Origin of the sequence: Methylocystis sp., from assembly GCF_050246715.1 — a bacterium.
Classification (GTDB): Bacteria; Pseudomonadota; Alphaproteobacteria; order Rhizobiales; family Beijerinckiaceae; genus Methylocystis.
Genome location: NZ_JBFWVN010000018.1, coordinates 1 through 53,967 on the forward strand (window position 1 = coordinate 1; position 53,967 = coordinate 53,967).

Below are 53,967 nucleotides of genomic sequence, written 5' to 3' on the forward strand. Positions count from 1 at the left end.
GCCGCGACGATCGGCCAAGACGCGATGCTCCGGCTTCCACATCCGCAACTCCCTTGCGAATCATCCTCTTCGCAAGAGAATCACAACCGACTCTTTCGACTCAACTTCTTTCAGGATCGGCTCTTAGCAACGAGCAGAGTTGGTTTTGTCTTGGTATAGGCAAAGTAATTGTCGAGTTCGTTAGCAATTAACAGGCAATTTTCTTCCTGACCAACAAAAAACACGAAATCGATGTTAAGTGACTTCACATCGTCTATCATGGGAGGGTTGATCATATTTGTTTTGAGCACCACTCTAGCGTGGAAATTATCTGACGCCCATTTGCTGACGGTATCACAATCATTAGCCAATGACCCGGCTCGTTCCTTGCAATAGTCCACAAGATAGTGCTTTTGGTCGAAATTTTCTTGTATCAATTTTACAAATTGTGCCGCAACATATTGAGTGTATATCGGATTTATTTCAGTATCTACTATGACCCAGATTCGTTTGGCGCCGGTTTCTTCGGCAAAGTTGGCCGCCGCCTCGGCCTGAAGGTCATCCGTGGGGGCCAGACGGAAAAGTGGTGAATATGCGCGCGAGCTGTCACGCACGACGAGATTTGGATTGCTTTCGATCGGCAATATGACCGGGATAGGAGGGTTAGCAAGCATATAATGATTTAGCGCATGAGAAGACGCCGTGCTGTTGAAATGTCCGATTACCAAAATTGTATCGTCCATTCCGATAATTCTTTTTGAGACTGCTTCTGCGTCATTAGGATCAGCGTTGACTTGCACCATTTCAACTCTGACGTCGTCTATTTGTTCGCCGTCTATTGAAGACTTTATTCCGTGCCATGAATCGAGAACGCCGGCTTGTTTGACGTCTCCCACGAAATAAATCTTGTAGGAACTCGGACCCGTGATCCAACTTCCGATCCATATTGCGATTGGCGCAATTATGACTATTGTAGCCAGGGCGCTTAAGAACTCATTACTTAGAAAGTGACAAAAATTCTTAAGCGCCACCTTTGCTTTGGATAATATATTGTTCAACATGCTCCTTACTCCATAAAAACATACTGACTGCTTAATATTAAAATCGAAACGCAGATGTAGGAGTTTGGTTCCCCCCGCTCCAAGTCGCGAGCCAGACCGACGCTTCCCAGCAGCGTAGATCGTGAGACGCGCAAAATCTCGGTAAGCTCTCGGACCTACTGGCGCGCGTGCGGCTTAAGCACGAGTCAGTCTTGAACCGAGCCTTCATTTCATATTGCGCCGGTCGCGCAAAAAAGCCCGGAAGAATACTCCCGGGCCGATTTGGTTTTTGCTTTGTTGAAGCTTAATGCGCCAGCGCCTTGACGATCGATTCGACGGTCTTCTTGGCGTCGCCGAACAGCATCATCGTGTTGGGCCGGAAGAACAGCTCGTTCTCGACGCCGGCGTAGCCCGATCCCATGCCGCGTTTCAGGAACAGAACCGTTTTCGCTTTCTCGACGTCGAGGATCGGCATGCCGTAGATTGCCGAGGTCTTGTCGGTCTTGGCGGCGGGATTGGTCACGTCATTGGCGCCGATGACGAAGGCGACGTCCGCCTGTCCGAATTCCGAATTGATGTCTTCGAGTTCGAACACTTCGTCATAGGGAACATTGGCCTCGGCGAGCAGCACATTCATATGGCCCGGCATACGGCCGGCGACCGGATGAATGGCGTATTTGATGTCGACGCCTTCCGCCTTGAGGATGTCGGCCATTTCGCGCAGCGCGTGCTGCGCCTGGGCCACCGCCATGCCATAGCCCGGCACGACGATCACCTTGCCGGCGTTCTGCATGATATAGGCGGCGTCCTCGGCCGAGCCCTGCTTGACGTTGCGCGTCTCCTTGCCGCCCGCCGGCCCCGCCACCTCGCCGCCGAAGCCGCCGAGAATGACCGAGATGAAGCTGCGGTTCATCCCCTTGCACATGATGTACGAGAGGATCGCGCCCGACGAGCCGACCAGCGCGCCGGTGATGATCAGCGCCAGATTGCCGAGCGTGAAGCCGATGCCCGCCGCCGCCCAACCCGAATAGGAGTTGAGCATCGAGACGACGACCGGCATGTCGGCGCCGCCGATCGGAATGATTAGCGTCACGCCCACCACCAGCGACGCGACGATCAGCAGGAACAGCCAGAAGCCGCTCTGCGTGCCGACGAATAGCGCGGTCAGCGCCAGCATCGCCACGCCGAGCATGATGTTGATGGTGTGGCGCTCCGGCAGCAGGATCGGCTTGCCGGTCATGCGCTCGGAGAGCTTCAGGAAGGCGATGATTGATCCGGTGAAGGTGATCGCGCCGATCGCCGCACCGAGCGACATTTCGACGAGGCTGCCGGCGTGAATCTCGCTCGAATCGCCGATGCCGAAGGCGCGCGGCGCGAAGAATGCGCCACCAGCCACCAGCACGGCGGCGAGGCCGACGAGCGAATGGAACATGGCGACGAGTTCCGGCATTTTGGTCATCGGCACGCGTTGCGCGATGAAGGCGCCGGCGCCGCCGCCGATGGCGACGCCGATCACGATCATCAGCAGGCCGCCGAAGGACGGAAAATGCGTCAGCAGCGTCGTCGCGACGGCGATCGCCATGCCGATCATGCCGTAGCGGTTGCCCTCCCGCGACGTCGCCGGCGACGAGAGGCCGCGCAACGCGAGGATGAACAGAACGCCGGAGACGAGATAGAGGAGGGCTGCGATATTGGCGCTCATGGCGTCAGCCCTTCTTCTTGTACATGGCGAGCATGCGTTCGGTGACCAGGAAACCGCCGAAGATGTTCACGCTCGCGAGTATGACGGCGATGAAGCCGAAGGCGTTCGCCCACCAGGAGCCCGAAGCCTCGGCGGCGGTCATGCCTTCGACGCCGGCGGCGAGCAGCGCGCCGACGATGATCACCGAGGAAATCGCGTTGGTGACCGACATCAGCGGCGTATGCAGCGCCGGCGTCACCGACCAGACGACGTAATAGCCGACGAATACCGCCATGGCGAAAATCGCCACGCGGAAGACGAAAGGATCGATGGCGCCGCCGGCGAGTCCATGCGCGGCGGCCGCAGCGGCCGTATGCGCGAGTTCGTCGGAATATTGTTGCGCCTGTTCGGCGAGATGGCGGGCGGCCTCGGCCGCCGCCTGCGCCTTCTCAAGCAATTGTTGCGTAGAGTCGGTCATCGCTTAACGCCCCTTTAGTTTGTTGTGCGCGCAGGCGGCTATTTGAAACGTTCGTCCAGGATAGCGCCGTCGCGGGTCAGCGCGGTCGCCTTCACCAGTTCGTCGTCCCAATTGATGGCGAGCTGCTTCGTGTCCTTCGAGACGAGCGTCTCGACGAAGGCCAGGAGATTCTTGGCATAGAGGCTCGACGCCGTTGACGCCATGCGGCCGGCGAGGTTGAACGCGCCGAGAATCTTCACGCCGTCGACGACTGTCGTTTCGCCGGGCTTCGTCAGTTCGCAATTCCCGCCGCGTTCGGCCGCGAGATCGACGATGACCGAGCCCGGCCGCATTGAATGCACCATCTCGGCGGAGATCAGCTTGGGCGCCGGCCGGCCGGGGATCAGCGCCGTGGTGATGACGACATCCTGCTTGGCGATATGCGCGGCGACGAGTTCGGCCTGCGCCTTCTGATATTCGGGCGACATTTCCTTGGCGTAGCCGCCCGAGGTCTCGGCCTGTTTGAACTCTTCGTTTTCGACGGCGATGAACTTCGCGCCGAGCGACTCGACTTGTTCCTTCGTCGCCGGCCGAACGTCGGTGGCGGTGACGATCGCGCCCATGCGCCGCGCCGTGGCGATCGCCTGCAGCCCGGCGACGCCGACGCCCATGATAAAAACTTTCGCCGCCGGAACGGTGCCGGCGGCGGTCATCATCATCGGGAAGGAGCGGCCATATTCGGCCATCGCGTCAATGACGGCGCGATAGCCCGCAAGATTGGCCTGCGACGACAAAACGTCCATGGTTTGCGCGCGGGTGATGCGCGGCATGAATTCCATGGCGAAAGCAATTGCGCCGGCGCCGGCGAGTCCGGCAAGCTGAGCGCCGGCGCCAAACGGATCCATGATTGCGATCACCGCGAGATTGGGTTTCGCGCCTGGGAGCTCGGCGGCCGAGGGCCGCCGGACGCGCAACGCCACGTCGGCGCCCGTCAGCGCCGCCGCCGCGCCATTGGCGATCGTCGCGCCGGCCGCGGCGTAATCGCCATCCGAGAAGCCGGCTGCGGCGCCGGCGCCGGCCTCGACCGCCACGTCGGCGCCGAGCCCGATGAATTTCTTGACGGTCTCAGGCGTGGCCGCGACGCGCGGCTCGGACTGATCCGTTTCAGCCAATACGGCGATGCGCATGACGAACTCCGGTTGCGGAAAAACCGTCGCCGCCAGCGTCGCCGACAGCGGTGGAAGGCGATGAGCGCGGACCTAGCGCGCGACGAAGAAATACAGCGCGAGCAACAGCACTGCAGTGCTCGCCGCCCCGATCTTCAGCAGCAGCAAAAATGTATTGTAGGTCTTTACGTGCTCGGCCCAGTCGCCGTTCGACTCCACCGGCGTGCGCAAGCTCGCCATCTCGCTCCTCCCGATTCTTGCTTGAGGCGCGCGAGACCCCGCGCGCGACGCTTATGCTAAACGAGCGGAAGCCATAGGGCAACGCCTCCGGCGCGCAAGAACCTGCGTCGCGCCGCCGCGCGCGGCGCAGAGAAGCACAGACGGAGTTCGGGTTTTATGACGCTCGGGCGGGCCTAGCGCTTGGCCGCCAAGACCGCGCGCAGCTTCTCTCGGAAACGCTCGCTGCTTGCTAAAGGGCGCATCAGCCGTAAGACGGCGTAACTCGGCGCCGCGAATGAAATGCGCCAACTCCGGCTTGTTCGCAACCATGCGAGCCTCCAGGCTCGCCAACGCTCCTGCGGCCGATTCGGTCAATTCGTAGCGTCGCATAAGACGCGCAAAAAAGCCCCGGACGCTTGTCCGGGGCCTTGTTTTCCTGGTTGAGCGGTCGGCGCTTAGAAGTCCATGCCGCCCATGCCGCCGCCCGGCATCGGCGGCGGAGCTTCCTTCTTCGGCGCTTCAGTGATCGTCGCCTCAGTGGTGATGATCAGACCAGCGATCGAAGCGGCGTCCTGCAGCGCGGTGCGCACGACCTTGGTCGGGTCGATGATGCCGAGCTTCATCAGATCGCCATACTCGCCCTTCTGCGCGTCGAAGCCGTAGCCATATTCTCCGGATTCGAGCAGCTTGCCGACCACCACGGCGCCATCGCCGCCGGCGTTGTCGACGATCTGGCGGGCCGGCGCCTGGATCGCCTTACGGACGATGTCGACGCCCGTCTGCTGATCCGGATTGCCGACCTTGACCCCGCCAAGCGCCTTGATGGCGCGCAGCAGCGCCACGCCGCCGCCCGGCGACACGCCTTCCTCGACCGCCGCGCGGGTGGCGTTGAGGGCGTCGTCGACGCGGTCCTTCTTCTCCTTGACTTCGACCTCGGTCGCGCCGCCGACGCGGATCACCGCGACGCCGCCCGCGAGCTTGGCGAGACGCTCCTGCAGCTTCTCGCGGTCATAGTCGGAGGTGGTCTCCTCGATCTGGCCCTTGATCTGGGAGATGCGCGCCTCGATGTCCTTCTTCTCGCCGGCGCCGTCGATGATCGTCGTGTTCTCCTTCTCGATGCGCACGCGCTTGGCGCGGCCGAGCATGGCGAGCGTGACGTTTTCGAGCTTGATGCCCAGATCCTCGGCGATCATCTGGCCGCCGGTGAGGATGGCGATGTCTTCGAGCATCGCCTTGCGGCGGTCGCCGAAGCCCGGCGCCTTGACGGCGGCGATCTTCAAGCCGCCGCGCAGCTTGTTGACGACGAGCGTGGCGAGCGCCTCGCCTTCGACGTCCTCGGCGACGATGAGCAGCGGCTTGCCGGTCTGCACCACGGCTTCGAGGATCGGCAGCAGCGGCTGCAGCGTCGAGAGCTTCTTCTCATGGATGAGAATATAGGGATCGTCGAGTTCGGCGATCATCTTCTCGGCGTTGGTGATGAAATAGGGCGAGAGATAGCCGCGGTCGAACTGCATGCCTTCGACGATATCGGTCTCGGTCTCGAGGCTCTTGGCCTCCTCGACCGTGATCACGCCCTCATTGCCGACCTTCTGCATCGCCTTGGCGATTTCTTCGCCGATGAAGCTGTCGCCATTCGCCGAAATCGTGCCGACCTGGGCGATCTCGTCGTTCGAGGTGACCTTCTTCGAATGCTGCTTGAGATCGGCGACGATGGCGTCGACGGCGAGATCGACTCCGCGCTTCAGATCCATCGGGTTGAGGCCGGCGGCGACCGCCTTGGAGCCTTCACGGGCGATCGACGCGGCCAGCACCGTGGCTGTCGTGGTGCCGTCGCCGGCGATGTCATTCTGCTTCGAGGCGACTTCGCGGACGAGCTGGGCGCCGAGATTTTCGAACTTGTCGGCAAGTTCGATCTCTTTGGCGACGGTGACGCCGTCCTTGCTGATGCGCGGCGCGCCGAAGGACTTCTCGATGACGACGTTGCGGCCCTTGGGGCCGAGCGTCACCTTGACGGCGTTGTTGAGGATTTCGACGCCACGCAGAATGCGGTCGCGGGCGTCAGTTGAGAAACGGACGTCTTTTGCAGCCATTTAAAATTCTCCTAGAGGGTTCAAAAGCGAACGGCGGCGTCGAGTCAGTCGACGATGCCGAGAATGTCGCTTTCCTTCATGATGAGCAGGTCATCGCCGTCGATCTTGACCTCGGTGCCCGACCATTTTCCGAACAGCACGCGGTCGCCGGCCTTGACGTCGAGCGGGTTGAGCTTGCCGTTTTCGTCGCGGGCGCCGGGGCCGACGGAAACCACCTTGCCCTCTTGCGGCTTCTCCTTTGCGGAGTCCGGAATGATGATGCCGCCTTTGGTTTTTTCCTCGCCTTCGAGTCGCTTGACCACGACGCGGTCGTGGAGGGGACGGAACGCCATTGTGAATCTTTCCTTTTCTGGCCTGACGGGGTTCTGCCCCGCCAAAAAGGGATATGCGAACGCCTGCTGGCACTCATTTAAGATGAGTGCCAGCAGGCGCCCTGCAGATAGGAGCGGGCGGCGCGGCTGTCAAGCCGTGGTCCGCGGGCGATGGCGAATGATTTTCGGAACGAGGGACAGGCGGCGCAGGATTGGGGCGTTGAACCCGCAGGCGACACGTCCGAAGCTGTTGAACTTTATGCCAACGGGTTCGTCGAGACGGCGGATTGCTCCGCGGTTTCCGCGGGCCCCGCCAGATGGACTCTAATGCAGGCTCACCATCTGCAAATGGTTTTCAACGGCGTTGCCGATGCAGCCTTCTTCCGAATCCGCGAGCACGATGGGCGCGCCATCCGCGCCGAACAGCGCGAAGATCGTCAACCCCGGCGCGATGTGAGGCGCCTGCGGGTAAAGCCGATTCACGTCCTCCGAACGCATCGGCCGCACATAAGCGATGAGACCATCGCCAAGCTGGGCAAACTGCTCGGTCGTCAGCGGAGATTCTGTGCGTTCGGTCGCGGTTTTCATGTCCATCTTCACCTCCATGGCGGTCCTTTCGCCCCCGCCGACAGCACCCAATGAGCGGCGCGCCGTCTAAATTTAGATGTGTAGCGTTTGGAGATTTTGAAGGGGTTGCGGTTAGAGTCCAAGCGCCAGTCGCGCCGGATCTTCAAGCAACTCCTTGACCCGCACCAGAAAAGTCACCGCTTCCTTTCCATCGACAAGGCGGTGGTCGTAGGAGAGCGCGAGATACATCATCGGACGCGCTTCGATCTTGCCGTCGATCACCACGGGCCGTTCCTGAATCTTGTGCATGCCGAGGATGCCCGATTGTGGCGCGTTCAGGATCGGCGTCGACATCAACGAACCATAGACGCCGCCGTTGGAAATGGTGAAGGTGCCGCCCTGCAGATCATTGATGTCGAGCGCGCCGTCGCGCGCTTTGCGGCCGAGTTCGGCGATGGTCTGTTCGATCTCGGCGAGCGACAGACGGTCGGCGTCGCGCACCACCGGCACGACCAGGCCCTTTTCGGTGCCGACGGCGACGCCGATGTGGCAGAAGCGCTTGTAAATGATGTCGGTCCCGTCGATCTCCGCATTGACGGCCGGAACTTCCTCCAGCGCCTGACAACAGGCCTTCACGAAGAAGCCCATGAAGCCGAGCTTCACGCCATGTCTCTTTTCGAAGGACTCCCTGTAGCGCTTGCGCAGTTCGATGAGCGTCGACATGTCGACTTCGTTGAAGGTCGTCAGCATGGCGGCGGCGTTTTGCGCTTCCTTGAGCCGTCGCGCGATCGTCTGGCGCAGGCGCGTCATCTTCATCCGCTCTTCCCGACGGGAGTCTTCCTGTGGAAGCGGCGGGCGCGGGGAGGGGGCTTCGACCCGAGCTTCAACCCGCGTTTCCTGGGCGGGGGCTGGCGCGCGGGCCTCCTGAGCGGGCTGCGGCGCCGCCGCCTGACGGGCGGCGAATTGGACGACGTCCGATTTCAGCGCCTGCCCGCGTTTGCCGCTGCCGGGGACCTGGGCAATGTCGATCCCCTGTTCGACGGCGATTTTTGCGGCGGAAGGCGACGGCGGCATCGCTGTCGCGGCGGGAGACGGCGCCGGCTGGGGTGCAGGCGCGGCCAGAATTGGCGCCGGCTTGGGCGCGGGGGATTTGGCCGCGGCCTCGCCGCCGCTCTTCGCCGGGGCCGTCGTGCCTTCGGCGATTTGGCCGAGCAGCGCCCCCGGCTCGACGGTTTCCCCTTCCTTCGCGACGATTTCGGCGAGCACGCCGGCCGCGGGCGCGTTGACTTCGAGCGTGACCTTGTCGGTTTCAAGCTCGGCGAGCGCCTCGTCGGCGCGCACCGTATCGCCGGCTTTCTTGAACCAGCGGCCGATGGTCGCTTCAGTCACCGATTCGCCCAAGGTCGGCACGCGAATTTCAGCCATCGGCTCTCTCTTTAAGTGGCGTCGCGTCCTAAACCGCGAACGCTTCGTCCAGGAATGATTTCAGCTGTGCGAGATGACGGGACATGGTGCCCGCGGCGGTTGAGGCCGAAGCGGGGCGCCCGACGTAGCGCGCGCGTTTCGACTTGCCGCCGATCTGCGTCAGCACCCATTCCAGATAGGACTCGACGAAGGACCAGGCGCCCATGTTCTTTGGTTCCTCCTGGCACCAGACGACGTCCGCTTCCTTAAATCGCCCGAGCGCGGTGACGAGGCTTTTTAGCGGGAAGGGATAGAGCTGCTCGACGCGCAGCAGATAGACGTCGTCGACGCCGCGCTTCTCGCGCTCCTCGAAAAGATCATAATAGACCTTGCCCGAACACAAGATCACCCGGCGAATATTTTCGTCCGGCTGAAGCACGAAGGTCTCGTTCGCCGCCGTTTCAGCGTCGTCGAGCAGCAGCCGCTGAAAGCTCGACGCCATGCCCATCTCGCCGAGACGCGACACGGCGCGTTTGTGCCGCAGCAGCGATTTCGGCGTCATCAGCACCAGCGGCTTGCGGAAGCTTCTGTGCAACTGCCGGCGCAGGATGTGGAAGTAATTCGCCGGCGTCGTGCAATTGGCGACCTGCATATTGTCTTCGGCGCAAAGCTGCAGATAGCGTTCGAGTCGCGCGGAGGAATGTTCCGGACCCTGGCCTTCGTAGCCATGCGGCAGCAGGCAGACGAGGCCGGACATGCGCAGCCATTTGCGCTCGGCCGAGGAAATGAACTGGTCGAAGACCACTTGCGCGCCATTGGCAAAATCGCCGAACTGCGCTTCCCACAACACCAGCGCATCGGGCTCGGCGAGCGAATAGCCATATTCGAAGCCGAGCACCGCTTCTTCCGAAAGCATGGAATTGACGACTTCATAACGCCCCTGGCCGTCCGCGACGTGATTGAACGGCAGGTAGCGCGCCTCACTGTCCTGGTCGATCAGCACGCTGTGACGTTGCGAAAAAGTGCCGCGTTCGCTGTCCTGCCCGGAGAGCCGGACATTGTAGCCCTCATAGAGCAGCGAACTCATCGCCAGCGCTTCCGCCGTCGCCCAGTCGATCGGCCCGCCATGTTCGATCGCCGCCTTGCGATTATCGAGAAAGCGCTGGATCGTGCGATGCAGATGAAAATCGGGCGGCGTCGAGGTGATCTTTTCGCCGATCTGCTGGAGGGTCTCCAGCGCGACGCCGGTCTGACCGCGACGCTCATTGTCGGAGAGCTGCGAGCCTGATTTTTTTCCGGCCCAGCGGCCGTCGAGCCAATCCGCCTTATTGGGCCTGTAGCTCTGGCCGGACTCGAACTCCTGATTGAGCCGCGCGCGCCACTCTTCCTTCATCCGGTCGACATCGTCGCGCGAAAGCACGCCTTCGGCGGTCAGGCGATCCGCGTAAATATCGAGCGTCGTGCGGTGCGCTCTGATCTTCTTATACATCAGCGGCTGGGTGAAGCCCGGCTCGTCGCCCTCATTATGGCCGAAGCGGCGATAGCACCACATGTCGATGACGACGGGCTTTTGAAACTGCTGACGGAATTCGGCGGCGACGCGGGCGGCGAAGACAACCGCCTCGGGATCGTCGCCGTTGACGTGAAGAATCGGCGCCTCGACCATCTTGGCGACGTCGGAAGGGTAGGGCGACGACCGCGAATAGCGCGGATAGGTGGTGAAGCCGATCTGATTGTTGATGATGAAGTGGATCGACCCGCCCGTGCGATGCCCTTTCAATCCGGAAAGGCCGAAACATTCCGCGACCACGCCCTGGCCGGCGAAAGCCGCGTCGCCGTGAATGAGCAGCGGCATCACCGGACGGCGATCGCTGTCGGTGCAATGATGCTGGTCCTGCTTGGCGCGGACCTTGCCGAGCACGACCGGATCGACGATTTCGAGATGGGACGGATTGGCGGTGAGCGAGAGATGCACCTTATTGTCGTCGAAGACCCGGTCCGACGAGGCGCCGAGATGATATTTGACGTCGCCTGACCCTTCGACTTCGTCCGGCAGGAAGGAGCCGCCCTTGAATTCGTGAAACAGGGCGCGGTGCGGCTTCGCCATCACCTGCGAGAGAATATTGAGGCGGCCGCGGTGCGCCATGCCGAGGACGATTTCCTTGACGCCCAGCGCGCCGCCGCGCTTGATGATCTGCTCCATCGCCGGAACGATGCTTTCGGCGCCGTCGAGGCCGAAGCGCTTGGTGCCGGTGTATTTGACGTCAAGGAATTTCTCGAAGCCTTCCGCCTCGACGAGCTTATTGAGAATCGCCCGCTTGCCTTCCGGGGTGAAGACGATCTCCTTCTTCGGCCCTTCAATGCGGGCCTGCAGCCAGCCCTTCTCTTCCGGGTTGGAAATATGCATGAATTCGAAGCCGATCGTGCCGCAATAAGTGCGGCGCAGGATCGTGACCATCTCGAACAGCGTGGCGAAGCGCATGCCCAATACGCCATCGAGGAAGATTTTGCGCTCGTAGTCTTCGTCGGTGAAACCGTATGTCTGCGGATTGAGTTCGCCGTGATCGTGGCGCTGCTCCAGCCCGAGCGGATCGAGATTGGCGTGCAGATGGCCGCGCATGCGATAGGCGCGGATCATCATCAGCGCGCGCACCGAGTCGCGCGTCGCGCGCAACACGTCCTCGCCGGTCAGCGCGGGCGCGGCGGGAGCGGCTGGCGCTTTATCAGGCGCCGGCGCCTCGCTGACGAGCGCGCCGACCCATTCGCCGTTTTGCGGCTGCGGCCAGTCGCGGCGCGCCCAGCTCGGCCCGTCTAGGGCGGCATTTTCCTGAGGTTTAAGGCCCATCTCGGCGAAGAAATTGCGCCAATCGGGACTGACCGAGGACGGATCGGCCTCATAGGCCGCGAGCAGGCCTTCCAGATAGCCTGCGTTCGCGCCCTGCAGAAAGGATGTCGAAGCGAGAAAGTCATTTTGCGGCGAGCGTGCGCCGGCCGGCGCTGGTCCGGCGCCGCCATTGGTTTCGAAACGCGCCATCTCAATCTTTCCCAAAAGCGCCGGCGCTCAAGGACGCCGACGACTTTCGAAGCGTCGAGCGGGCTAAGGCGGCTAGCCCTTCAGCGCTTCGACCAATGTCTTTCCGAGCCTCGCAGGCGACGGCGACACTTTAATGCCCGCCGACTCCATGGCTGCGATTTTACTTTCGGCGTCGCCTTTTCCGCCCGAGACGATCGCGCCGGCATGGCCCATTCGGCGGCCAGGAGGCGCGGTGCGGCCGGCGATGAATCCCACCATCGGCTTTTTGCGGCCGCGCTTGGCCTCGTCTATCAAGAATTGGGCCGCGTCCTCCTCCGCCGACCCGCCGATTTCGCCAATCATAATGATGGACTTAGTCGCGTCGTCGGCGAGAAACAACTCCAGCACTTCAATAAAATCCGTGCCTTTAACTGGGTCGCCGCCGATGCCGACTGCCGTCGTCTGACCCAGGCCTTCGCGCGTCGTCTGGAACACCGCCTCATAGGTGAGCGTGCCGGAGCGCGACACCACCCCGACGGATCCACGCGAGAAAATGTTGCCGGGCATGATGCCGATCTTGCTCTCGCCAGCGGTGACGACGCCGGGGCAATTCGGTCCGATCAGGCGGGACTTGGAGCCGCAGAGCGCGCGCTTCACCCGGATCATGTCCTGAACCGGAACGCCCTCGGTGATGCAGACGATGAGCGGGATTTCCGCCTCGATCGCCTCGCAAATGGCGTCGGCTGCGCCCGGCGGCGGCACATAGACGACCGAGGCATCGGCGCCGGTCTTGTCGCGCGCTTCGGCGACAGTGTCGAAAACGGGGAGATCAAGATGGACCGAGCCGCCTTTGCCGGGAGAGACGCCGCCGACCATTCTGGTCCCATAGTCGAGCGCCTGGACGGAATGGAAAGTGGCGGTCTTGCCGGTGAAGCCTTGGGTGATGACTTTAGTGTTTTTGTCGATCAGCACGGACATGAAGGCGAAATCCCGAAAGCAAGCGAAACGGCGCGCGCGCCTCTTCTGTTCAAGCGACAAACCGGGAGCCGCCGCCCGTCGTCGCCGGCGCGGAACCTATTGACAAAAGCTCAACCGCACAAGGCGACAAAGCCCCCTGCGACAGGGGGCCGCGATCGCCCTCAGGATTTGGACGAGTGTGACGCCGCCAACCTTTACGTTCAATGAACCGAGGCGGCCGTCTTCGGATTTCCCTATTGGAGCAAGCGCCGTTCGGCATCACGGGCTATCGCCGTCGCGCTTATCGTCTTGCGTCGGGATCAAATCTACAAAGAATGGACGCAGAGGCGCGGCGCATTCTATAAGCCTTGAGGAAGGCCGACATGCATTCGCTCTTCCTTCTGCCGGTCGACTATTATCTCGGGGCCTGGTTTGCGCTGACCGCCGTCTGCACGCTTTACGTTGCGGTCGACGGCGCCAGGAATCCCGAACCGCCGGTGATGAAATGGGGTTTCGTCCTCGTCACGCTCTATACCGGGCCCTTCGGCCTTCTCATCTATGTCCTGACCGACAAGGAGCCTCGACCCGGCTCGCATGAGCAATTCGTGCGTCCGCTGTGGAAACAGGGGGTCGGCTCCACCATCCATTGCGTCGCCGGCGACGCGACCGGCATCATTCTCGCCGCCGTCGTCGTCGCTTCGCTCGGCTTGCCGATGTGGCTCGATCTCATCGTCGAATATCTCGCCGGCTTCGCCTTCGGCCTGTTCATTTTCCAGTCGCTGTTCATGAAGGAGATGATGGGCGGCTCCTATTTCGAAAATGTGCGGCGCAGCTTCTTTCCAGAATTCATCAGCATGAATTTCATGATGGCCGGCATGGCGCCGGTCATGAGCTTCCTGATGATGGGCCATGACATGCGCGCCATGGCTCCAACCGAGCTGCTGTTCTGGGGCGTGATGTCGGTCGGCGTGATGGCCGGCTTCATCACCGCCTATCCCTCAAACGTCTGGATGGTCGCGCAGGGCATCAAGCACGGGCTCATGACCGAGCGCGCGCGTGATGTTGGCCATGAAGGCGCAGCGCCCGAAAATGTCGCAGAGGAATCGGCGGCGCATCAGCATCACGATCACGGCGCGCATTCCCCTATGGACGAGGGCGCCGCCGCGCCTCCCGAGCACGGCCAGCATCCGGCGCCCGGCGCGGCGCCGATGGCTATGCATATGAGGCCCGAGGCGACTTCGGCTCAGATCGCCGCATTCAGCCTGACCTCTCTCGTCCTTCTCGCCACCGGCATGATCGCGCCCGCCAATTGGCTGAATATGCGGCTTTCGGCGGATGACGTTGGCGGGCTCATCATGCCGCCAGGAATGACCATGTTTCGCGACACAAGCGCCGCGGCGATGCGCGAGATGAGTTTCGCGGATTCGCGGCTCGTCGGCGCGCAGTTTCCGATTCAAACCCGCGGCGATCAGGAGTTGCCCTTCAAAATGGACGCGGGCGTCAAGGTCTTCGAACTCACCGCCTCGGTGATCCGCTGGCGCATCCTGCCCGACGTCGCCGTCGACGCCTATGCTTACAACAATCAGATACCGGGGCCGCGCATCCATCTTCGCGAAGGAGACCGGGTGCGCATCCGGGTGCGCAACAAACTGCCCGAAGCGACGACCGTTCACTGGCATGGGCTCATTCTTCCCAACGCCATGGACGGGCCGAGCGAGATCACCCAAGCGCCGATCCCGCCCTCCGGATTTTTCGACTATGAATTCACGGTTCGGCAGCACGGAACCTATTTCTACCATCCCCATGCCGAGCCGGACCGAAGTCAGGCGCTCGGCCTCTATGGCGCGCTGATCATCGATCCCGCCGACGCCGCGGCGGAAATCCGCGCCGATCACGACTATGTCATCCAGTTGCAGGAGTGGCTCTGGCGCGACGGCCTGACCTTTCCGGCGATGCCGATGGACGGCATGCAGCCGAATTATTTCACCATCAACGGCAAGTCCTATCCGTCAACCGAGACGGTGCGCATGAAGCTTGGCGAGACGCTGAAAGTGCGCTTCATCGGCACCAACAACGGCTTCATCCATCCGATGCATATTCACGGCGGACCGTTCGAAGTCGTCGCCCGCGACGGCGAAACGCTCAGCAAGGGCGCGCGCTTTCTCGCCGACACGGTCAATGTCGGTCCGGGCCAGCGCTATGACGTGATCTGGCGGGCGCGGGAGAGGGGAAAGTGGCTCATCCATTGCCACATTCCCCATCACACCAGCAATGACAACACGGAGACCAAGGGCGGCGGCGGGCTGATGGCGGTCATCGAAGTGGAGTAGGCCCGCCCGCGCGCCGTTCTACTTTCGCGCCGCATGGGCCTCCATCACGTCCTCGACCGCGCGCAGGCCGGGTTTGGGCGACATCACCAGCACCGCCATATTGCCGGGCGCATGTTCGTTCTTCCACATCTTGGTGTGCGCCACCGGGATTTTCTCCCAGGCGAACACTTCCGACATGCAGGGGTCCACGCGCCGGTCCACGACGAAGCGGTTGGCGGCGGACGCCTGCTTTAAGTGGGCGAAATGCGAGCCCTGGATGCGCTTCTGGCGCATCCACACATAGCGCGCGTCGAAGGTGAGGTTGAAGCCGGTCGTGCCGGCGCAGAACACCACCATGCCGCCGCGCTTCACGACGAGGCAGGAGACGGGGAAGGTCGCTTCGCCGGGATGTTCGAAGACGATGTCGACGTCCTTCTTGCCGGTAATGTCCCAGATCGCCTTGCCGAAAGCGCGGGCGTTCTTGGTCCATTCGACATATTCGGGCGTGTTGACCTTCGGCAACTGCCCCCAGCACTTGAAATCCTTGCGGTTGATGACGCCCTTGGCGCCAAGCGAGAGCACATAGTCGCGCTTGCTCTCATCCGAAATGACGCCGATGGCGTTGGCGCCCGAGGCGGCGCAGAGCTGCACCGCGAAAACGCCGAGGCCGCCCGAGGCGCCCCACACCAGCACATTATCACCGGGCTTCAGCTGATGCGGCGAATGGCCGAACAGCATGCGATAGGCGGTGGCGAGCGTTAGGGTGTAGCAGGCCGCCTCTTCCCAGGTCAGGTGCTTGGGGCGCTCCATCAGCTGGCGGTCCTGGACGCGGCAGAATTGGGCGAAGGAGCCGTCCGGCGTCTCATAGCCCCAGATGCGCTGCGAGGGCGAGAACATCGGATCGCCGCCGTTGCATTCCTCGTCGTCCCCGTCATCCTGGTTGCAGTGGACGACGACTTCGTCGCCGACTTTCCAGCGCTTCACCTTGGAGCCGACCGCCCAGACGATGCCGGACGCGTCGGAGCCGGCGATGTGATAGGGGTTTTTGTGCGCGTCGAGCACCGAGATGGGCTCGCCCAGCGAGGCCCAGACGCCATTGTAATTGACCCCGGCCGCCATCACGAGAACCAGCACGTCATGGCTGTCGAGCTCCCAGGTCGGCAAGACCTCGAGCTGCATGGCGGTTTCCGGCGGCCCATGCCGCTCCTTGCGGATCGCCCAGGCGTACATGTTCTTCGGCACATGCCCGAGCGGCGGAATTTCGCCCATCTCATAGAGGTCTTTCTTATCGGTCAACTTTGGGGTCCTCGACTTGTCGCCCTGAGACGGGCCGGCACTGGCGGCAGCTTATAGACGGGGCGGGGAGGGGCGAAAAGTCCCTAACTTGACGGCGGCAATGAGCCTTCTCGTCGTCGCGCATGGAGAGCGGAATAGTCTCGGAGGAAGATTTGTTGGAGCTTTGAGCAGGAATTCTGATCGCCGAATATGCCGACGCCGCTGGCGTCGCCTCGCATTTTGCGCTAATGGTCATCCAGTTGGTCATGAGGGAAAAATGAGCGCCGTCACCGTTGCTGAAGCCAAGGCGCATTTGAGCGAACTCGTCGAGCGCGCGGCGAAGGGCGAAACGGTCTGCGTCACGCGTCGGGGCAGGCCGGTCGCCAAGATTGCACCGCTGGCGGAGCCCAAGAAGCCCGTTGACGTCGCCATGCTGCGTGCGATCACTAAGGACATGCCGGGCCAGGGGGAGACCGCCGGCGAATTCATGCGCCGCTTGCGCAACGCGGAGCGTTATTGACGCTCTATCTGGACACATCGATCCTCGTCGCGGCGCTGACGAGGGAGGCGGAGACCGATCGCGTTCAGGCCTGGCTTGGCGATCGGCAAGAAGAACTGGCGATCAGCGATTGGGTGGTCACGGAATTCTCTTCCGCCCTGTCGATTAAGTTGCGCAGTCGTCAGATCGACCTTGCGCAGCGCGCCGAGGCGCTGTCCGGCTTCACCCAGCTCGCCGCCGATTGCTTCGTCACGTTGCCGATCGACGCCAATCATTTTCGTACGGCGGCGCGCTTCGCGGGCCAGCACGCGCTGGGGCTGCGGGCAGGCGACACGCTGCATCTTGCGGTCTGCGCAGAATATGGCGCGTCACTCTGCACGCTGGACCGGCGACTTGCCGAGGCTGCGCCTTCGGTCGGGGTCGCGATGAAGCCGATTTGAGCCGCCGCCTCATCTTGTCAAAACAGGGTCATGTGCTATCGCAACAGGCGGAGGAGCCATTAAAGTGAACGACATGTCCGCCGAGAAGAGCCGGAATGCTGGCCGCGACAAGCCCTGGATGTTTCGCACTTACGCCGGCCATTCGACGGCGAGCGAATCCAACAAGCTTTATCGCTCCAATCTCGCCAAGGGCCAGACCGGTCTCTCGATCGCCTTCGATCTGCCGACCCAGACCGGCTACGACAGCGATCATCCGCTTTCGCGCGGCGAAGTCGGCAAGGTCGGCGTGCCGGTCTCGCATCTCGGCGACATGCGCACGCTCTTCGAGGGCATTCCGCTTGGCGAGATGAACACCTCGATGACCATCAACGCCACTGCGGTGTGGCTGATGGCGCTTTATATCGCCGCCGCCGAGGAACAGGGCGCGCCGCGCGCCAAGCTGCAAGGGACGACGCAAAACGACATCATCAAGGAATATCTGTCGCGCGGCTCTTATGTGTTTCCGCCGGCGCAATCGTTGCGGCTGACTCAGGACCTCATTCTCTTCACCACCAAAGAATGCCCCAAGTTCAATCCGATCAACGTCTGCTCTTATCATCTGCAGGAGGCGGGCGCGACGCCGTCGCAGGAGCTCGCCTATGCGCTCGCCACCGCTGTCGCCATTCTCGACAACGTCAAGAAGTCCGGCGAAATCTCGGATGAGGATTTCGCTCAGGTGGTGGGACGCATCTCCTTCTTCGTCAACGCCGGCATGCGCTTCGTCACCGAACTCTGTAAAATGCGCGCTTTCGTTGAGCTGTGGGAAGAGATCACGCGCGAGCGCTATGGCGTGAAGGACGAAAAGCTCCGCCGCTTCCGTTACGGCGTGCAGGTCAATTCGCTGGGACTGACCGAGCAGCAGCCGGAGAACAATGTCTATCGCATCCTGATCGAGATGCTCGCCGTCGTTCTCTCAAAGAACGCCCGCGCGCGCGCTGTGCAGCTTCCGGCCTGGAACGAAGCGCTCGGCCTGCCGCGGCCCTTCGATCAGCAATGGTCGCTGCGCATGCAGCAGATCATGGCCTATGAGACGGACCTCCTCGAATATGGCGACATATTCGACGGCAATCCCGAGATCGCCCGCAAGGTCGCCGAGCTGAAGGAAGAGGCGAAAGCCGAACTCAAGAAGATCGAGGAGCTCGGCGGCGCCGCCGCGGCGGTCGAGATCGGCTATATGAAGGGCAAGCTCGTCGAAGCGAATACCGCGCGTCTCGAGTCGATCGAAGCGGGCGAGCAGATTGTCGTCGGCGTGAATAAATTCACCGGCGGCGAGCCGTCGCCGCTCGCCTCGGGCGACGACCAGATCATGGTCGTGCCCGAACATGTCGAAGCCGAACAGATTTCGCGGCTGAAGGCCTGGCGCGAAGCGCGCGATCAGAAGGCGGCGAAGCAAGCGATCGAAGAGCTGGCGCGCGCGGCGAAGGAAGGCCGCAACATGGTCGAGCCGTCGATCGCCGCCGCCAAGGCGGGCGTCACCACCGGCGAATGGGGCAATGTTCTGCGCGGCGTCTTCGGCGAATACCGCGCCCCGACCGGCGTGTCGTCGACGGCGCGCCAGGTCGGCGGCGCGCTCGACGCGGTGCGCGAGGAAGTCGCGCGCGTCTCGCAAAAGCTCGGCAAGCGGGCGAAGTTTCTGGTCGGCAAGCCGGGCCTCGACGGCCATTCGAACGGCGCCGAGCAGATCGCGGTGCGCGCCCGCGACGCCGGCTTCGACGTGATCTACGCCGGCATCCGCTCGACGCCGGCCGAACTCGTCGAGACCGCAAAGAAGGAAGGCGCGCATTGCATCGGCCTCTCCATTCTCTCAGGCTCGCATGTGACGCTGGCGCATGAGGTCATCAAGCTGATGAAGCAGGAAGGCGTCGAGGCGCCGCTCGTCGTCGGCGGCATCATTCCGCCGGCGGACGAGAAGCTGTTGCGCGACGCCGGCGTCGCGGCGGTCTATACGCCGAAGAATTACGACCTCAACGCGATCATGACCGACCTCGCTCACATCATCGAGAAGGCGGCGGTCTGAGAGGCGCGGCGCCTTCGCGACTGGGAAGCGCTCCCTCCCAACGCCCCGCTTCGCGCGGGGGGACAGGGAACGTGGCCGCGCCAAGCCTCGCGCGCGATCAAGATATCGACGGGCGGTTGCGTTGATTGCTGATGTTGATGGCTTACGTCCAGAAAGGCGCGAGCTTCTTTAGGCGCTTCTCGCTCGATTCGGCATGGGCGACGCCTTGGCGCGCAGCGTGGGCGAACCAGCCGCGAATGAAGTTTGAGGCGCGAGCGGCTTCCGGCGTTTGCGCATCGATCTGGTCGAGCAGGCCATTCGCGACCTCCATGTCGTTGAAGAGCCCCAATTGATCCTGCATCTCGCCAAGCGCGTGCAAATAGGCGCGCGAATCTTTGCGATCGTCGAACAGGCTTTCGAAAAATTCCGCGCCATAGCGCGCCTTTTTGAGCGCGATGCGGACTCGATGACGCTCATCGGCCGAAAGCGTCGCCAAGCCCTTGCTCTTCTTTAAGAGCCGCTTGCGCAGGTCGGTCAGCGCATGCACGGCGAAATCGCTCGCCGATCCCGGCGCGCGCATCTCAGGCGCCGCCTCCCAATCGCGGCGCGCGATCGCCAGGCGCAAATCATCGACGAACCGCGCCGTTTCGTCGGACGAGACCGCTTCATGCGCGGCGCGATAGGCTTGTTCACGAAGCGTTTCGAGCGCGTCGGTCAGCGCGTGAAAACTCGGATCGTCGCCGATCGCCTCGCGCGGGCCGCCGCTCAATGCGAGACCGAAAACGTCCCAGTCGCGCGCCGCGCCGAGAACGGCGGCAAGCGCCTTGGCGCGTTTGGCCGCAGTTTCGAGCGCAGGCCCGGTGACAGCCGGCCGCAACAAGCCGATCGCCGCGCGCAGGCGGCGCAGGGCGACGCGCATCTGATGCACGCTTTCCGGCGCGCTCAATGATTGAAGAATCGGAACATTGGCCAGAAAATGCTCAAGAGCGCCGGAGAAAATGGCCGCTGCGGCGCCTTCGAGCGTATCGTCCTGCGAAAGTTCGATCGGCTTCGCTTTGATCGCCGTCAAAGCATCGGCGACGTTCGACTCCTGCTGCGCGCCGTCGCGTTCGGCCGTCATCGCTGGTTCCGTCAAACGCTCCATTCAGACGCTCTACTGCAGAATTATCTCAATTACATAGGGGCGACGCGCGCGGCGCCACCTTACGCGCGCCGCCACCTCTCGCTCAAGCTCTTGATTAATACGTCTGCGCTTGCTTTATCGCGACGCAATATTCTTCTCGGGAGCAACGCCTCATGTCGACTTGGCCAAACTACGGCAAAATCACCGGTCCGATCGTGCTGATAGGCTTCGGCTCCATTGGCCGAGGCATTTTGCCGCTGATCGAGCGCCATTTCGATTTCGACAAGTCGCGTTTCACCGTCATCGACCCCGTCGACACGCATCGCCGGCTGCTCGACGAACGCGGCATCGCCTTTTTGAAAGCGCGCCTCACGCCCGAGAACTACCGCGACATCCTGACGCCGCTGCTGACGAAAGGCGGGGGCCAGGGCTTTATCGTCAATCTGTCGGTCGACGTGTCGTCGCTTGCGATCATCAAGCTCGCGCGCGAATTGAACGCGCTATGCGTCGACACGGTGGTGGAGCCGTGGCCGGGCTTCTATTTCGACAAAAACATGAGCAATGAGGCGCGCACCAATTACGCTCTGCGCGAGACGGTGCTGGAGGAACGTCGCAAGAATCCCGGCGGATCGACCGCGGTTTCCTGCGTCGGCGCCAATCCCGGCATGGTGTCCTGGTTCGTCAAACAGGCGCTGGTGAATGTCGCGCGCGATGTGGGCGTGCTCGACAAGGAGCCGGAAACGCGCGCCGATTGGGGCGCGCTCGCCCAAAAGCTCGGCGTCAAGGGCGTTCACATCGCCGAGCGCGACACCCAGCGCGCGCGCCAGCCGAAGCCGCGCAACGTCTTCGTCAACACATGGTCGGTCGAAGGCTTCGTCTCCGAGGGCATGCAGCCCGCCGAACTTGGTTGGGGCACGCATGAAAAGGCGTTGCCCGACATCGGGCGCACGCACGCAACCGGCTGCGGCGCGGCGATCTATCTGCTGTCGCCCGGCGCCAATACCCGCGTGCGCTCCTGGTGCCCGACGCCCGGCGCGCAATATGGCTTTCTCGTCACTCACAATGAGTCGATTTCGATCGCCGACTATCTGACGGTGCGCGATGGTTCGGGGCAGGCGGTCTATCGTCCGACCTGTCACTATGCCTATCATCCGGCGGACGACGCCGTTCTGTCGCTACACGAAATGTTCGGCGCCGCCGGCAAGATGCAGGAGAGCTGGCAGATTCTCGACGAGCATGAAATCGTCGACGGCATCGACGAGCTCGGCGTGCTGCTCTACGGCCACGCCAAGAACGCTTATTGGTATGGCTCGCAGCTTTCGATCGAGGAGACGCGCGACCTCGCGCCCTATCAGAACGCCACCGGCCTGCAGGTGAGTTCGGCGGCGCTCGCCGGGATGGTCTGGGCGCTGGAGAATCCGCAAGCCGGCATCGTCGAGGCCGACGAAGTCGACTACAAGCGCTGCCTTGAAGTGCAACTGCCCTATCTCGGCCCGGTGAAGGGCTATTACACCGATTGGACGCCGCTCGACGGCCGTCCGGGATTGTTCCCGGAAGACATCGACGAAAGCGATCCCTGGCAGTTCAGGAATATTCTGGTGCGGTGAGTGCGCCAGAGCCGCCATCAATACGCGCCGCTCGCGTGAGCGGCGCGTTTCATCGGCGGTATTCGATTTTGATTTTTGATCTATGATTGCGTTGCTGCATTTTATGTCTGGCTTGCGACGATTTGGACTTGCACATGCGGCTCAACGTAAGACGATCGTCATGCGCTTGCGGGCGCGTTCAATGCGAAGCCATTGGCGAGCCGATCTTGAGCGCCGTTTGCTATTGCAAGGATTGCCAGGAAGGCGGTCGCCGAATCGAAGCGGCGCCAAACGCTGCGCCAATTCTCGACCCGGATGGCGGCACGCCATATCTCACCTATCGGGACGATCGATTTCGCGTCTTGTCGGGCGCGGACCTCTTGGCGGATTACAGGCTCAGCCCGAAGTCACGAACGCGTCGGGTCGTCGCGTCTTGCTGTTGCTCGGGCATGTTTTTGAAGTTCGAGCCAGGATTTTGGGTTTCCACCTATCGGTCCCGATATGAGGGCGATGTGCCGCCGATTGAAATGAGGACCAAAACACAACACCGAAAGTCGGATATAAAATTGCCGAGCGGCGCGCCGAGCTACCGGGGATATCCCGTGCGACTCTTCTGGCGGCTGATCGCGGCGCGCGCCGCGATGCTCCTTGGTCGATGACCCGTTCTCGGGCAATGGCGCGCTGCCGCCGCGGCGATCGCCAGAATTCAAATTGAAATCGCACTTTTGCGGTCTTGCGCGCGGCGCGTATGTTCTATATATGTTCTCTATTCGCCTTCTGTTCACCCTCGGCTGCTCGAGCCGGAAGCAAGCGGCGAGTCCCCGATGTGTCCGGCGTTGCGCCGGATGAGTGGCGTTGCGTTGTAGTCGGGAGGCCGCGTCGAAGTTTCGCATCTCGGCGCGGTCCTCTCTAGTTCCTTCTCAAAAAGTCGGAGTCTGCAATGGATCGCGTAGCTGATGTTTCATCGGCGGCGCTCGGGCGCCAGATCAGCCAGTTCGGCCAGACGAGCGTCGGCGCGTTCATCGACGCCGAACGCCGGCGCGGGCGCGGGGCGCTGTCGAAGCGCAGCGGCCGGTTCGAGAAGGAGGTACGCGAGGAGGCCGACGACGGTTGGGGCTCGCTGGAGAGCCTCGAAGCGCTCAAGACCAATTTTCACGTCGAGAAGCCGCGCACGATCATCACCAGGAATGAGTCGCCCGACATTTCCTTCGACCGCTCGATCAATCCCTATCGCGGCTGCGAGCACGGCTGCGTCTATTGTTTCGCGCGGCCGACGCACGCCTATATGGGTTTTTCGCCTGGCCTCGATTTCGAGACCGAGATTTTCGTCAAGGAAGGCGCGGCGCAGCTTCTCGAACGCGAATTGTCGGCGCCTGGCTACGTCCCGAAGATGATCGCCATCGGCACCAACACCGACCCCTATCAGCCGGCGGAAAAGACCCATCGAATCATGCGCTCGATCCTCGAAGTTCTGGCGCGCGCCAATCATCCGGTCGGCGTCGTGACGAAGTCGGCGCTGGTGTTGCGCGACCTCGATCTCCTCGCGCCGATGGCCGCCAAGGGCCTGGCGAAGGTGGCGATCTCGGTGACGACGCTTGACCGGAAATTGGCGCGTCTCATGGAGCCGCGCGCGGCGACGCCGGAACTGCGGCTCGAGACCATCGAGAAGCTTGCCGCCGCCGGCGTGCCGACCGCGGTGATGACGGCGCCGATTATTCCCTCGATCAATGACGACGAGATCGAGAGGATATTGACGCGGGCGCATGCCGCCGGCGCGCGCGAGGCCGGCTATGTGCTGCTGCGCCTGCCGCTCGAATTGCGCGATCTCTTCACCGAATGGCTGGTCGCCAATTTTCCCGACCGGGCGCGGCGCGCGCTGGCGCTGATGCGTTCGACGCGCGACGGCAAGCTTTATGAATCATCCTTCGGAACCCGCATGAAGGGCGAGGGGCCATACGCCTGGATGATCGGCCGACGTTTTGAGGTCGCCGCCGATCGGCTCGGCTTCGGGCAGAAAACAAAATTGCGGACCGATTTGTTTGAGCCGCCGCGCCGCGCGCCACGACAGCTCAGCCTTTTCTGAGCCGATTTTCCGGTCGCATGGCGCGCCCAAGGCGATCGGGTGAAGGGTTTCCTCATCCTGAGGAGCGTGCGCAGCACGCGTCTCGAAGGGCGAGGAAGCCCTTCACCCGATTCCGCCGATTGCGCGTCTCGTACAGCTTGTCAGCGGCCCACCCTCCGCGCTTTATTCGCCGCGCGGTCACTGGGCTCGACGTCCTTTGTTGCGCCGTGATCCGCCGAGGGAGCCTTTCGTGACAGCCAGCGGGGTCAGTTTTCGGCTGGAGGGCCAGTTTCGGCGCAAGGGCGTCTGGCCGATCGCCGGCGTCGACGAGGTCGGGCGCGGGCCGCTCGCCGGGCCGGTCGCGGCGGCGGCGGTGATTCTCGATCCCGACCGACGGCCGCGCGGCCTCGATGATTCCAAGGCGCTGAACCCGGCGCAGCGCGAAGAAGCCTTCGAGCGGATCATGGCCAGCGCGCTCGCGGTCAGCGTCGCCTTCGTCACCGCCGCCGAAATCGACCGAATCAATATTCGCCGAGCCTCTCTCGCCGCCATGGCCCGCGCCGTCGCCGGCCTCACGCATCGGCCGGCCTATCTCCTCGTCGATGGCAATGACCGGCCGCCGGTCGACTGCCCCTGCCAGATGATCGTCAAGGGCGACGCCACGGCGATTTCCATCGCCGCCGCCTCGATCGTCGCCAAGGTCGCGCGCGATGCGATGATGCGCCGCCTCGCCGCCCATTATCCCCATTATGGCTTCGAGACCAATGCCGGCTACGCCGTGCAGCACCACCTCGACGCGCTGGCGCGCTACGGCGCGAGCCCGGCGCATCGGGTCAGTTTCGCGCCGGTGCGCGAGGCGTGAAGACGCGGGCAAGATTTTGCTAACCTTTTTACTTCTTTAAGACTTCCGTACGAAAAAGAGACGTAGGCCGTTCTTCGCTTTAAACGCGGCTTTTACCTCCCTCCTTCACTATCGCGCCTGTCAGTTGCGTTGATGGTGTGGAGTTCATGCGTAGCGCGCGCGTCGGAGCGGCTCGTCTCAAAGCCCGAATTCAGGTCACGCGTATCGGGCGCACAAGCGAAAGGCCGCTCCGCGCGACGGCGCGCAATGAAATTCTCAGCGGCGACTGCGCGACGCTGATGGAGCGCATGGCCGACGAAAGCGTCGACCTCGTCTTCGCCGATCCGCCTTACAATCTTCAGCTCGCCAATTCTCTGCTTCGCCCGGACCAGAGTCTCGTCGACGCGGTCGATAACGACTGGGACAAATTCGCCAGTTTCGCCGCCTATGACGCCTTCACGCGCGACTGGCTCAAGGAAGCGCGCCGGCTGATGAAGCCCTCAGCGACGATTTTCGTCATCGGCTCCTATCACAATATTTTCCGCGTCGGCGCGATCATGCAGGATCTCGGGTTCTGGATCCTCAACGACATCGTGTGGCGCAAGAACAATCCGATGCCGAACTTTCGCGGCCGGCGCTTCACCAACGCCCATGAGACGATGATCTGGGCGGCGCGAGATCAACGCGCAAAAAACTACACCTTCAATTACGAGGCGCTGAAGGCGGCGAATGAAGATTGCCAGATGCGCTCCGACTGGCTCCTACCGATCTGCGGCGGGACCGAGCGTCTCAAGAATGACGCCGGCCGCAAGACTCATCCGACGCAAAAGCCCGAAGCGCTGCTCGCGCGAGTCATCCTCGCCGCGTCGAAACCCGGCGATCTGGTGTTCGATCCTTTCTTTGGCTCCGGAACGACCGGCGCAGTCGCCAAACGCTTGGGCCGCGACTGGCTCGGCATCGAGCGCGACGACGACTATCGAGCGGCGGCCCAGGCGCGGATTGCCGCGGTCGAACCCTTGCCGCATGAGGCGGTGGCGACTGCGCCGTCGAAACGCGCCGAGCCGCGCATCGCCTTCGCGAGCCTTGTCGAAGCCGGCCTCGTCGCGCCAGGCGCGACGCTCGTCGACGCCAAGCGGCGCTATCGCGCGGTGGTGCGCGCCGACGGGGCCCTGTCGCTCTCCGGCTTTGTCGGCTCGATTCACAAGACCGGGGCGCTGGCGCAGGGCCTGCCGGCCTGCAACGGCTGGACCTTCTGGCATTATGAAGAAAACGGCGCGCTCACGCTCATCGACGATCTGCGGGCGACGGCGCGCGAACGCCTCAAAGCGGCGGCGGAATAATCAAGAGCCGTCATTGTTGCGAGGAGCGCAGCGACGAAGCAATCCAGAGCCGTAGGCGCGACTCTGGATGGCTTCGCTTCGCTCGCAATGACGGCGCTACGCCAGGAATCCCACGTAAAACCCGACGAGCAGCACGACGCCAATGAAGGCGCGATAATAGACGAAGGGCCACGCCGAAAACCGTTCGAGAATTCGCAGCAGGCCCCAGATCGCGACAAAGGCGGAGATCGACGCGACGAAAAGTCCGAGCGTCAGCACCGCCCAGCCGTGGAAATCGAGCTGCGCTTTGTGCAGCTCCCACAGCTCCTTCAAGCCCGCGAGGGCGATCGTCGGGATGCCGAGAATAAAGGAAAAGCGCGCCGCCTCCTCGCGTTTCAGATCGAGGAAAAGCGCCGCGGTCAGCGTCGAGCCGGAGCGCGAGACGCCAGGAATGAGCGCGCCGACCTGGGCGAAGCCGACGATCATCGCATCCTTCAGGCTGACATGTTCGAGCGTGCGCTTGTGATTGCAATAGAGTTCGGCGATGGCGAGCAGCGCCGCCATCACGATCGACGAAATGCCGATCACCGGCAGCGTGCGCAGGGGCGAGCCGCAAGTGTTCAACGTATGCGACAGCGCGATGCCGGCGATTCCGATCGGCACCGTCGCCAGCGCGATCCAGACGACAAAGCGGAAGGTCCAGTCGTTGAAATCGCGTCGCACGAGCGCGCGAATCGAGCCCTCGGCGAGCGCCCGGATGTCGCTCCAGAAATAGCTGACGACGGCGGCGAGCGCCGCGAGCTGCATCGCGGCGGAGAAGGCCGAGCCAGGGTCCTTCCAGCCGAAGAGCGCCGGCACGATGCGCATATGCGCCGTCGAGGAGATCGGCAGCAGTTCGGTGATGCCCTGCACCACGCCGAGAACGGCGACTTTCATATAGCCGAGATCGACGAAGCCGGTATCGAGCCCATTGGTGCAAGCAGTCGCCATAGAGGCCTCGTCTCATTTGCGGCGCGTGACGAATCACAAAGGCGCCCAGCGTCCCCGACTTCTGTCAAACAAGGCGGCCGCGATCAAGGCGAGCGGAAGGCAAGGGGACGAAGGCCGGGCGCGCGTCACGTCTCCGCCCGCCAAGGTCGCGCTAAAGTCGAAGCGTTTCGCGCGCCAGATCAGCGAAACAGCGCCGCGGTCTTCAGGAGCGTCATCCACACGCCCCAGGTGAGCGGGACGCCGACCGCGGCCCAGGCGAGAAAAAGCTGCAGCGATCGGCCGTTCGAGTCGGGCTCGGGGCGCGCAACGGTTGGCGGATCGTCCGTCGCGACGGGCTCCAGCCCCTCTTCGACAAAATCCTCGAAGTCGGCGTGAACATCGTCGTCCGCCTTGACGACTTCAGCGACGGTGATGTGCTTTTGCGCCGCGACTTCTTCATCGCTCATGAAATATTTCTCGGCGCATGGCCGCACCAGCAAATTGCAGATGAAGCCTGCGAGCAGGAGGCCCGCGAGCACATACATGGTCTGATTATAGGCGGCCTCGCGCGCGACGCCGTGCGCGAGTTGATATTCGCGAATGTAATTGACCAGCACCGGCCCGAGCACGCCGGCCGTTGACCAGGCGGTCAGAAGCCGGCCATGGATGGCGCCGACGTGGTGCGTGCCGAAAATGTCGGCGAGATAGGCCGGGATCGTCGCGAAGCCGCCGCCGTACATGGTGATGATGACTGAGAACAGCAGAACGAAGACGCCGACCATCCCGCCCTTCGCCGCGAAGGGTATCGCCGAATAGAGCGAGAGCCCGAGGACGAAGAAGATGGCGTAAGTGATCTTGCGGCCGAATGCGTCGGAGGCCGAGGCCCAGCCGATGCGCCCGCCGATGTTGCAGAGGCTCAACAGGCCGGTGAAGCCGGCCGCGATCGCTGCGATCTGCATTTTCTGGCCGGCGTCGAGTTGATCGAAACCGACATCCAGGCCGATGAGCTTGCCGCCGAAGACTTCCTGCAGCATCGGCGAGGCCATGCCCAGCACGCCGATGCCGGCTGAAACGTTAAGACAAAGAACGCCCCAGAGCAGCCAGAATTGCGGCGTCTTCCATGCGACGTCGAGATGCACATGGCGATGCGTCACCAGGGCGTTCTTGGCCGCCGTCGGCGGCGTGAAGCCTTCGGGCGCCCATCCGTTAGATGGCACCCGGTAGCCGATCGCGCCGGCGACCATAAAGGCGAAATAGATCGCGGCCAGCGTGACGAAGGTCTGCCAGACGCCCGGCGAGGTCGGCGTCGCATAAAAGCTCATCAGCCGATCCGCGAGCGGCGCGCCGATCATTGCGCCGCCGCCGAACCCCATGATGGCGAGACCAGTCGCCAGGCCGCGCCGGTCAGGGAACCATTTGATCAGCGTCGAAACCGGCGAGATGTATCCGAGCCCGAGTCCAATGCCGCCGATCACGCCGGAGCCGATCCACAGCAAAGAGATCTGATGGACATAGACGCCGAGCGCCGAGATCAGCAGACCGCCGCACCAGCAGCAGGCCGCTGCGAGTCCGGCCTTTCGCGGTCCGGCCGTCTCCAGCCAATGGCCGAAGACCGCCGCAGACGAGCCCAGGAAAACGAAGAAGAGCGTGAAGGTCCAGCCGAGCCAGCTGATCTTCCAGTCGCAGTCGGTCGCGATAAGTGTTGCGAAAAAACCGAGAGTTTCCGGGCATTCCTTGGGCTGCGCCCCGCCGATCGCCCGCGACAGCGGCAGCCAGAAGACGGAGAAGCCATAGGCCATGCCGATGCAGAGATGAATGGCGAGCGCGGCCGGCGGAACGAGCCAGCGATTGAAGACGGGGGAGGCGACGGTGCGCTCGCGGGACAGGAAATCGGAGCTGGCGGCGGATGCAATCGACATCAAATTTCCAGTGCTGGTTGATTTTTAGAATGCCGCGCGCGTCGCGCGCCGGACGCGCCCGCGTCGTCAATCGGCCGCTCGCAGCAAGTCCAATGCCATTACTCAATAAAGGTGGAACTCTTGCGACACGAAAGTCTCTCGGGCGTTCGGCTGGGAGACGGAGGCGGACGCGAAACTTTCGGGCACGTTCGAAGACCAATTATTGCGCATCCGTGGCGCCCGGCTTTAATGCGGTCACCAGAGTGTCCACGCCTTCGCGGAATTCGACCGTGACCGGCGCGAAGCCTGCGGCGCGCAACTGCTGAAGCGCCGGCTCGAAATACATGATGCGCCGAGGCGATTCGTCGCTCAGCAAATGCATGACCCAGTCTTCGAGGAGATCAAGTCGTTTCATTTCGGTAAAAATCTTGAACCATCCCCGCACGACAGCTTGCGTATCGGCGAGATGCGCCGCCGGGTCGTCCATGGCGTAGCGGTCGCCGTTGACGAACAGGCCGCCGGGCTTCAGCGCGCGGAATATCTCGGATACGACAGCGTTACGATAATCGTCAGCGAAGTTATGGATCGCATAATTCGAAATGACGACATCCACGCTCGCATCGGGCAAGTCGCGCAACGACGCCAGCGCATCGGCTTCGATGAATTTGACGCGGCCCGCAGAAGCGTAATCGGCGAGGTTGACGCGCGCCTGAGCGAGCATTTCGCCGGCGCTGTCGACCGCGATGAGCTTGAGATCATCGCACGCGGAGAGCGCCGCCAGCGTGCTGATCCCGGTGCCGCAGCCGATTTCGAATCCCGCAATCGGCCCGACGCCGCAACGCCATTGCTTAACGTGCTCTCCGACCATCCGGGCGAGCACGGGCGCGTTCGGACACAACAGCCGCAGCACCTCATATTCAGCGCCGATCGGCCCAGTGAAGGGATTATCTTGCAATGCGGACATGGGGCCGTTCTTCCATATCGCGCAAGGGCCTGCAAGACCGCTTCTTTCCTTGCCGGCGACGCCATGATAGCGAGACGCGAGCACTTGCCGAGAGATGGCCATGACGCAGGCATTACGCAACGAGGCGCGGGCGGGCGCGGACGCGACATTGAGCGACTCGCTCGTCGCGCTGGGGCGCGCCGCGCGCGTGGCGTCGCGGGCGGCGGCGCTTGCTTCGAGCGACGCCAAGAACAAGGCACTGCGGGCGGCGGCCGGCGAAATTCGCCGCCAAAGCGGCGTGATACTCGCCGCCAATGCGCACGACGTCGCCGACGCCAAGGCGCGCGGAACGGCCGCGTCTTTCCTCGATCGGCTGACGTTGGATCCCGCGCGCGTCGAGGCGATCGCCCGCGGATTGGACGAGATCGCCGATCTGCCCGACCCGGTGGGGCGCGTTCTGGCCAGATTCGAGCGGCCGAACGGTTTGAAGATCGAGCGCGTCTCGACGCCGCTCGGCGTCATTGGGGTGATTTACGAAAGCCGGCCCAATGTCACCGCCGATGCTGGCGGTCTGTGTCTCAAGGCCGGCAACGCCGCGATCCTGCGCGGCGGCTCCGAAAGCCTGCGGTCGTCGGCCGCCATTCACGCCTGTCTTGTCGCGGGACTGAAAGCGGCGGGGCTTCCCGAGGCGGCGATCTCGCTCGTCGCGACGGCGGATCGCGCCGCGGTCGGCGCGATGCTCGCCGGGCTCGACGGCAATATTGATGTGATCGTGCCGCGCGGCGGCAAGAGTCTCGTGGCCCGCGTGCAGCATGAGGCGCGCGTGCCGGTCTTCGCGCATCTCGAAGGCATTGTGCATGTCTTCGTGCATAAGGACGCCGATCTCGACATGGCGAAGCGCGTGCTGCTCAACGCCAAGATGCGGCGCACCGGCATTTGCGGCGCGGCGGAGACGCTGCTCGTCGACAAGGCCTGCGCCGCGACGCATCTTGCGCGGCTTGTCTCGACGCTGATCGACTCAGGCTGTGAAGTGCGCGGCGACGCGGCGACCCAGGCCGCCGACGCGCGGGTGAAGCCGGCGAGCGAAGAAGACTGGCGCGCCGAATATCTCGAAGCGATCATCGCGGCGCGGGTCGTCGACGGGCTGGAAGGCGCGATCGATCATATCGAGACCTACGGATCGCATCACACCGATTGCATCATTACGCGCGACGCCGCAGCGGCGCAGCGCTTCATGAATGAAGTCGACTCTGCGATCGTCCTGCACAACGCCTCGACGCAATTCGCCGACGGCGGCGAATTCGGCTTTGGCGCCGAAATCGGCATCGCCACCGGCCGAATGCATGCGCGCGGACCGGTGGGCGTCGAGCAGCTGACCTCGTTCAAATATCGCGTTTACGGCGACGGCCAGGTGCGGGGGTGAATGGGATTTCGATCCGTGGGGTCGGCCACGGATGTCATTCCCGGCAGGCCGGAGGCCTGACCGGGAATCCAGAGCCAATCCAAGAATGCTGGTCTTGCTCTGGATTCCCGATCGCGCGCGTTGCGCGCGTCGGGAATGACTTCCTGGCTGTGCAACTGGATGCGGCATGACGCAGCCTTTCCCGCGCCTCCCGCCCCATGCGCCGGGCATGCGCATCGGCCTTTTCGGCGGCACTTTCGATCCGCCTCATGACGGCCATGCGCTCGTCTCGCGCCTCGCCTTGACGCGGCTTAAGCTCGATCGCTTATGGTGGGTCGTGTCGCCCGGCAATCCGCTGAAAGACGCAAGCGAACTGCCGTCGATCGAAGCGCGGATCGCGGCGGCGACAAAAATCCTGCGCGATCCGCGCGTCGCCTTCACCGGATTCGAAGCCGCGATCGGCGCGCGCTACACCAGCGAAACGATTGATTATCTTCACGCCCATTGTCCCGGCGTGCGCTTCGTCTGGATCATGGGCGCCGACAATCTCCTGCAGTTCCATCGCTGGCTGCGATGGCAGGACATTGCGCGCACGACGCCGATCGCCGTGATCGACCGCCCGGGCGCGACGCTTAAAGCGGCGAACGCCAAGGCGGCGGTCTTCTTTAAGAATGCGCGGCTGCCCGAGAGCAAAGCCGCCATCCTCGCCGTCACGCCGCCGCCGGCGATCGTCTATCTCCACGGACCAAGACTCGAGCGCTCGTCGACCGAACTGCGCGAAACCTATTTGCGTTCGAACAGCGGCAGTATCCAGCGCTTGTAGGCCCAGAAGCTCGCCGGTATGCCGACGAAAATCGCCACCCATAAAAGCAGCGAACTGTCCGAGCCGCGCTCGTAAAAGCCCGTCCCTTCGGAGACCGACTGCGTATAGGGATTGCGCAGGAAGAGCGTAATCGCGAATGAGCCGACGACGATCAGCGCCGTGGCGATATAGAGGCTGCGCGGAATGACGATCTGCGGCACATGCGGCTGCGTCGGCGTATCTTCAGTCTCGGGCGGCGGGTTGTCCTGCGGCGTGCCCTTTTCTTCCGGTTCGTCGGTCATGGCGCTTCTTTCCACATGTTAGTTTCTGGCCCCAATATAGGGCTCCTTTAGCTCGCCGCGCCATAGACGTCGTAAGCCTCCGCGCGCTCGATCTTCGCCGTGACGATGTCGCCCGCGCGCAAGGGGCGCCGCGATGCGACAAAGGCTACGCCGTCGATTTGCGGCGCGTCAGCCTTGGTGCGGCCCTTGGCGAGCGCGCCGGAAGCTCCACCGCCCGGCTCGTCGATGATAACGGAGAGTCGCTTGCCGACCTTGCGCTTCATCAAACGCGCGCTGATCTTTTGCTGCGTTTCCATAAAGCGGCGCCAGCGCGTTTCCTTGACGTCGTCCGGCACGGCGGGAAGGCCGAGCGACTCGGCGGGCGCGCCGGCGACGGGCTCATATTTGAAAGCGCCGGCGCGGTCGATCTCGGCTTCCTCCAGCCACTCCAGCAGATAATCGAAATCTTCTTCGGTCTCGCCGGGAAAGCCGACGATGAAGGTCGAGCGCAACGCGAGATCGGGACAGGCGTCGCGCCAGGCGCGAATGCGCGCCAATGTCTTCTCCTCATTCGCCGGACGCTTCATCGCCTTCAGTACGCTCGGCGCGGCGTGCTGAAAGGGAATGTCGAGATAGGGAAGGATTTTTCCTTCCGCCATCAACGGCACGACGTCGTCGACATGGGGATAGGGATAGACATAGTGCAGGCGCACCCAGAGCCCTAACTCGCCAAGTTCGCGCGCGAGATCAAGAAATCGCGTGCGCACGCTCCGCTCGCCGAACATGCTTTCGGCATAGCGGATGTCGCGGCCATAGGCGCTCGTATCCTGCGAAATGACGAGCAGTTCCTTCACTCCGGAGCGCGCGAGCTTTTCGGCTTCGCGCAGCACATCGGCCGCCGGCCGCGAGACGAGCGGCCCGCGCAGATGCGGAATGATGCAGAAGGCGCAGCTGTTGTCGCAGCCTTCGGAGATCTTCAGATAGGCGTGGTGGCGCGGCGTGAGCTTCACGCCCTGTTCGGGGAGAAGGTCCAAAAACGGGTCATGCGCGGGCGCGGCGGCGCGATGCACCGCCTCGACCACGCTCTCATATTGCTGCGGACCGGTGATGGCGAGCACTTGCGGAAACCGCTCGGAAATAGCCTCGGGCTCAGCGCCCATGCAGCCGGTGACGATAACTTTGCCGTTCTCGCTGAGCGCCGCGCCGATCGCGTCAAGCGACTCGGCCTTGGCGCTATCGAGAAAGCCGCAGGTGTTGACGATGACCACATCGGCGCCGGCGTGACTGCGCGAAAGCTCATAGCCTTCGGCGCGCAGGCGCGTGACGATGCGTTCGCTGTCGACGAGCGCCTTGGGGCAGCCAAGTGACACGAAGGAGACGCGTGGGGCGGCGTTCGGCTTCTGTTGTTCCTGCATGGCGCCCCTTGCCATGGGTAGGGCGTCTTGGCAATCGCGGGCGCGACCTTACGCCGTCAGCGCGCCGAGCAGGGCAAAAAGGGCGACCGCGGCAAAGATGATGGCGTCGAACATGAACGCAACTCCGTGGGGCCCCGGAGAAGGTCTAGCGGCGCGCGCTTTAAGAAAGGATTGACGCCCGATTCTTACGGCTCTCGCGACCTGCCCTAAAAAAGTCAGTAAGTCTGCGACGATGCAGGCGGTTTCGACGGAACCAAAAGATAATTTGCGCTTGGCCTAGGCGGCACTTAGGAATAGCGCTCCGCTGGCGCGCTTTCGCGACGCCGCTCAGAAGGAACCGCCACGTCTTGACGAATTCGATAGTTCTCGGAACAGGGTCCTATGCGCCGCGGCGCGTCATCTCCAACGCCGACCTTGAGAAAATCGTCAGGACGAACGACGAATGGATCGTCAGCCGCACCGGGATCAAGGAGCGCCGGGTGGCCGCGGACGACGAGGCGACATCCGATCTTGCGGCCGCCGCCGCTGACGAGGCGCTGCAATTTGCGGGCGTGAAGCCTGACGATGTCGACATGCTCATCGTATGTACGGTGACGGGCGATACGCCGACGCCGTCCTGCGCGTCTTTTGTCCAGGCTCGGATTGGCGCGAGGAACGCTTTCGCCTTTGACGTCGGCGCCGCCTGCGCCGGTTCGCTCTATGGCCTGTTGATCGCCGACCAGTTCATCAGAGGCGGCAAGGCGAAACGCGCGCTGGTGATCGGCGCCGAGACCTTAAGCCGTTTCGTCGACTGGACCAACCGCGAAACCTGCGTGCTGTTTGGCGACGCCGCCGGCGCGATTCTGCTCGGCGCCAGCGAAGAGCAGGGACGCGGGGTGCTCGCCGCAAGTCTGCGCACCGATGGCTCCATGACCGGCATCCTAGGCATCTACGGGGGCGGCAGCCGACGTCCGCCATCGCCCGAAATGCTGGAAGACAAGGCCGGCAAAATTAAAATGCGCGGCCGCGAGGTCTATAAGGTCGCGACGCGACTGTTGCCGGAAGTGGTCGGCGACACGCTTAAAGCCGCCGGTCTGACGGCGACGGACATCACCCACGTCATCGCCCATCAGGCCAATAAGCGGATTATCGAATCCGCGATGCAGCAGCTCGGCGTGCCGCTTGAGAAATGCTGGATCAATATCGACCGTTACGGCAACACGTCGAGCGCCTCGATGCCGATTACGCTCGACGAGGCGAATCGCGCCGGGCGGCTCAAAAAAGGCGACGTCATCGCCATGATGGCGATCGGCGCAGGCATGACGTGGGGCGGCGCGGTCCTGCGCTGGTAGCGCCTGCGGCCCCCAACGCCGAACAGGGGTTGAGCGCTAAATAACCATCTGAAATTATGTCAAGTTGGCTGCACTTGGTCGATGCCGCCCAAGGCTCGACGTTGCGCGAGCAATTTGTCGTATCGGTTTACGATGCGTCTGATCTGATTGAGCTGGTTGATGAAGCTCTCGATGATGTTGCGCACTTTACGAAGGTCGACGCGACGATTTCGGCGTCCGTCCGGGCGATGGCTTCGCAAAAATCGTTGGCATGATAGCTCTTGTCGACGAGCCTCTACGGTCTTAGGGAGCCGATAGGCCGAAATCGTCCGGCAGCCATCGAAGTGCGGGAGCCCGCTCATGTTCGTCGCAATGAACAGATTCAAAATCGTCAGGGGAAAGGAGCAGGCTTTCGAAGACGTCTGGCGGTCGCGCCAGTCTCGCCTTCAGGAACGGCCCGGCTTCATCGTCTTTCACCTGCTCAGAGGGCCCGAGCGGGAAGACTACACGCTCTATGCGTCGCATGCGCTGTGGGAGTCTCGGCAGAATTTCATCGACTGGACGCATTCTGAGCAGTTTCGCGAGGCCCATAAAAACGCCGGTCAGAACCGCGATCTCTATATCGGCGGTCCCGAATTCGAAGGCTTCGACTCTGTGCTGACTGAACAGAATCCAAACTACGCACCGTCCGCCGCGGAGACGGATCGCTCGCCTTGAACGAGCCGCATCGGACTGCGCGAGGTTGGCGACGATGGTTGGCGCTCTCACGGCTGCGATGGTCGTGAACCGAACAAACTGAACAGGGCATAGAGAAGGGGGTTTCTGACGCTGCGCGATCTTGCGCGTGGCGTTTCCAGCATCGAATCATTCCGTCCGTTCCGCCTTTGAGGAAATCCTCAACACGGAGAGGTTTCGGCGGCCGCGCCATTCGGAGCCGATTCCTTCGAAGCGCGGCCAGATCAATCTCCCTCGAGCGCTCATCAGGTCCACCCCTTCGCTCGATTTGCGACTCTCAAATCTGTTGTCTGAACGGCGCCTATGCGCCGAGCGCCGCGCCGCTGCAAAATGGCCGCATTGGAGTCAGTGTGACTACAATTTAAACAATAAATACTTTTTATTCTTTGGAATTGAAATAAATACAAACTACCAATTGTAAATATTTAAAATGTTTCCGAATTGTGGCTAATTCAATTGACCGAAATTAAGTATGTACGTTATCCGTAATCACTCTTTCGACGAACTATGCGCTGCAAGGCAGTAAAGGCGGAAAAATGAGCAAGTACTATTCCGAAGTTTCCTGCTTCAATGCATTGGAAATCGGGAAAAAATCCCTGCTCACTTGCAGTCTCGGCGCGTCGATCGCCTTTTCGCTCGAAATCGCGGCGGCCAGGGCGCAAAACGGCTCGCAAACCTTGCCGCCGGTGACCGTTGATGCGCCGCGGGAAAAGCCGCAAGCGAAAGTGCGGCAACAGGCGCCGCGTCCGGTCGCATCGAGCGCGCGCGAGAAGCGCCCATCAGAACGGTCCGCGACCGCTTATGGCGTCGACGCCGCGGGCCGCGACGTCCGGCGCCGGGCAGGGTCTGGCGCTGCCCTCCGGCCCCAGCGTCGCGCCGTCTCCGCCAACGGGAGAGATCGGCAATCTTCCGCCGGCCTACGCCGGCGGCGAGATCGCCCGCGGCGCGCGACTGGGCATGCTCGGCAATCGCGATTTCATGGATACGCCGTTCAATGTGACGAGCTACACGTCAGCGCTGATCGAGAACCAGCAGGCGCGCACGCTGGAGCAGGTGTTGGAGAACGACCCGTCGGTGCGCATGACCACGTCGGCGGGACATATCCGCGAGAATTTCAGAATTCGCGGCTTTCCGGTGCTCGGCAGCGAGCTCGCGCTCAATGGCATGTATGGTCTTGCGCCCGACGGCCATGTGCCGACAGAATTCCTGGAGCGGGTCGAAGTGCTCAAGGGACCTGGCGCGTTGCTCAACGGCATGGCGCCTTTCGGCGCGGTTGGCGGTTCGATCAATCTCGTCACCAAACATGCTGGCGATGCGCCGATCACCAGCGTCAGCACCGATTTCACGTCGAGTTCTCAGTTCGGCACGCATATCGACGTCGGGCGACGTGGCGGCGACCATAATCAGTTCGGCCTGCGCTACAACGGCGTTTACCGCAGCGGCGGGACCGCGCTCAACGAACAGTGGAAAGTGCGCGGGCTGAATGCGCTGGGGCTCGATTTCCGCGATGAGCGCGTAAGGCTGTCGATCGACGCCTATCACAGCCAGGAAATCTTCAAGAACGGCAGCTCGTTCATGGCGAGCTTCACCGGCATTGGCGTGGCGGCGGCGCCCGACTCAAGCACAAATCTTTTTGTCGGCTCCAACGCCCGGTTCGAGAACAAGGCCATCCAAGCCCGCGGCGAGCTGGACGTGGCGGAGAATGTCACGGTTTTTGCCGGCGTCGGCTTCTTGGACAGTCGAAACTTCGGCTTCACCAATGGAACGCAGGCGGCGGGCGTCAACCTGCTCGGCAACTACAGCAGAGCCCGAATCGTCAATCTGCGCGGCTACACCAATTCGCTGTCGACGCAGGACGGCGTGCGCGGTCAAGTCGACACGGGACCGCTGCGCCATCAATTCGTGCTGAGCGCCTCTGCGTTGAAATTCAGCCAAAGCTCCGAATTCGGATTTATCTCGCCCTACAGCTCCAACATTTATCTGCCCGTCGTGCCGCCTCAGGCGCCGCCTCCGCCGGTTGTTCCGGGCACGGCGTTCCGTCTCGGGAAGCCCTATTTCGAGACCGATCCAAGGAAGACTGCGGAGACTTATCTCGCGAGCCTCGCCTTCGCCGACACGATTTCTGCTTTCGACGAACGCATCCAGCTGATCGGCGGTCTGCGCAGCCAGCGGGTGATGACCAAGAACTTTCGGGCGAATACGGGCATGGAGACGAACTCCTACGACAGCCATCGGCTCTCGCCAGCCTTTGCGCTAATCGTCAAGCCATTCGACAAACGCTTGTCGCTTTACGCCAACTATATCGAAGGCCTCACACAAGGTCTGCGCGTCACCAATCCGCAGGCGACCAATTTCAACGAGTCGTTTCCGCCGTTCGTCTCCAAGCAGATCGAAACCGGCGCGAAGCTCGATTTGGGCATTCTCGCCAACACGCTGAGCTTCTATGAGATTACGCAACCGACTCTTGCGACCGTGACCACGGGAGGCCTCATCTCTTATAAGCCCGTCCGGCAGCGCAACCAGGGCATAGAGTGGACCGTCTTTGGCGAGCCTATCAAAGGCGTCCGCGTGCTCGGCGGCGTGACCTACATGATCGGCGTCATCACCCAGAGCGCCGACGGAAAAACGACCGGAAAAAACGCCTTCGGCATTCCGAGATGGCAGGCGAACCTCTATGGCGAGTGGGATCTTCCCTATCTCGTTGGCGTGACGGCTGAAGGCCGCGTCATCTATACGAGCGCGCTCTATGTCGACTCGTTGAACTGGTATCGCATTCCTGAATGGACGCGTTTTGACGCGGGCCTACGCTACGCCACGAAAGTGTATGGCGCGGATATGACGTTGCGGGCGAATGTGAACAATCTGTTCAATCACAGCTACTGGTCGGGCTCCTTCAACGACGGCTACGCCACGCTTGACGCGCCGCGCACCGTCCTTCTCTCGGCGACTGTCAACTTTTAACAAAATCGGGAGCGGACGATGAACCTCTCGCCCGCCGCCTATCAATTCGCGGCCTGCGTCGCGATCGCCTCGGGCGCCGCCAGCCTCTATCTCGGCGCGCCAAACCAGCGGTGGCTGGCGCGGCGCTTGCCCGCGAGGGCGAGCCGCGCTGCTGGCGTAGCGCTGCAGCTTCTCGGTGTCGTCCTCTGGAGCGAGGCGGTTCAGCTCTCGACCGCGATTTTCGCGACGCTCGTCCTCACGATGCTTCTCTTGATCGTTCTTCCGTGCCTGGGGGTGCTACGAACCATCCTCGGAAACGCGCCATGAGTCGGATCAGACGCGACTGGTTCAGCAAAACTTTGGCCGGCGCCGTTCTGGGCTTCACACTCGCGATTGCGCTTGCCGGGCTGTACGCGTGGGCGGGTCCCGGAGGATTGGCGGCTCCAAATAAATTTCAGGTCGTGATGTGGCTTATCGCGCCGATCTGGCTGACCACGCTGAGCCTCTGCTTTCTGTTTTTCAGCGGATTACGCGCCTGGCTCTGGCTCGGCGGCGCAAATCTCATCGCCTACGCCGGATTGTTCGCCTGTCGTCATTTCCTTCGCTAATCGAGACAACGCACGATGCGCAGCGACGTTGTTCGACTCTATAAGACTGTTCATACATGGACGGGTATCACCACCGGGATGTTTCTGTTCATCGCTTTCTACGCGGGCGCCATCACGGTGTTCGCGGAGCCGCTCGCGCGTTGGGTTTCATCGCCGGCCCCGATCAGTCTCACAAAACTTGCGCAGTCGGACGAATTGATCGCGCGCACGCTCGCCGCGCGGCCTGACGCCGCCAAGGAATTGACGCTCCATTTGGGCGAGACCGAAGAGCTTTGGGCGCGTCTCACCTGGCGTAAAGGCAGGGACGACAAGGCGCCTTGGTCCGCGGAGTTCTCCGCCGATGGGGACTTGCGGCTCGCGCAGTCGGTTCGCTCGAACCTTGCCGACTTCGTCGACAAGATTCATCAAACCGCCGGCATTCCCGGCGCCAATGACATCGGCGAAACCGTCATGGGCGTCGTGAGCGCCGTCTATGCCGTCGCGCTCGTCTCTGGATTGATTATCGTTCTGCCGTCGCTCGCGAAGGATCTCTTCGCGCTGCGCATCGGTCGCAATCTCAAGCGCATGTGGCTCGACGCGCATAATGTGGTTGGGATCGTCAGCCTGCCGTTCCACATCGTCATCGCGCTGACGGCGGTCGTCTTCTGCCTGCATGAGCAGCTCTATGACGCGCTCGATCATGTCGTCTATGACGGCGGTCTGAAGACGATCATCGCCGCGAGCAATCCTTTCAACGCGATCAAGAAGGACGAGCGGCCCGCGTCCATGCTGCCGGTCGATACGCTGCTCGACCGGGTGAAAGCGGCCTCGCCAAGTTTCGTCCCCGTCGAGATGCGCTACCGCAACGCCGGGACTCGCGGCGCATCGGTTCAGATTTGGGGATACGACACGCGCTATATGACGAGAGGCAAGGGGTTCGCCGTCGTCAGCCCGGTGACCGGCGAGATCGCCAACGCCGACTATTTTCCGGGCAAAGAGGGAACCTGGACAGGAATCGTCGCGACGTTCTTCGCCCTGCATTTCGCCAGCTTCGGCGGCGACGTTGTGCGCTTTTGTTATTTTCTTCTCGGCCTTGCGGGCGCCTTCCTGTTTTACTCCGGCAATCTGCTCTGGATCGAATCGCGCCGGCGAACCGAGCGGCGACACGGCGGACCCGTCGTTCAGAAAAGATCGACGCGTCTGATGTCGGCGGCCACGGTCGGCGTCTGTCTTGGCGCAATAAGCGCGATTTCAATAACGATCGTTGCGGCGAAATGGCTCGACGGAAGCGTCGCCGACATCGAGCCTTGGTATAACGGCGTCTATTATTCCGTCTTCGTTGCGAGCGTGCTTTGGTCGTTTCTTAGGGGCGCCGCCGCGGCAGGCGTCGAACTGCTCTGGCTTGCTGCGTTCGCGACGGTGGCAATTCCCCTCACAACTCTTACTGCTTGGGCATTTCCAGCGCTCGGCATGCGCGCCTCGGCGAGCATCGCTGCGCTTGGCGTTGATTTTGTCGCGCTCGCCGCCGCCTTGTCTTTCTTCATGATGGCGCGCGCTGCGTCGCGTCGCGCGAAATATGGACCGGCTGACAGCGTATGGGCGGCGCCTCATCGGTCGGTTGGGGAAAACGACGCGATCTCGGCGCCCTGCGAGCGCTGGTTGACGACGCGGTTTGGCGAAGACGTGGGATCCGATCGTTGGTGGCGTCGAGTCGCCGTCGAAGGCTGTCCGGTTGTCTCGGCGATAGGAAGAGATCGCGCGCGCGTCTCGTTCCTGTGGCGCGATCCTCAAGGCGACGCGACGAGATCGCAAACCCGGCGCGTCTATATCGATATTTGCTCGGTCATCGACCATCATCGCGGCAATCCCCTTTCTCTCGAGCGAATCGCCGGAACTGATGTCTGGCGCTGGTCGTTTGAGGTGGAAGCCGACTGGCGCTGAAGCTACCGTTTCATTCCCGTCGACGATAAGCATCTTCCGCCACCCGAGCGCGGCGCTGACAGCGAAGTCGAGATGAGGGACTGGTGGCGTTCGGCGCTGAAGCTCGCGCAGGCCGATCCGCTCAATCCAGGCGTTTGTCATGTCGGGCTGCGCGGACAGAAGTTTTCACCGGCTCATCTGCCTCAGGCGCCATTCCAATTGGCGTGGCGAGACGTCGACCGGAAAAACCGCATCGCTGCGGATCAAGACCGTTTGCGTCAAATCTCATGGGACAGCGCTCGATTGCGCAATTCCCGTCGCGTTTGGATCTATCGAAGCGGCGCTGTCGTAGAAGCGGCACTTCCGCTCGTCATACTCCTCGACGGACAATATTGGGCCGAGGCCATGCCTGTCTTCTCGGCTTTGGATAACGCCACACAGGCCGCTTTGCTGCCGCCGAGCGTCTATGTGCTCGTCGATTCGCTCGATGAAAAGACTCGTGCGCGCGAACTCGCCTGCGACGACGCATTTCTCGAAGCGCTTCAGCAGGAGCTGTTGCCGCTGGCGTCGCGCTTCGCGCCTTGCGCCAGCGATCCGCGCAGGACCGTTATCGCGGGGCAGAGCTTCGGCGGACTGGCGGCGCTGTTCGCCGGACTGCGCGCGCCCGATCGGTTTGGTTGCGTGCTCGCGCAGTCTGGCTCGTTCTGGTGGCCGGGAAATTACGCGCAGGAGCGCCTGCGGCCTCTGACGCCCGATATGCGAGGCGAAGCGCCGGACGTTCTCGCCAGCTTAATCGAGAACGGCAAGGTCGGGTCGTCTCACATTCGCGTGTTCCTAGAGGCCGGAAGCATTGAAAAAGTCATTCGGCCAGAGACCGACCGCATCCATCGCGCGCTCATCAACGCAGGGCACGACGTCTACTACCGCATCTACTCGGGCGGTCACGATCCGCTCTGCTGGCGTGGCGGTCTGCTTGATGGACTAGCACGCCTGCTTGCCGATCGTCGCGCGGCGTATGTTGGCGCGATGGCGTCCCAACCAAACGTCTCAGCCTTGGGGGCTTCAAACACAATGGAGCAGTTACATGAATGACGCTCAGCCGAATCCATTCGACGACGAGAGTCTTACTTTTCTCGTCCTGGTCAATTCGCAAGGGCAGCACAGTCTCTGGCCGATGTTCGCGCCGGCGCCAGCGGGCTGGCGGCGGCTGTTTGGTCCGAGCGACCGCGGCGCCTGTCTCAAATTTGTCGACGAGCATTGGACCGACATGCGTCCAAAGTCGCTCAGAGACGCTTCTCAGCCTTGCTGATCGACGATCATCGCAAAACGGCATTTCCTTCGAAGGGAACGACAGTGCTTCTTGCTCCGTCATTGCGGCGTTCCACGCCGACCGAGCTCGAACTTCCTCTCATCGCCGCGCAGCCCGGCGTCTGGATGGGCGACCAGCTTTCCTCGGCGCGAAACGCCTATATCGTCGCGCAATATGTCGAGCTGAACGGCGAGGTCGACGTCGAGCTTCTGCGCCGGACCATTCGTATCGGGCTTGCGGAGGCCGATACGGTTCACGCTAGGTTTGTCGAGAAGGATGGCCGGCTCTCGCAAATCATTCCTCAGCGCAGAAACGCCGACGATCTGCCCGAAGTGGACGTCATTGACATAAGCGACGACCCGAGTCCCGAGACCGCCGCGCTTGCTTTCATGCGCGCCGATCTCGCGTCGTTCCTGCCGCTCGACGGTGATCGGCCGCTCTATCGTCACGCGCTGATTCGTGCTGGCGAAACATCGGCCGGCGCGCGTTGGTTCTGGTATCAGCGCCACCATCATCTGATGGTCGACGGTTTCAGCTTTACCGCGATCGCGCGGCGGATCGCTGAAATATACACGGCGCTGAGACGCCGAAAGCCTGTCGGCGATTCGCCTTTCGCCTCATTCGCCGAGGTGGTCGAGGAATATCAATCCTACGAGGGCTCGCAGGCGCAGGAAGCCGACCGACGCTTTTGGCTGGACCACGCACGAAATCTGCCGGCGCCGATCGCGCTGTCTCAGCCAAGCGCGACGCCCTTAAAGGCGGCCGATATATCGTTGCCATTGCGGCGGCGAATAACTCTGCCGCCGGTCGTTATGGCGGCCTTTGAGTCGCAAGGCGCAGCGGTTCGCGTTTCTGGCGTCGAAATGGCGATGGCGGCCGTGTTCACCTATCTGCATCGAATGAGCGGCGCGACTCGATTGACGGTCGGCATGCCCTTCATGCGGCGCATGGGATCGATCGCGCTTTTCGCCGTCGGTCCTGTCGTCAATGTCCTGCCTGTCCAGCTCGCCATCGAACCTTCCGTGTCGCTGTCGCAGGCGGCGGCGGCGCTCGCTTTTGAATTGAAAGCGGTGAGACGGCGCCAGCGCTACGAAGCCGAGCAGCTGCGGCGAGACCTCGGGTTGGTCGGTTCTGATCGATCGCTCTACGGGCCGATGCTCAATCTCAAAATATTCGACTATCGCCTCGACTTTGATGGCGTTGCGGGCGTGACGCATCAACTGGCTTCGGGGCCAGTGGAAGACATGGAATTCGACCTTTATGTCGACGATGGCAGACTGACGATTGATCTCGTCGCGAATTGCGACCGTTATGACGAAGAGGAATTGACGCTTCACACGAACAGGCTCGCCTCTCTCGTCGAGCGCTTTGCAGAAGATGCAAAACTCGCGATCGGAGCGGCGCCGCTCCTCACCGAAGGCGAGCGTGCGCTGATCGCGGCGGCGAATGACACGGCGAAGGATGTTCCGCGACAGACATTATGCGACATGCTCGCCGCCCAGGCCGCCAAGACGCCGGACGCGATGGCGCTGATCGATAAAGAGCATAGGCTGACCTATCGAGAGGTTCGGCGCAATGTGTCTCGACTTGCGCAAAAGCTTGCAGACGCGGGCGTGGTCCGCGGGGACCATGTCGCCGTCGCGCTTCCGCGCGCGGTTCACTTGAGTCTTGCCATCATGGCGGCGCTGGAGACCGGCGCCGCCTATCTGCCGCTCGACATCAATTATCCGGACGAGCGCCTGGCCTATATGGTCGATGACGCCGCGCCGCGCCTTATCATCACATGCGAGCGCTTGCGCAGCCGGTTCGAGGCGATTCGGCCGGTTCTGATCTTCGATGAACTCGCGCCGGACCTCGAAGAAGTGTCTTTCACGCCGAAGACGGCGCCAACGCCCGATCATCCGGCCTATATCATCTATACGTCCGGCTCGACGGGGAAGCCGAAGGGAGTCGTGGTCTCTCACAGCGCCGTGGTCAATCTTCTCTTCTGGCTGCAAGACGAATATGCGCTGCAGGCCGACGACGTGGTGCTGCAGAAGACTCCCTGCAGTTTCGACGTTTCGGTCGGCGAGTTTTTCTGGCCTTTGACATGTGGCGCGCGTTTGGCGATGGCGCCCGAAGAAGCGGACCGCGATCCGGAAGGCCTGCTTCAAATCATTCGCGATTTTCGCGTCACCACGATGAATTTCGTGCCGTCGCTGCTCGCCGCTTTTGTCGCCGGCGTTCGGACGACAGAAAACGCCGCGCGCGACGCCGCGAGCCTGCGCACGGTATTCTGCATTGGCGAGGCTCTGTCGAAGGAGCTGGCGCAAGATTTCGAAGACCTGTTTCACGCCCCGCTGCATAATGTTTACGGACCGACGGAAGCGACGGTCGAGGTCACCTATCAGCCTGCATTCGGAGAGGCGCTCGCGTCGGCGCGAGGGCCGGGCGCGCCGATCGGCCGGCCTTTGTGGAACACCCGCTTGCGCATATTGGACGCGCGCTTGCGCCCGACGCCGATCGGTGTCGCCGGCGATCTCTATCTGACCGGCGCGCAGCTTGCGCAAGGCTATTGGCGTCGCGCTTCGCTAACTGCGTCGCGCTTCGTCGCCGATCCGCAGGCGAACGGCGAACGCATGTATCGTACCGGCGACATCGCCCGCTGGTTGCCCAATGGCGCGGTGGATTATCTTGGCCGCAGCGACGATCAGCTCAAAATTCGCGGCCAGAGAATCGAACTCGGCGAGATCGAAAGCGCATTGCGGGATCAGCCCGGCGTAGGTCAGGCGGCGGTCGTCGCGCGAAGGCTCGGCGGCGCGGAAGCGTCGGCGCATGGTTCCGATGCGCGCCAACTGATCGGCTATGTCACGCCTGAAACACCAGACGAGGCGCTTGATTGCGAAGCGCTGCGGGCGGCGCTGGCGAAGCGCCTTCCGGCCTATATGACGCCCGTCGCGATCGTCGCATTGCAAGAACTTCCGCTGAGCGCCAACGGTGAGCTCGATCGGAAAGCCTTGCCCGATCCGTCTGAAGCGGCGCAATCGAAAAGCCGCCAGCCGCTTCCCGGCGCGGAGACGATGCTGGCTGAAAGCATCGCCAGCATCTTGCGCGTGGACGAAGTCGGCGCTGATGACGACTTCTTCTCTCTCGGCGGCGACAGCATTTCCGCGATCGGTCTGTGCGCGGCGCTGCGTCGGCGCGGCTATCTGTTGCGGCCGCGCGACATTTTCGAATGTCGCAGCGTCGCGCGCATGGCGAAGGCGCTCGAATCGCAATCCGACATAGAGCCCGCGGCAATTCATGAAGCGACCGAAATCAGCGATGCGGAACTCAATGCGCTGCAGGCGCGCCATGGGCCGATCGCCGCCGTATTGCCTGCATTGCCCTTGCAGGAAGGTCTGTTGTTCCATGCCCGGCTTGGCGAGCGGTCGAGCCGCTACAACGCCATCTCCCGTTTCGACTTTGAGGGCGCGCTTGATGCTGAAAGACTAAGGCACGCGCTGGAGACTCTGCTCCGCCGCCATCCGCAGCTCGCCGCGATTTTCGACGTCGAACAGGGCGCGCCGCTGCAACTTTTGCCGTTGATCGGTGAGCGTTCCGGCGAGCGTCGCTGGCCGTGGCGGCAATGCAACTTCGACGCTTTCGGCGACGAGCAGCAGGTCGCCGAACTCGACCGCCTCGAGCGCGCCGAACTCGATCGCGATTTTCTCGGCAACGCGGCGAAGGGCCGGATGATGGCGCGGGCGACGCTCGTGCGCCTTGCCGCCGACAGACATGCGCTGCTCGTCTGCTCGCATCATTTGATCGGCGACGGCTGGTCTTCAACCATCATGCTGCGAGAACTTCTCGCCGCCTATGCCGGCGATGCGTTGCCGCCGCTAACACCGGACTATCCGACAGTCGTGCGACGCCTCGCGAGTCGCGACCAGGCGCCCGCGCGCCGCGCCTGGCGGGAGGCGCTACAAGGCGTTGCGCCGACATTGTTGTTCGAAGCATCCAAGGATTTTGGCGCCATTCATGAGGTTTCGATCAATCTTCAACCCGGCCTCGTCGAAAAGCTCGATGAGCTGCGCCGCAGCCGCGGCCTGACGCTCAATACGCTCATGCAAGGCGTGTGGGGCGCGTTTCTTGTAACGATGACTGGCCGCAATGATGTCGTCTTCGGCTCGCCGATGTCCGGCCGTTCCGAAGCCATCGAAGGCGTCGACGCGCATATTGGGCTTTTCACCAATACGCTGCCGGTCCGCCTGCTCCTCTCTCCCGATCAACCGCTTCTCGAACGGCTGGCGAATGTCCAGCAGCGACAAATCCGTCTGCTGGAGCATGATGGGATCGGGCTTGGCGATATCCAAAGGCAGTGTGGCGTTTCGACCTTGTTCGACACCTTGTTGGTGGTGGAGAACTATCCCGAAGATGCGAGCCTGTTCGCGGCGGACTTTGGCGGACTGCGTTGCGTCGGCGCGCGCAATCGCGGCTATACGCACTATCCTTTGACGTTGTGGTCCTGCCGGGACGCCGCGGGTTGGAACTGCGACTCGAATATCGCGAAGGCGTGAAAGAGCCTCAGCGTATCGCGCGCCGTATTGCGAGACTGCTGGAGGAAATTGCCGAACGCCCTGACGCGCCATTCTCGGCGGTGGATTTGCTGCTCCCTGAGGAGCGCGATCTCTTCGCGCGCGTCAATAATGCGAAAGTAACGAGCCGTCCGAGCACTCTATGCGAGTTGCTCGAGGACCAGGCACGGCGCACGCCGGACGTCATGGCGCTGGTCGACGCCAACCATGCGTTGCCCTATCGCGAATTACGCCGGCAGGTAAAAGCGCTCGCGCGCAAATTCGCAGCGACGCGCGTCACAAGCGGCGACATCGTCGCGATTGCGCTGCCGCGTTCGGTTCGCCTCGTCATCGCGCTGATGGCGGCCCAGGAAGCGGGCGCCGCCTATCTGCCACTCGACGTGAGCTATCCCGAAGAACGTCTCGCTTACATGGCGCGGGACGCACGGCCTCGCCTAATCGTCACCACGCATGAACTGATGGCGCGCTTCGAGCGCCTGGGCGCGTTACTGATTTATGATGCGCTGCTCGACGATCCGGACCAAGACAAAGCGCAGGCGCCGACACGTCCGAGCCCGGAAGATTCAGCCTATACCATATACACCTCGGGCTCCACCGGCCGCCCCAAGGGCGTGACGATCTCCCATAAGGCGATCGTCAATCGTTTGCTCTGGATGCAGCATGAATATCGTCTGACCGCCGATGACGTGGTTTTGCAAAAAACCCCAAGCAGCTTCGACGTTTCAGTGTGGGAGTTCTTTTGGCCGCTGATCGCGGGCGCCCGTCTCGTCGTTGCGCCGCCGGAAGCGTATCGCGATCCGCGCGAACTGCTGCGGCTTATTCAGGATCAACGGGTCACCGTGATCCATTTCGTTCCGTCGATGCTCGCGACCTTCGTCGCGGCGGCGCAATCGGAATTGGGGCGCCCGGCGGATATGAGCAGTCTGCGTCTCGTCTTCTGCAGCGGCGAAGCCCTGTCGAAGGAACTGGCCTGGACCTACGAGACTTTATTCGACGCGCGGTTGCATAATCTTTACGGTCCGACCGAGGCGGCTGTCGACGTTACCCATCAACTGGCCTGCGGCGCAGGCGCGGAGGAAGCCGCGGAAACTATGAGCGTTCCGATTGGCAGGCCGGTATGGAACGCCGCCTTACGGGTGCTCGACCCTTGGCTGCGGCTAACGCCGATCGGCGCGCCGGGCGAACTCTATCTTTCGGGCGTCCAACTCGCCGACGGCTATCTCAATCACCCGTCGCTCACTGCGCAGCGTTTCGTCGCCGATCCTTTTGCCGCTGGCGAAAGAATGTATCGAACCGGCGACATCGTTCGATGGCTGACCAATGGCGCCGTCGAATATCTCGGTCGCGCCGATGACCAGATCAAGATTCGCGGGCAGCGAATCGAACTCGGCGAAATCGAAAGCGCACTGCTGGACCAGACCGGCGTCTCGCAGACCGCGGTCATCGCAACAACGACCGGCGAACGAATCGGCGGCGGCGCCGATGAGCGTCAATTGATCGGCTATGTCGTTCCATCAGGAGATAAGGAACTCGACGGCGAGGCGTTGCGCATTGCGCTCTCACGCCGTTTGCCGGGCCATATGATTCCGACGGCAATTATCTGCATGACGGCGTTTCCACTCAACGCCAGCGGCAAATTGGACAGGAAGTCGCTGCCGGCGCCCGCACAGTCGCACAAGCGTCAGGGCCGCAAGCCGCTTCCAGGGATTGAAACGACGCTGTGCGAAATATTCGCGCGCCTGCTCGGCGTCGACGAAGTCAACGCCGACGATGATTTCTTCGCGCTCGGCGGACATTCGCTGCTCGCCATGCAGCTTGCCGCCGAATTGGAAAGAGAGTTCAGCGCGCCGGTTTCAGTCGGCGAAGTCATCGTCAATTCAAGCGTCGAGCGGCTGGCGCGCGCGCTGTTCGACGAACAGGCCGGCGAAGAGCGAAAGGCGGGTATCGGCGAAGCGCTGCATCTGCGCTCGGGCGCCGGCGCGCCGCCGATCTGCATTCATCCGGCTTCCGGCTTCTCTTGGCAGTTCAGCGTCCTTACCCGCTATCTCGAAAGCGATTGTCCGGTGATCGGCCTTCAATCGCCGCGCCCCAGCGGCGTCATCGCGGTCTGCGACTCGATGGATGAAGTTTGCAATCGACATCTGGCGACGATCCGAAAGATTCAGCCCCGCGGTCCTTACCGGTTGCTCGGCTATTCGCTCGGCGGCGTGGTGGCGCAGGCACGCCGCGCTGATTTCCATGCCCGACATCGTGATGGGAGAGAAATGCTGCGCCTTTATTGTCGCGAGTGACGCCGCACTGCGGCCGATCGCCTTACGAAAGCACCTGCGCAGCCATGGGCTCGCCGAATTCAAGCTCCCTGCTCGTTTCGAATTTATCGATCGGATGCCGCTCACGGCTTTCGGAAAGATCGACAAGCAAACGCTGCGCAGCGACCTTCAGACAAAGCTCAACGTCTAAAAAGAACAGGAATCGATCATGGCCATACAATCCCTTGCGTCTTACGCCATGCCGAGTCCGGAGTCCTTCCGGATCAATAAGGTCGATTGGCGTTTCGCTCCCGAGCGCGCGGGGCTGCTCATCCATGACATGCAGGATTATTTTATCGGCTTCTACGGCGAGAATAGTCCGCTTGTCGATCGGCTCATGTCGAACATTCAAAGGTTGCGCGCCTTTTTCAAAGCTCAGGGCGCGCCGGTGATCTATACGGCGCAGCCGATCGAACAGAGCGATGAAGAGCGCGGCCTGCTGAACGACATGTGGGGACCGGGTCTCAACGCTCATCCGCATCTGCAGAAGATCGTCGAGCCGCTCGCGCTGGACGCTGACGACATTGTGCTAACCAAGTGGCGTTATAGCGCCTTCAAACGCTCGACGCTCGCCAAGACATTGCAGGACATGGGCAGAGACCAGCTGGCGATCTGCGGCGTCTATGGCCACATCGGCTGCCTGACCACGGCGCTCGACGCCTTCATGCAAGACATCAAGCCTTTCGTCATCGCCGACGCCATCGGCGATTTTTCACTCGAAGATCATCTCATGACTCTCAACTATGTCGCCGGTCGCTGCGGCAAGGTGATCGGCGTCGAGGACGCGCTTGCTGCGCAAAGCGCCACTTCCGCTCTGCTGACCAGAGACGAGCTCAGGAAGCAGCTCCTGGGGGCGCTCGATGTGGCGGAGTCGGAATTCGACGCCGACGAAAATCTTATCGACTACGGACTCGATTCTGTGCGCGTCATGATGCTGGTCACGGAATGGCGCCGACTTGGCATAGAGATCGATTTTGACGAACTGGCGAAACGACCGACGTTGAATGGTTGGTGGGACATCATCGATCGGCGGCTTCCCGCAGGCGCGTCTGCATGAGCGCCGAGCGATCGTCGATGGATTTTTCAGGAAAGCGGATCTGGGTGACCGGCGCAGGCCAGGGAATTGGCTATCGGACTGCCGCATGTTTCGCTGCGCTCGGCGGCGACGTCGTCGGATTGGACAAGAGCTTTGCCGCGTCGAACTATCCCTTTGCCACGAAGCTGCTCGATTTGAGCGATGGCGATCAAGTGCAAAGCGTCTGCCGCGCCTTGCTGAAAGAGCGGCCGCAGTTGGATGTGCTGGTCAGCGCCGCCGGAATCCTGCGTCTCGGTTTGACGGAAGAATTGAGCTTTGACGATTGGGCCGCATGCATGGCGATCAACGCCTCAGGGCCGTTTCATCTATTCCAGCAGGCCATTCCGCAATTCAAGCGACAGCGTTCGGGCGCGATTGTCAGTATCGCCTCCAACGCGGCGCGAACGCCGCGCATGCAAATGAGCGCCTATTGCGCGTCAAAGGCGGCGCTGAGAAGTCTGACGCAATGCATGGGCCTGGAGCTCGCGCCTTATGGCGTGAGATGCAATCTCGTTTCTCCCGGTTCAACCGACACCGCCATGCAGCGGTCGATGTGGCGCTCGGCCGGCGGAGAGAAGCAAGTCATCGCCGGAGACCCGGGCTCATTTAAATTGGGCATTCCGCTCGGAAAGATCGCCACGCCGGACGAGATCGCTAACGCCGTCGCATTTCTTGCGTCAGATCTCGCAAGCCACATCACGCTTCAGGACCTTGTCGTCGACGGCGGCGCGACGCTTGCGGCTTAACCGCGGCGTCCGAGCCTGTCGCCGCTAGGCGGAAGGCCCTCCGCCTCCATCTGGCTCAATCCTTGCGAGTTCTCCTGCAACTGGAGCAACGCGCCATGCTCGACGCTAAACAAACACGCAGCCTCGCAACGGAAAAAGACTTCGAACACCCCGTCGAGGCGGTGTGGCGCGCCATGACCGATTCCGAATGGCTTGCCGTTTGGTTCTTTCCAAACGACATCGAGCCCGTGGTAGGCCATAAGTTCACGATCTGGACTCGTCCGATCGAGCGTTGGGACGGCGAATTCAAATGCCAGATTCTCGCTGTCGAGCCCGGCGCCATGTTGCGTTTCAGCTGGTCGGGCGGTCACGACGAGCTCAAAGGTTTTGGCCGATATATGGACACGACAGTGACATGGACGATTTCGCCGTCGCAAAATGGCGGCACGCATTTCGTCTTTGTCCAGGACGGAATCGACGCCGCCCCCGCGGCGGACGCGGTCTATGACATCATGCTCAAAGGCTCGGAGAGCGTGTTGAGATCGTTGGCCAAGAGACTCCCTGACCTCATCAAACACGGCGCCTGAGACGCTCCGCTTCGCCGATCCGGCGAGAGCGGCGACCGTTGGCGAGAGTTTTGCACTATTTGGCGGCAGTGAAGGCGCGCGACGCATCGCGTTCCCGGGATTTTGACAAAAAGCGCCGCTCGTAGGGGAGGAAAAGCATGGCTGATCATAAGGTTACGGTTGAGCAGCTGCCCAATGGAAAATGGGCCTGTTTCTTACATATTCCCGGCCGCGACGAGCCGGTGAATCTGGGCCGAGAATTTAGGAACGACGAACATGCCGAAAACTGGCTCAGCGTATCGGAATCGGTGACGGCGATCGAAATGATGATCCGCAAATATCAAGGATAGCGACGCGCTCGGCTGGCGCGCGTTCGATCCAAATATTGGCGGGCGTGGAGCCCTCGCCATTGGCTCAGTCCCTGAGATCGCCGGATGGTCTAGAGCCGATCCCGACGGGCCTGTTCTTCCGTCAAGGCGGAGACCGTGTCGAGCAAGCGGATCGCCCCCGGCAGGCGTGCATGGGCCTCCCGCTGATCTTCAGTGGCGGGTTCGAGCCCGCGCCACCAGTCGATGAATTGTCCGATCAAAGCCCGCGCCGGAATCTGGCCAAAAGCGACGCCCGGAAAGGCCTCCAGTCCGAATGACGCTTCCACGGCTCGAAGGCAATCCGAGATATAGTCAGCGTCCGCCGCGCTCAAAACAAAAGGTCGATCCGGGGCGCGGCGCACCATCCGAACCTCGCTGACTTCAGGAATATAATCTCTCTTCAACGCGTCAAGCTCCCCACACTGGCCGGTTTCATTGCAAGATGGCCGCCATTGGCGGTAACGCCGACGACCACGGCGCCGCGAAAGCGTCGGCCGGTTTGATGGCGACGGCGCAGAGGCTTGAAGCCGGGACCGCTCATTTTGGCGGCGCGCTCGGCGGCGCAGCCCTCGGTTTCGCGCTGTGCTCGCACCGTGGCCGGTTTGCCGCCGCGTGTTCTACGCCGAACCGGCGTCCACTTCGGCGGAAAATGCTCTAAAGGCGTCGGCCTCCTATTGAAACCGAAATCGATGGCGGCAGCGCGTTCAATTGCGTGCAAGGCCCAGGATCGACACCTTGGCTGTCGTGATCTGTGTCGGCCAAAGGACCTCCGTCAGACCCGTCGCGGCGGCGACGCGCTGACCCTCATGCGTCGCGAAAGTGATGACGCCGCCGCCGACCGCGCCGCCAATTTTCTCGCCCCAGAGCTTGCGGCCGGTATCAGCGTCGAGCGCATAGAAATTGCCGCCCATGTCGCCGAAGAACACGACGCCGCCCGCCGTCGGCGCGACGCCGCTCTGCACCGGATAATTGGTCTTGGCGCGCCAGCGCCACCGGCCGCTGTCTGCGTCGACCGCATAGAGCCAGCCCGCCCATTGGAAAACGGGATCGGCGCGGCCCCACATGTTAAAGGGATTGATCGAATCCTCCCCGGACCAGGGCGTGAATATCGGCGCGCCCTCGATCTTTTTCTTTGGTTCGATTCTGACCGTCGTGCACCATTGCACCTCGCCGACGAGGACGAGATTGTTCTGCGGATCGTAAGCCGGTCCGTTCCATTCGGCGCCGCCGACCGAGCCGGGGCAGAAATGGACGCTTCTATCCGCCGCGAAAGGGATGTCGGCGTTCTCGATCTTCGTCACCGGGACACGGTAGAGCCGGTCCTTCGTGTCGAGATCGAATCCATAGAGATGGCCGTCCTTAGCATTACAGTTGCATTTTGATATGAGCGCGCTTTGCTTCTGCCTGATGTGCTCGTCGCCAGAGCGACCAGGCGATGATGAACTCTGGTCGGATGCGTTTGCGCGCAAGGCGCGTCGCGATAC

The 53,967-nt window shown here is 62.3% G+C and carries 44 protein-coding genes and 2 pseudogenes; 26 read left to right on the forward strand and 20 right to left on the reverse strand.

The window, feature by feature from the left end; genetic code table 11:
* Nucleotides 1-110: 110 nt before the first annotated feature.
* From AB7I51_RS08035 to sucD, 11 genes are all read right to left on the reverse strand, one after another.
* Nucleotides 111-1,040, reverse strand: a complete 930-nt coding sequence (locus AB7I51_RS08035) for a hypothetical protein (RefSeq protein WP_428403806.1) — start codon at nt 1,038-1,040, stop codon at nt 111-113.
* A 283-nt stretch (nt 1,041-1,323) separates the two neighbouring features.
* A complete protein-coding gene (locus AB7I51_RS08040) occupies nt 1,324-2,721 on the reverse strand; it encodes an NAD(P)(+) transhydrogenase (Re/Si-specific) subunit beta (RefSeq protein ID WP_428403807.1) in 1,398 nt (465 codons plus the stop codon).
* Nucleotides 2,722-2,725: 4 nt separating this feature from the next.
* Nucleotides 2,726-3,178 (reverse strand): NAD(P) transhydrogenase subunit alpha, encoded by a 453-nt coding sequence (locus AB7I51_RS08045; protein ID WP_409980452.1) that lies wholly within the window; start codon nt 3,176-3,178, stop codon nt 2,726-2,728.
* 38 nt (nt 3,179-3,216) lie between these two features.
* A complete protein-coding gene (locus AB7I51_RS08050; protein WP_428403808.1) occupies nt 3,217-4,344 on the reverse strand; it encodes a Re/Si-specific NAD(P)(+) transhydrogenase subunit alpha in 1,128 nt (375 codons plus the stop codon).
* 72 nt (nt 4,345-4,416) lie between these two features.
* The gene (locus AB7I51_RS08055) at nt 4,417-4,563 is read right to left on the reverse strand and encodes an aa3-type cytochrome c oxidase subunit IV (protein ID WP_428403809.1); all 147 of its coding nucleotides are present in this window, start codon (nt 4,561-4,563) and stop codon (nt 4,417-4,419) included.
* A gap of 434 nt (nt 4,564-4,997) precedes the next feature.
* Nucleotides 4,998-6,632: a chaperonin GroEL gene (groL, locus tag AB7I51_RS08060; RefSeq protein WP_428403810.1), complete on the reverse strand. Its 1,635-nt coding sequence runs from the start codon at nt 6,630-6,632 to the stop codon at nt 4,998-5,000.
* 44 nt (nt 6,633-6,676) lie between these two features.
* Nucleotides 6,677-6,964 (reverse strand): co-chaperone GroES, encoded by a 288-nt coding sequence (gene groES, locus AB7I51_RS08065; protein WP_409980448.1) that lies wholly within the window; start codon nt 6,962-6,964, stop codon nt 6,677-6,679.
* 303 nt (nt 6,965-7,267) lie between these two features.
* Nucleotides 7,268-7,537 (reverse strand): DUF1150 family protein, encoded by a 270-nt coding sequence (locus AB7I51_RS08070; RefSeq protein ID WP_428403811.1) that lies wholly within the window; start codon nt 7,535-7,537, stop codon nt 7,268-7,270.
* A gap of 105 nt (nt 7,538-7,642) precedes the next feature.
* Nucleotides 7,643-8,935, reverse strand: coding sequence for a 2-oxoglutarate dehydrogenase complex dihydrolipoyllysine-residue succinyltransferase (gene odhB, locus AB7I51_RS08075; protein WP_428403812.1), 1,293 nt, complete (start codon nt 8,933-8,935; stop codon nt 7,643-7,645).
* A gap of 28 nt (nt 8,936-8,963) precedes the next feature.
* A complete protein-coding gene (locus AB7I51_RS08080) occupies nt 8,964-11,948 on the reverse strand; it encodes a 2-oxoglutarate dehydrogenase E1 component (protein ID WP_428403813.1) in 2,985 nt (994 codons plus the stop codon).
* 72 nt (nt 11,949-12,020) lie between these two features.
* Nucleotides 12,021-12,905 (reverse strand): succinate--CoA ligase subunit alpha, encoded by an 885-nt coding sequence (gene sucD, locus AB7I51_RS08085; RefSeq protein ID WP_428403814.1) that lies wholly within the window; start codon nt 12,903-12,905, stop codon nt 12,021-12,023.
* 362 nt (nt 12,906-13,267) lie between these two features.
* Between sucD and AB7I51_RS08090 the strand changes: the two genes are divergently transcribed.
* Nucleotides 13,268-15,214, forward strand: a complete 1,947-nt coding sequence (locus tag AB7I51_RS08090; protein WP_428403815.1) for a DUF4396 domain-containing protein — start codon at nt 13,268-13,270, stop codon at nt 15,212-15,214.
* Nucleotides 15,215-15,232: 18 nt separating this feature from the next.
* Here the strand turns inward: AB7I51_RS08090 and ccrA are convergent, their stop codons facing one another.
* Nucleotides 15,233-16,489, reverse strand: coding sequence for a crotonyl-CoA carboxylase/reductase (gene ccrA, locus AB7I51_RS08095; RefSeq protein ID WP_428403816.1), 1,257 nt, complete (start codon nt 16,487-16,489; stop codon nt 15,233-15,235).
* A gap of 256 nt (nt 16,490-16,745) precedes the next feature.
* Between ccrA and AB7I51_RS08100 the strand changes: the two genes are divergently transcribed.
* The 3 genes from AB7I51_RS08100 (at nt 16,746) to AB7I51_RS08110 (ending at nt 19,463) form a co-directional block, all read left to right on the forward strand.
* Nucleotides 16,746-16,988 carry a type II toxin-antitoxin system Phd/YefM family antitoxin gene (locus tag AB7I51_RS08100; RefSeq protein WP_409980441.1) on the forward strand — a complete coding sequence of 81 codons (243 nt, stop codon included), beginning with the start codon at nt 16,746-16,748 and terminating at the stop codon, nt 16,986-16,988.
* Nucleotides 16,985-17,407: a type II toxin-antitoxin system VapC family toxin gene (locus tag AB7I51_RS08105; RefSeq protein ID WP_428403817.1), complete on the forward strand. Its 423-nt coding sequence runs from the start codon at nt 16,985-16,987 to the stop codon at nt 17,405-17,407. Before AB7I51_RS08100 ends, AB7I51_RS08105 begins: the two co-directional genes overlap by 4 nt.
* A gap of 73 nt (nt 17,408-17,480) precedes the next feature.
* Entirely contained in the window at nt 17,481-19,463 is a 1,983-nt protein-coding gene (locus AB7I51_RS08110; RefSeq protein WP_428403845.1) for a protein meaA, read from the forward strand.
* Nucleotides 19,464-19,605: 142 nt separating this feature from the next.
* On the opposite strand, the gene AB7I51_RS08115 is transcribed toward AB7I51_RS08110, so the two are convergent.
* Nucleotides 19,606-20,562, reverse strand: coding sequence for a CHAD domain-containing protein (locus AB7I51_RS08115; protein ID WP_428403818.1), 957 nt, complete (start codon nt 20,560-20,562; stop codon nt 19,606-19,608).
* A gap of 176 nt (nt 20,563-20,738) precedes the next feature.
* On the opposite strand from AB7I51_RS08115, the gene AB7I51_RS08120 reads away from it, so the two are divergent.
* The 4 genes from AB7I51_RS08120 to AB7I51_RS08135 all read left to right on the forward strand — a co-directional run bounded on the left by AB7I51_RS08120 (nt 20,739) and on the right by AB7I51_RS08135 (nt 26,394).
* Complete coding sequence (locus tag AB7I51_RS08120; RefSeq protein WP_428403819.1) at nt 20,739-22,172, forward strand: homospermidine synthase; 1,434 nt, start codon at nt 20,739-20,741, stop codon at nt 22,170-22,172.
* 919 nt (nt 22,173-23,091) lie between these two features.
* On the forward strand, nt 23,092-24,234 hold the full coding sequence (locus AB7I51_RS08125) for a PA0069 family radical SAM protein (RefSeq protein ID WP_428403820.1): 1,143 nt from the start codon (nt 23,092-23,094) through the stop codon (nt 24,232-24,234).
* A 229-nt stretch (nt 24,235-24,463) separates the two neighbouring features.
* Entirely contained in the window at nt 24,464-25,075 is a 612-nt protein-coding gene (locus AB7I51_RS08130; protein ID WP_428403821.1) for a ribonuclease HII, read from the forward strand.
* A gap of 146 nt (nt 25,076-25,221) precedes the next feature.
* The gene (locus AB7I51_RS08135; protein WP_428403822.1) at nt 25,222-26,394 is read left to right on the forward strand and encodes a site-specific DNA-methyltransferase; all 1,173 of its coding nucleotides are present in this window, start codon (nt 25,222-25,224) and stop codon (nt 26,392-26,394) included.
* Between the two features lie 96 nt (nt 26,395-26,490).
* Here AB7I51_RS08135 and uppP read toward each other — a convergent pair whose 3' ends face one another.
* The 3 genes from uppP to AB7I51_RS08150 all read right to left on the reverse strand — a co-directional run bounded on the left by uppP (nt 26,491) and on the right by AB7I51_RS08150 (nt 30,204).
* The gene (gene uppP / locus AB7I51_RS08140; RefSeq protein WP_428403823.1) at nt 26,491-27,363 is read right to left on the reverse strand and encodes an undecaprenyl-diphosphatase UppP; all 873 of its coding nucleotides are present in this window, start codon (nt 27,361-27,363) and stop codon (nt 26,491-26,493) included.
* A gap of 179 nt (nt 27,364-27,542) precedes the next feature.
* On the reverse strand, nt 27,543-29,261 hold the full coding sequence (locus AB7I51_RS08145; RefSeq protein WP_428403824.1) for an OFA family MFS transporter: 1,719 nt from the start codon (nt 29,259-29,261) through the stop codon (nt 27,543-27,545).
* Nucleotides 29,262-29,460: 199 nt separating this feature from the next.
* A complete protein-coding gene (locus AB7I51_RS08150) occupies nt 29,461-30,204 on the reverse strand; it encodes a class I SAM-dependent methyltransferase (RefSeq protein ID WP_428403825.1) in 744 nt (247 codons plus the stop codon).
* Nucleotides 30,205-30,304: 100 nt separating this feature from the next.
* Here AB7I51_RS08150 and AB7I51_RS08155 point away from each other — a divergent pair, with 100 nt between their 5' ends.
* Entirely contained in the window at nt 30,305-31,606 is a 1,302-nt protein-coding gene (locus AB7I51_RS08155) for a glutamate-5-semialdehyde dehydrogenase (RefSeq protein ID WP_428403826.1), read from the forward strand.
* 166 nt (nt 31,607-31,772) lie between these two features.
* Complete coding sequence (locus AB7I51_RS08160; RefSeq protein WP_428403827.1) at nt 31,773-32,408, forward strand: nicotinate-nucleotide adenylyltransferase; 636 nt, start codon at nt 31,773-31,775, stop codon at nt 32,406-32,408.
* Here AB7I51_RS08160 and AB7I51_RS08165 read toward each other — a convergent pair.
* Together AB7I51_RS08165 and rimO are read right to left on the reverse strand one after the other, a co-directional pair.
* Entirely contained in the window at nt 32,369-32,689 is a 321-nt protein-coding gene (locus tag AB7I51_RS08165; protein WP_428403828.1) for a hypothetical protein, read from the reverse strand. The two genes, AB7I51_RS08160 and AB7I51_RS08165, sit on opposite strands and share 40 nt — an antisense overlap.
* A 47-nt stretch (nt 32,690-32,736) precedes the next feature.
* The gene (rimO, locus tag AB7I51_RS08170) at nt 32,737-34,083 is read right to left on the reverse strand and encodes a 30S ribosomal protein S12 methylthiotransferase RimO (protein ID WP_428403829.1); all 1,347 of its coding nucleotides are present in this window, start codon (nt 34,081-34,083) and stop codon (nt 32,737-32,739) included.
* Between the two features lie 347 nt (nt 34,084-34,430).
* On the opposite strand from rimO, the gene AB7I51_RS08175 reads away from it, so the two are divergent.
* From AB7I51_RS08175 to AB7I51_RS08250, 16 genes and pseudogenes are all read left to right on the forward strand, one after another.
* A complete protein-coding gene (locus AB7I51_RS08175; RefSeq protein ID WP_428403830.1) occupies nt 34,431-35,414 on the forward strand; it encodes a beta-ketoacyl-ACP synthase III in 984 nt (327 codons plus the stop codon).
* 74 nt (nt 35,415-35,488) lie between these two features.
* Complete coding sequence (locus AB7I51_RS08180) at nt 35,489-35,668, forward strand: hypothetical protein (protein WP_428403831.1); 180 nt, start codon at nt 35,489-35,491, stop codon at nt 35,666-35,668.
* 85 nt (nt 35,669-35,753) lie between these two features.
* On the forward strand, nt 35,754-36,110 hold the full coding sequence (locus AB7I51_RS08185; RefSeq protein WP_428403832.1) for an antibiotic biosynthesis monooxygenase family protein: 357 nt from the start codon (nt 35,754-35,756) through the stop codon (nt 36,108-36,110).
* A gap of 819 nt (nt 36,111-36,929) precedes the next feature.
* On the forward strand, nt 36,930-39,089 hold the full coding sequence (locus tag AB7I51_RS08190) for a TonB-dependent receptor (protein WP_428403833.1): 2,160 nt from the start codon (nt 36,930-36,932) through the stop codon (nt 39,087-39,089).
* An 18-nt stretch (nt 39,090-39,107) separates the two neighbouring features.
* Nucleotides 39,108-39,395, forward strand: a complete 288-nt coding sequence (locus tag AB7I51_RS08195; protein ID WP_428403834.1) for a hypothetical protein — start codon at nt 39,108-39,110, stop codon at nt 39,393-39,395.
* The gene (locus tag AB7I51_RS08200; protein ID WP_428403835.1) at nt 39,392-39,676 is read left to right on the forward strand and encodes a hypothetical protein; all 285 of its coding nucleotides are present in this window, start codon (nt 39,392-39,394) and stop codon (nt 39,674-39,676) included. The genes AB7I51_RS08195 and AB7I51_RS08200 overlap by 4 nt, the downstream gene beginning before the upstream one ends.
* 15 nt (nt 39,677-39,691) lie before the next feature.
* Nucleotides 39,692-40,783: pseudogene (locus AB7I51_RS08205) on the forward strand (PepSY-associated TM helix domain-containing protein); the annotation flags it as partial.
* 417 nt (nt 40,784-41,200) lie between these two features.
* Nucleotides 41,201-42,667: pseudogene (gene fes / locus AB7I51_RS08210) on the forward strand (enterochelin esterase).
* Entirely contained in the window at nt 42,660-42,884 is a 225-nt protein-coding gene (locus AB7I51_RS08215) for an MbtH family protein (RefSeq protein WP_428403836.1), read from the forward strand. Before fes ends, AB7I51_RS08215 begins: the two are co-directional and overlap by 8 nt.
* 44 nt (nt 42,885-42,928) lie before the next feature.
* Nucleotides 42,929-47,422, forward strand: a complete 4,494-nt coding sequence (locus tag AB7I51_RS08220) for an amino acid adenylation domain-containing protein (RefSeq protein ID WP_428403837.1) — start codon at nt 42,929-42,931, stop codon at nt 47,420-47,422.
* Nucleotides 47,389-49,731 carry an amino acid adenylation domain-containing protein gene (locus tag AB7I51_RS08225; RefSeq protein WP_428403838.1) on the forward strand — a complete coding sequence of 781 codons (2,343 nt, stop codon included), beginning with the start codon at nt 47,389-47,391 and terminating at the stop codon, nt 49,729-49,731. Before AB7I51_RS08220 ends, AB7I51_RS08225 begins: the two co-directional genes overlap by 34 nt.
* Nucleotides 49,694-49,900 carry a hypothetical protein gene (locus AB7I51_RS08230; RefSeq protein ID WP_428403846.1) on the forward strand — a complete coding sequence of 69 codons (207 nt, stop codon included), beginning with the start codon at nt 49,694-49,696 and terminating at the stop codon, nt 49,898-49,900. Before AB7I51_RS08225 ends, AB7I51_RS08230 begins: the two co-directional genes overlap by 38 nt.
* An 18-nt stretch (nt 49,901-49,918) precedes the next feature.
* On the forward strand, nt 49,919-50,806 hold the full coding sequence (locus AB7I51_RS08235) for an isochorismatase family protein (RefSeq protein ID WP_428403839.1): 888 nt from the start codon (nt 49,919-49,921) through the stop codon (nt 50,804-50,806).
* The gene (dhbA, locus tag AB7I51_RS08240) at nt 50,803-51,570 is read left to right on the forward strand and encodes a 2,3-dihydro-2,3-dihydroxybenzoate dehydrogenase (protein WP_428403840.1); all 768 of its coding nucleotides are present in this window, start codon (nt 50,803-50,805) and stop codon (nt 51,568-51,570) included. Before AB7I51_RS08235 ends, dhbA begins: the two co-directional genes overlap by 4 nt.
* Nucleotides 51,571-51,665: 95 nt before the next feature.
* Entirely contained in the window at nt 51,666-52,136 is a 471-nt protein-coding gene (locus AB7I51_RS08245; protein ID WP_428403841.1) for an SRPBCC family protein, read from the forward strand.
* Between the two features lie 137 nt (nt 52,137-52,273).
* On the forward strand, nt 52,274-52,465 hold the full coding sequence (locus AB7I51_RS08250; RefSeq protein WP_428403842.1) for a hypothetical protein: 192 nt from the start codon (nt 52,274-52,276) through the stop codon (nt 52,463-52,465).
* Between the two features lie 89 nt (nt 52,466-52,554).
* Here the strand turns inward: AB7I51_RS08250 and AB7I51_RS08255 are convergent, their stop codons facing one another.
* The gene (locus AB7I51_RS08255) at nt 52,555-52,770 is read right to left on the reverse strand and encodes a hypothetical protein (RefSeq protein ID WP_428403843.1); all 216 of its coding nucleotides are present in this window, start codon (nt 52,768-52,770) and stop codon (nt 52,555-52,557) included.
* 417 nt (nt 52,771-53,187) lie between these two features.
* Nucleotides 53,188-53,967 (reverse strand): PQQ-binding-like beta-propeller repeat protein (locus AB7I51_RS08260; protein ID WP_428403844.1); only part of this gene is annotated, 780 nt, incomplete at its 5' end.

Bases quoted from the DNA above. Each gene is read 5' to 3' on its own strand.
- uppP (WP_428403823.1), bottom strand. From the start codon at position 27,363: ATGGCGACTGCTTGCACCAATGGGCTCGATACCGGCTTCGTCGATCTC.
- AB7I51_RS08160 (WP_428403827.1), top strand. From the start codon at position 31,773: ATGACGCAGCCTTTCCCGCGCCTCCCGCCCCATGCGCCGGGCATGCGC.
- groES (WP_409980448.1), bottom strand. From the start codon at position 6,964: ATGGCGTTCCGTCCCCTCCACGACCGCGTCGTGGTCAAGCGACTCGAA.
- odhB (WP_428403812.1), bottom strand. From the start codon at position 8,935: ATGGCTGAAATTCGCGTGCCGACCTTGGGCGAATCGGTGACTGAAGCG.
- dhbA (WP_428403840.1), top strand. From the start codon at position 50,803: ATGAGCGCCGAGCGATCGTCGATGGATTTTTCAGGAAAGCGGATCTGG.
- AB7I51_RS08070 (WP_428403811.1), bottom strand. From the start codon at position 7,537: ATGGACATGAAAACCGCGACCGAACGCACAGAATCTCCGCTGACGACC.
- AB7I51_RS08100 (WP_409980441.1), top strand. From the start codon at position 16,746: ATGAGCGCCGTCACCGTTGCTGAAGCCAAGGCGCATTTGAGCGAACTC.
- rimO (WP_428403829.1), bottom strand. From the start codon at position 34,083: ATGCAGGAACAACAGAAGCCGAACGCCGCCCCACGCGTCTCCTTCGTG.
- AB7I51_RS08150 (WP_428403825.1), bottom strand. From the start codon at position 30,204: ATGTCCGCATTGCAAGATAATCCCTTCACTGGGCCGATCGGCGCTGAA.
- AB7I51_RS08195 (WP_428403834.1), top strand. From the start codon at position 39,108: ATGAACCTCTCGCCCGCCGCCTATCAATTCGCGGCCTGCGTCGCGATC.
- AB7I51_RS08115 (WP_428403818.1), bottom strand. From the start codon at position 20,562: ATGACGGCCGAACGCGACGGCGCGCAGCAGGAGTCGAACGTCGCCGAT.
- AB7I51_RS08045 (WP_409980452.1), bottom strand. From the start codon at position 3,178: ATGACCGACTCTACGCAACAATTGCTTGAGAAGGCGCAGGCGGCGGCC.
- AB7I51_RS08245 (WP_428403841.1), top strand. From the start codon at position 51,666: ATGCTCGACGCTAAACAAACACGCAGCCTCGCAACGGAAAAAGACTTC.
- AB7I51_RS08235 (WP_428403839.1), top strand. From the start codon at position 49,919: ATGGCCATACAATCCCTTGCGTCTTACGCCATGCCGAGTCCGGAGTCC.
- AB7I51_RS08190 (WP_428403833.1), top strand. From the start codon at position 36,930: ATGGCGTCGACGCCGCGGGCCGCGACGTCCGGCGCCGGGCAGGGTCTG.
- AB7I51_RS08050 (WP_428403808.1), bottom strand. From the start codon at position 4,344: ATGCGCATCGCCGTATTGGCTGAAACGGATCAGTCCGAGCCGCGCGTC.
- AB7I51_RS08035 (WP_428403806.1), bottom strand. From the start codon at position 1,040: ATGTTGAACAATATATTATCCAAAGCAAAGGTGGCGCTTAAGAATTTT.
- AB7I51_RS08110 (WP_428403845.1), top strand. From the start codon at position 17,481: ATGTCCGCCGAGAAGAGCCGGAATGCTGGCCGCGACAAGCCCTGGATG.
- AB7I51_RS08230 (WP_428403846.1), top strand. From the start codon at position 49,694: ATGGGAGAGAAATGCTGCGCCTTTATTGTCGCGAGTGACGCCGCACTG.
- sucD (WP_428403814.1), bottom strand. From the start codon at position 12,905: ATGTCCGTGCTGATCGACAAAAACACTAAAGTCATCACCCAAGGCTTC.
- AB7I51_RS08145 (WP_428403824.1), bottom strand. From the start codon at position 29,261: ATGTCGATTGCATCCGCCGCCAGCTCCGATTTCCTGTCCCGCGAGCGC.
- AB7I51_RS08055 (WP_428403809.1), bottom strand. From the start codon at position 4,563: ATGGCGAGCTTGCGCACGCCGGTGGAGTCGAACGGCGACTGGGCCGAG.
- AB7I51_RS08135 (WP_428403822.1), top strand. From the start codon at position 25,222: ATGCGTAGCGCGCGCGTCGGAGCGGCTCGTCTCAAAGCCCGAATTCAG.
- AB7I51_RS08200 (WP_428403835.1), top strand. From the start codon at position 39,392: ATGAGTCGGATCAGACGCGACTGGTTCAGCAAAACTTTGGCCGGCGCC.
- AB7I51_RS08090 (WP_428403815.1), top strand. From the start codon at position 13,268: ATGCATTCGCTCTTCCTTCTGCCGGTCGACTATTATCTCGGGGCCTGG.
- AB7I51_RS08165 (WP_428403828.1), bottom strand. From the start codon at position 32,689: ATGACCGACGAACCGGAAGAAAAGGGCACGCCGCAGGACAACCCGCCG.
- AB7I51_RS08155 (WP_428403826.1), top strand. From the start codon at position 30,305: ATGACGCAGGCATTACGCAACGAGGCGCGGGCGGGCGCGGACGCGACA.
- AB7I51_RS08080 (WP_428403813.1), bottom strand. From the start codon at position 11,948: ATGGCGCGTTTCGAAACCAATGGCGGCGCCGGACCAGCGCCGGCCGGC.
- AB7I51_RS08120 (WP_428403819.1), top strand. From the start codon at position 20,739: ATGTCGACTTGGCCAAACTACGGCAAAATCACCGGTCCGATCGTGCTG.
- AB7I51_RS08215 (WP_428403836.1), top strand. From the start codon at position 42,660: ATGAATGACGCTCAGCCGAATCCATTCGACGACGAGAGTCTTACTTTT.
- AB7I51_RS08250 (WP_428403842.1), top strand. From the start codon at position 52,274: ATGGCTGATCATAAGGTTACGGTTGAGCAGCTGCCCAATGGAAAATGG.
- AB7I51_RS08125 (WP_428403820.1), top strand. From the start codon at position 23,092: ATGGATCGCGTAGCTGATGTTTCATCGGCGGCGCTCGGGCGCCAGATC.
- AB7I51_RS08040 (WP_428403807.1), bottom strand. From the start codon at position 2,721: ATGAGCGCCAATATCGCAGCCCTCCTCTATCTCGTCTCCGGCGTTCTG.
- AB7I51_RS08185 (WP_428403832.1), top strand. From the start codon at position 35,754: ATGTTCGTCGCAATGAACAGATTCAAAATCGTCAGGGGAAAGGAGCAG.
- groL (WP_428403810.1), bottom strand. From the start codon at position 6,632: ATGGCTGCAAAAGACGTCCGTTTCTCAACTGACGCCCGCGACCGCATT.